Origin of the sequence: Streptomyces sp. NPDC050085 (assembly GCF_044460595.1) — a bacterium.
Classification (GTDB): Bacteria; Actinomycetota; Actinomycetes; order Streptomycetales; family Streptomycetaceae; genus Streptomyces.
Genome location: NZ_JBITJZ010000004.1, coordinates 112,226 through 168,341 on the forward strand (window position 1 = coordinate 112,226; position 56,116 = coordinate 168,341).

Here is a 56,116-nt window from a genome sequence, read left to right on the forward strand (position 1 = left end):
CGCGCGCCGGGTGCTGCCGGTGGTCAGCGACGCCGCGCACCTGCTGTGAGAGCCGGGGACCAGCTGCCCCTCGCGCTGCCGTGCGTCCCGGCCTGACCGACACTGGTCACGTGAAGAGCGAAGACATCCCCTTTGTCGGCGGCCCCCTCGACGGGCGGGCCCTGCCGGTGATGGCGACGACCACCGGCAAGCCGCCCAAGGTGTACTCGGTGCCCGTGCCGGACGCGGAGGGCGGGCCGGACACCGTTCTCGTGTACGTACGCGAATCCGTGCCCGGCACCAGGGCGGTGCAGTTCACGCGGTGGCGGTACGTGTTCGCGCCCGACGGGAAGCCGGAGCGCACCGTGAAGTGGCCCTGGTCGAAGCGGAGCAAGCCCCAGGGGTAAAGGCGGCTCGCCGCGGGCCCACCGCACGAGTGGCGGAGTTGGGCCGAAGCGAGCAGCCCGCCGGGTGGACCAGGTGGCTGTCTGTTGATGTTCACGGTGCGGGGTACGAAGGCTGCCCCGCACCGGAGGTGATGACGTGTCAGGCAGGCTGGTGCGGTGGGTGTGCACGGCGGCCGTCGCCGGGGCGTTGCTGACGCCGGGTCCCGCGGGCGCGGTGCCGGGGCCCGCCGGGGAGAAGTCGGTCGCCGAGTTGCTGACGGACCTCTCGACGCTGTACCGGGAGGCCGAGGAGGCCACCGAGACGTACAACGCGACCGCGGAGACGCTCAAGGAGCGCCGCAAGGAGGCCGAGTCCCTGGCCAAGAAGCTGGCCACGGCGCGCGGCTCGCTGTACAGCAGCCGGGTCGCGGCCGGCCGCCTCGCGCGCGACCAGTACCAGGGCAGGAGCGAGATCTCCCCCTACGTGCGTCTGCTGCTCGCCCGTGATCCGCAGCACGCGCTCGACCAGGGGCATGTGATCCGGCGGGCCGCCGCGGAGCAGGAGGCCACCGTCGACCGGCTCGTGGGCAACGAGAAGAAGGCCGACGAACTGTCGACGAAGGCGCGGGGCGCGCTGGACCAGCAACTGCAGTTGGCGGCGAAGCAGAAGAAGGAGCGGGACGCCGTACAGAAGCGGCTCAAGGACGTCGAGGAGCTGCTCGCCTCGCTCACCGCCGACCAACTCGCCCAGCTGGCACGGCTCGAGGACTCCGGGACGGCGGCCGCGCAGCGGTCGTTCATGGCGTCGGGTGCGCTCAGTTCGGTGGGGCGCTCGCCGTCGAAGGAGGGGGACGCGGCGCTCGCGTACGCGGTGCGGCAGATCGGGAAGCCGTACCTGTGGGGTGCGGAGGGGCCACGGGCCTTCGACTGTTCCGGGCTCACGTCGCAGGCGTGGGCGCACGCCGGGCAGGAGATTCCGCGGACGTCGCAGGAGCAGTGGGCGACGCTGCCGCGCGTGCCCCTGTCGGAGCTGCGGCCCGGGGATCTCGTCGTGTACTTCCCCAAGGCGACGCATGTGGCGATGTATCTCGGGGACGGGATGGTGGTGCAGGCGCCGCGGCCGGGGGCGCGGGTGAAGGTTTCTCCTATTGCGGCGAATCCGTTGCTCGGGGCTGTGCGGCCCGACCCGGCGGCTCGGGCCATGTCGGGGTATCGGGCACCGGTGTTGCCGCAGGGGGCCATGTCCGGTGATGACGCGGGGTACGGGCTCGCCGGGGCGCCGAAGCCGTAAGCGGGGTCCTGGTGCAGATCTCGCGGCTCTGCCCCGGACCCCGCTGCTCAATCTCCCCCAGACTCCGTCCGGGGGACCCCCAAGGGGCTTCAAACAAGCGAACCCAGGTACTCCGCGGTCTTCTCCGGGTCGTAGAAGAAGTTCTCGAAGTCCGACGGGTCGTTGAAGCCGTTGGCGAAGCGGTCGGCCGCCGGCTGGAGTTGGCCTGCCGCGCCGATCAGGTTCAGGACGTGCTCCGGCGGAGCCTGCAGCATCGTGTTGGTCCACTTCGTGACGTGCTGGGCCGTGTCCCAGTACCGGTCGAACGTGGCCTGCATCCACTCCTCGTCGAACGGCTTGTCGCCCTGGTCGAGGATCGAAGACAGGTAGGCCGCCGCGCACTTGGACGCCGAGTTGGAGCCCTGGCCCGTGATCGGGTCGTTGGCGACGACCACGTCGGCGACGCCGAGGACCGCGCCGCCGCCGGGGAGCCGGCCGATGGGGTTGCGGACGGTGGGGGCGTAGCGGCCGGCCAACGTGCCGTTGGCGTCCGTGAGTTCGACCTTCGTGGCGCGGGCGTACTCCCAGGGCGTGAACTTCTCCATCAGCTCCAGGGTCAGCGCCAGGTGCTCGGAGGGGTCCTTGACTCCCTTGAACGCGTCCAGCGGGCCGCCGGGGATGCCCTCCCAGAACAGGATGTCCGCACGGCCGGTCGTGGTGAGGGTCGGCATGACGAAGAGCTCGCCGACGCCGGGGACCAGGTTGCAGCGGACCGCGTCGAAGTCGGGGTGCTCGGGGCGCGGGCCGAGGCCGTGGACGTAGGCGACGGCGAGGGCGCGCTGCGGCTCGGTGTACGGGGAGCGGTCGGCGTCACGGCCGAACATCGAGACCAGTTCGCCCTTGCCCGCCGACACCAGGATCAGGTCGTACGTACGGGAGAAGTAGTCGAGGTCGCCCACCGCCGCGCCGTGGATGACGAGTTGGCCGCCGCGCTGTGCGAACGTCTCCATCCAGCCGGCCATCTTCACGCGCTGGTCGACGGACTGGGCGTAGCCGTCGAGCTTGCCGACCCAGTCGATGGCGCGCTGCGTCGGGCCCGGGTCGTGCGAGCCCGGGGCGGCCACCGAGACTCCGAGGCCCTCGATCCTGGGGGCCTGCGACTCCCAGAAACCGAGCTGGAGGTCGCGCTCGTGCTGGAGCGCGGTGTCGAACATGCACTGCGTCGACATGACCCGGCCCGAGCGGATCTCGTCGGCGGTGCGGTTGGACATCAGGGTGACCTCGTAGCCGTGGGACTGCAGGCCCAGGGCGAGCTGGAGGCCGGACTGGCCGGCTCCGACGACGAGTATCTTCCGTGACATGCGGCTGCCTCTAACTGACGTATAGGTCTAACTGGCCTATGGGGATGGGGAGTTGCGGGACGGTGCTACGCGGGGGTGGCGTCGAGGGCGTGGCCGACCAGGGCGAGCAGCGTCTCGATCGCCGAGATCCGGCGGCGCGCGTCCATGATCAGGACCGGCACGTGCGGGGGCACCGTGAGGGCCTCGCGGACGTCGGCCGCCTCGAACTCCTCGGTCCCGTCGAAGTGGTTGACGGCCACGACGTAGGGCAGTCCGCAGCTCTCGAAGTAGTCGAGCGCCGGGAAGCAGTCCGGCAGCCGGCGGGTGTCCGCGAGCACGACGGCGCCGATCGCGCCGCGCACCAGGTCGTCCCACATGAACCAGAACCGCTGCTGGCCCGGCGTGCCGAAGAGGTAGAGCACCAGGTCGTCGTCGAGCGTGATGCGGCCGAAGTCCATCGCGACCGTCGTCGTGAGCTTGTCCGGCGTCGCGGTGAGGTCGTCGGTGTCGACGCTCGCCTGCGTCATCAGCGCCTCCGTCTGGAGGGGCTGAATCTCGGAGACGGCGGTCACCAGGGTCGTCTTGCCCACGCCGAAGCCGCCCGCGACGACGATCTTCGTGGCGATCGGAGCGCGGGTCCTGTCCGTCTGCCAGGGCTGCAACTGCTCCTCGGTGTCGAGGAGTTCAGCAGGGCGTTCATGAAGGAGATCAGAGCCGGCGGAGTCCACTCAGCACCCTTTCGAGCAGCGCCCGGTCCGGCTGTCCCGGGCCGTGACCGGTTCCGTACACGCGGATCTTTCCCTGGTCGGCGAGGTCGCTCAGCAGCACGCGGACCACGCCCAGGGGCATCTTGAGCAGCGCGGCGATCTCGGCGACCGTGCGCATGCGGCGGCACAGTGCGACGATGGCCCGCGGCTCGGGCATCACGCCTGCCAGCGTGCCCTTGCCCAACTCCGGGCGCTCGTCGGGTGCTTCGAGGGCCGCGACGAACGTCTCGACGAGGAGGACGTGGCCGAAGCGGGTGCGGCCTCCGGTCAGGGAGTAGGGGCGTACGCGGGCGGGCTTGCGGTCGCCGCCGCGCACGGGGAGTTTCGCCCCACCCGTACTCGTACTCACACTCGTACTCGCACTCACACTCGTCACCGGGGACTCTCCATCGACTGGCGCAGTTCGCTGCGGAGTTCGGGGGTCAGGACGTGCCCGGCACGGCCGACGAAGAGCGCCATGTGGTACGCGACGACGCTCATGTCGCAGTCCGGGGTGGCGTGCACGCCGAGCAGGGAGCCGTCGCTGATCGACATGACGAAGAGGCTGCCCTGCTCCATCGCGATCATGGTCTGCTTGACGTGTCCGCCGTCCATCAGCCTGGCGGCGCCGATGGTGAGGGAGCCGACGCCGGACACGATGGTGGCCAGGTCGGCGCTGGAGCCCTTGGGGCCGCCGCTGTGGCTCACGGGGCTCTCGTCCATGCGTCCCGGGTCGGAGGAGAGCAGGAGCAGCCCGTCGGACGAGACGACCGCGACCGAGAGCAGCCCTGGCACCTCCTCGACCAGGTTCGTCAGCAGCCAGTGCAGGTTCCGGGCCGCCGTACTGAGGGAAGGGGTGGGCGCAGTCAACTGCTTGCCTCCTCGGCTGTGTCCCCCTTGGCTTCTCCACTAAGTTCACTACGGTCACTACGTTCACTACGGTCTTGAAGTTCGGCCGCTACGTCCTTGCGGCCTTCCTGCGCGCCGCGGTGGAATCCGCCGAGCCTGCGGCGCAGTGCCTCGGCGTCGACGGAGCCGGTGCGCGGCGGCGGGGCGGCCGCGGGCGCGGCGACCTTGGGGGTGCGCTTGGGCAGGCCCTTGTCGGTGACGCGCTCCCACTTGGGCTGCGGCGTGGGCTGCGGGGGCACCTCGGCGACGGGCTCGGGCTGCGGCGCGGGCTCCGGCCCCGGCTGCGGCTCGACGGGGCTCTCGTCCGGGGTGCGCTCGTGGGCCTCGGGCTCGGGCTCTGGCTCTGGCAAGACGGGCGGCGGGCTCGGGGCGATGAGCTCCATGGTCGTCTCGGACTCGGACTCCGGCTCGGACTCGCGTACCGCCTGCTCCGCCGCTTCGATCAGCGGGTCGATCAGCGGGTCGACGCCGCCGAGGGCCGAACGCCCGTCCAGCACATTGGAGTTGGCCTCCGCCTCGGAACCCGGCAGATGCACGGAGGGCGCGCGGCCCGGCACGAGCACGGGCGGCGGCACCGACGCGGCGGGCGCGGCGGCGAGCAGCGCGGCGGGCAGCACGGCGACGGCGGCGACCCCGCCCTGCTTCTGCTCCCGCAGCCGTACGCGGATGCCGTGCCGCACCGCGAGCCGCGCGACGACGTACAGGCCGAGCCCGAGCCCGTCGGTCTCCGCCTGCCGGGGGTCGTGGGTCTGGTCGGCGCTGAAGGAGGAGAGCCGGGTGTTGAGTTCGCGCATCCGGTCCTCGGCCATGCCGATGCCCTCGTCCTGGACGGAGAGCATGACCTCGCCGTTCTCCAGGAGCCAGGCGGAGACCTCGACGGCGGCGTCGGGCGGCGAGAACGACGTGGCGTTCTCCAGGAGTTCGGCGACCAGGTGGCTCAGGTCGTCGGCGGCGAACCCGGCGACATGGGCGTGCGGCGGCAGCGCGGCGATGCGCACCCGCTCGTAGCGCTCGATCTCGGAGACGGCGGCGCGCAGCACGTCGACGAGGGGCACGCTGCCCGCGTGCTGCTGCCCGTGCTCGGCCCCGGCGAGAACGAGGAGGTTCTCGCTGTGCCTGCGCATGACCGTGGCGAAGTGGTCGAGCTTGAAGAGCGTGGCGAGCCGCTCGGGGTCCTGCTCGCGCTCCTCCAGGCCCTCGATGACGGCGAGTTGACGCTCGACGAGTCCGAGAGTGCGCAGGGCGAGATTGACGAAGGTCCCGTGGACGGAGTCCTTGAGGCGCGCCAACTGGGCGGTGGCCTCGGCGAGTTCGCCGCGCAGGGCGTCCCGGTCGTCGGCCATGCGCTGCCGCTCGCCGACGAGGTGCTTGCGGTCGGACTCCAGGGTGCCGAGCCGCTCGTGCAGGGCGAGGGCGTGCGTGTGCAGGGCGTTGACGGAGCGGACGACCTGGGCGAACTCGTCGTTGCGCCCGGTGAACGTGATCGGCTCCTCGTTCGCGGGCGCCCCGGCGACGCGCGCGGAACCGATCCGCAGCACGGCCAGCGGCCGGGTCAGCGAGCGGGCCGCGCCCATCGCGACGCCGACGGCGGCGAGGAGGAGGACGCCGATCAGGGCGATCCGGATCTCGAGCCCGTTCACGTCGTCGTCGCGCAGCGTCTCGAGCTGCTTCACGCGCTGGTCCCCCAGCGCGGCCTCGACCCCGCGCATGAGGTCGACCCGCGAGGTCAGCGCCGTGTCGACGGTCTTCTTGTTGTACGCCGACTCGCCGTCGGACAGCGTCGGGGCATCGGTCAGCCGGGCCAGGTACGTGTCGGCCTGCGTCACGTCGGGCCCGGTGACGGTGGAGTCGTACGCGGTCACGGACGCGGCCGGGGCGGAGTCGCGGAAGTCGTCGAGGGCGGCCTGTTCGCGCACGCGGGCCCGCTGGGCGGCGGCGCTGAGCGCGTCCCGCTGCCCGCTGTCGGCGGACTTCCGGGTCTCGACGGTCTTGAAAAGGCCCGTGGCCGGGTCGATGACGGTCGACGTGGAGGTGGTGCTCGGCACGGAGTACGCGGCGATCAGCAGCCCGCGCACGGCGGACGCCTGGTCGACGGCGCGGTCGAGATCGGCGAGGGCGTGCGCCCCGCTCCCGGCGCGGGGCGGGATGCTGTCGGCCAACTCCTCGGCAGCGCGGTGCAGTTCACCGATGGCCTTGGAGTACGCGGTGTGCGCGTCCAGGGCGGACTCCTTGCCGGTGAGGGCGGCACGGCGGACGGCGGCGATGGCGTCGACGCTGCGCCGCAGTGCTCCGGACGTCTGCCCGCGCACCTCCTCGACCTGCCGGTCGACCCGTCCGCTGCGCTCCTCGCTCAGGCCCTGCCCCTTGGGACGCCCGGCGGCGATGAATCCGGTGACCTCGTCCCGCTCGTCGGCCAGCGAGTGCGACAGGGCGAGCACGCCCTGGACCCGCTCGGCGTCGTCGACGAGGCCCTGGGACTCGCCCACGCGCTGGGAGGCGGCGTACAGGGCGGGTCCACCGGCTCCGGCGATGGCAGCGGCGACCACGGCAACGGCGACAATCAGCCGACTGCGTACGCGGGACGGCTTCCCCTTGCCCACGGATTCGGGCGCCCTGCCCGCACCCACGGGGTCGGTCGCCTTACCCACGGGGCCGGTCGCACCCGAAACTTCAGCCACCCCAAACGCTCGCATTCCTGAACTCGTCCTACCCATGGGCCCGGATGACACTCCGTCAACCCATGCGCCCCTCCGGCATGGCTTCCGACCCTTTCAGCGCCGGTGAGCAGGGGGCGCACATCACCCGGCCCGCCACCCGAAGGAGTGAACATCGAGCGGGAGTTGGGGAGCAAGTCCCTCCGGTACGTGCCCGGCGCGTGGGCGGTGCGCCGGTTGGACGTGGTTCACAGGCTTTGGCAAGATGCCCCGCCACGCCTCCCCGGAGCTGATCATTCCGCCCCATATCCGGCTCAGGTCCGACCCTGTGAAGACCTCGTGCAGACTGGCCGAATGCGTATGGAACTGACCACCGAGCCCGGTGACCCCGCCCGCCCCAACGAGGACTACGCGTCGGCCATGACGACGGTCTCGGGACAGGGCGGCACCGTGGTCGTCCTCGACGGCGTCACGCCGCCCGCCACCGCGTACGGCTGTCTGCATTCGGTCGCCTGGTTCGCGGGCCACTTGGGCAGCGCTCTGGCCGAACTGTCCGCTTCGCGGCGGGATATGACGTTGCGTGACCTCCTCGCCGAATCCATCTCCCGTACCGCCGACGCTCATCGCGCGACCTGTGACCTTTCTCACCCGCGCACCCCGCAGGCAACCGTCGTCGCCGCCCGCTGGGACGCGGAGCAGGTCGAGTACCTGGTGCTGTCCGACTCGGCCCTGCTGGTGGAGGCGCCCGACGGCACGGTGACGGCCGTCCTCGACGACCGCCTCGACCGGGTGCCGCGCTCCTCCCTGGTCTCGGACGAGGTGGCGGACGCGACGGCACGCAACAAGGAGGGCGGCTTCTTCACCGCGGCGGCAGACCCGGCGGTGGCGGCCAAGGCGGTCACGGGCACGCTCCCGCGCTCCGAGGTGCGGGCGCTGGCCGCGATGACCGACGGGGTGACGCGCTGGACGGAGAAGTTCAAGGAGGGCGACTGGACGGACCTGTTCACCCTCGTCCGCAAGGAGGGCGCGGCGGCGACGCTGTCCCGGGTCCGCGCCCTGGAGACGGCGGACGCGGAGACCCGCACGTACCTGCGCCGCAGCAAGACACACGACGACGCGTCACTGGTGTACGCGGAGCTGTGAGGCGGCGCCGGGGCCGGGCACGTCAGTGTCCGCTCGGCCCGGGCGTCGGGCTTCCGGTCACCGCCGGCGGCGCCTGCTCCGCGGGCTGGTCGGGCACGGCCCAGAAGCCCACGAGCGCCGTGGCGAGCGCCGTGGCCGCGGCGACCACGACCGTCGTCGCGGGAACGGCGAGCGTGGACAGCGAACGGAAGTTGCGGATCTGCCCCCAGCGCAGCCCGGCGGCCCTGACCTGGCGGGCCTCCCAGTACAGGCCGAGGACGAGGAACACCGCGAGGCAGTCACCACTGGTGAGCAGCAGCTTGATGCCGAACTCGGCGGGTTCGGTGCCCTGGTAGAGCAGCGAGGCCAGTTCGGCGGGGAGCACGACCGCGAGCAGGCACATGGCCTTGCCCAGGGGCGTTCTGCCGCGCAGCCAGGAGTACAGGTAGCCGTACACGAATCCGTACAGCGGCCAGCGCAGGGCGGTGGACCAGACCGCGACGGCCTCGGCGACCTCGCCACTGTCAATGCTGACGACCTTCGACGGCAGGGTGTAGACGGTCCAGGGCAGGCTGAGGACGGCGAGGAGCGTGGCGGCGGCGATCCCGTTGCGCCGGGCGGTGCGGCCGCCCGAGGAGCCGAGGGCGTCGGCCCGTACCTGCTGCCAGCGCTGCTGCGGCGACTTGCCGCCCTCGGTGCGGCCGCCCAACTCCCGCCACCGCGTGCTCCATTGGCGCGCGGTCAGGGTGCCGTCGGCCAGCGCGGTGTGCGCCCCGCCGAGGAACGCACGCCGTCCTGCCGCCAGGGTCTGGTTCTTCAGCAGCCGGTGGACGTCGCGGGTGTGCTCGGCGCTGGTCGCGCTGTGCAGGCGCAGCGCCTCGCTCTGTCCTGAGGGCGGGATCAGCCAGGCGAAGCCGACGGCGGCGACGGCCAGGGCGAGGAAGAGCCCGGAGTCCTGGTGGATGTCGTAGACGAAAGTGGCGAAGCCCTGCTCCGTGAGGGCGGTGCCCACCGCGGCCACCCCGAGCGCGAGCACGGCAGGCCTGGCGTACGGGGGCCATGGTCCGGCGGCGGGGCCGCCGCGCCGCAGCAGCGTCAGGAGTGCCAGGCAGACGACCAGGGTCTGCACGACGACGAGCGGATGGTTCGCCGCGGTGCTCCCGCCGATGCCGACGTCGTACCAGGCGCCGTTCTCCGTCCTCCCCCAGGAGTACAGGTCGTTGCCGTCGGTCGCGAGCAGCCACCAGGCGCCGGCCGCCGCGAGGGTCGCGGGTGGGCGCGGCACCCCGAGGGCGCGCAGCGTCACCAGGAGTGCGGCGGGCCAGAACCAGCAAAGGCCCCACACCGCAAGCGAGTTGGCGCTCGCCCAGGCCGTGCCGGTGTCGATCCCGTAGACGGCTTCGTCGCCCAGCGGCAGCCCCGTGCCGGGACCGGCCGCGGCGACGGCCACCGCCGTCACGGCCGTCGCGGTCGCGGCCCAGCGCCGTCCGAGCGGCCCGAGGACTCCGGCCCGCAGCAGCAGGGCCACGACGCCCGCCGCGCCCACCGCCGCGCCACCCTGCACGAGCAGGACGGGCCCGGACCGCCCTTGCGCCAGGAGCACCGCCGCGGGAGCGAACACGGCCACGCCCGGCAGGACGAGCAGCGCGAGCCGGCCGGCCCGGGGCGGCCTGCCGGTGCCGGCCCGCACGGCCCAGGCCGCGACCAGCAGCGGGAGCACGACCCACCCCCACACGACGAGGGCCGTGCCCCGCAGCCGGGTCTCCCCGCTGTCGTCCAGCGTTCCGGCCAGCAGCAGCCCGGTGACCGCGGCCGCCCCCAGACCCGTCCGTTCCCACCGTTGCCCGGCAGCCGCTGGGGCCCACCGGCCGAGGAACGGCACGACGAGGCAGACCGCGAGGGCGATCACGGCCACCGCCAGAAGGATCCTTTCCCGCAACGGGGCGTGGCTGTCCTGCAACGCCGAGCTGAGCACCTTCACGTCACCGACCTCGCGCCCGACGCCGTCGGCCTGGTCCAGGTAGATGCCGGCCTCGCCGGACTCGTTCAGGGTGAACTCGGCGCTGCCGCTCGCCTGTTTCACGACCCGGCCGCCGTCCAGGGCCACGATCCGGTAGCCCTTGGTGCGGACGACCACCTTCCAGCTGTCGTAGAGGCCCCCCTTGCCCAGCAGGGCGCCGTCCGCCTTCAGCTTGAGGGTGAGTCGGGCCAGGGGCGAGGGATCGATGGAACAGCTGGTGAAGCTCTGCGCTCCCCGCCAGTCGCTCGACGCGGCGACGCGGACGACGGATCCGCTCTGGTCGACCCGGTTGTTCTCGTAGTCGTCCTGCTTGAGCGGCTCGATCGCACAGTCGTCGATGCCGGAGTAGTCGCTCATGGTGAACGGCAGCCAGTGCGCGAGCTTCTGCGTCCCCCCGCGCAGGTCGGCCACCATCGGGTCGCCACTGCGCAACGTCAGACGGTGCGTGGCCTCGACGGTCCACACTCCGCCCCGCTCCACCTCCATGCCGTTGGACGAGACCGTGATCGTCGTCGTCCCCGTGCGCGAGGGGCGCTTCTTCGTCTTCGTCGTCTTCGTCGCCTGATAGCGGTCCTTGGCCCTGCGGCGCTGCGCCGCCTCGTCGGCCTCGCTGCGCGCCGCCGCCGCTTCCCCCGCCGCCTGCCTCTGCGCGGCCCGCTCACCGAAGCGGTCCTCGGCCTCTCGAACCCATCCCAGATGCGCGCACACGCACACCGCGACCATCCCGGCGGCCAGCAGCGCCCCCGCTATCGCCCGCCCGTACCGGGCCACACCACCGGCCACTCGCACCGCCCCCGTCGCTCGCAGAGCGACAGGGTAGCCACCCGGGCCGCGCTACTCGATCCCGGCGTTCAACTGGTGCAGCAGACGGGCGAGTTCGGCGACCTCGAGCCGGTCCCACCCGGCGAGCTGCCGCACGTACCGCATGCGCCGGGCGTCCCGTACCTGACTGAAGTCCGCCCGCCCCCGCTCCGTGAGCGAGACGAGCCAGGCCCTGCCGTCGGCGGGGTCGGGCTCGCGGGCGACGAAGCCGAGGTCCTCCAGGGCGCGCAGCTGGCGGCTCATCGTCGCCTTGCCGACGCCGATGTACGCGGCGAGTTCGGTGGCCCGCTGCGCCCCGCACTCGTCGAGCCGGACCAGAAGGCCGTACGCGGCCGGCTCGAGATCCGGGTGGACCTCGCGGGCCATCTCGCCGGACGAGGCCCGTGCGCGACGCAGGAAGACGGTCAACTCCCGTTCCAGGGCCAGGAATTCGTGGTCCACACCAGTCGGTGCGGGTTCGGAATTCGCGTCGCGTTCGGCGGTGAGCCGCTCGCCGTTCCCGTCTTCGTGCACGTCAGCGCCCATGGCCAGAGTTTCCCCGGGTTTCCCGATTCTGAAAGTTTTCGCCAATCGCCGCCATTACCGCAGCTCCGCCAGTATTTCGCAGGAGTAGACCAACGGCAGCACCCAGGCCCTCTTCCCACCCGCAGGTCTACATGCGTAGCTTCATGCATGGCATGTCCATACCAGCGAGCCCCGCGTCGCCACAGTGACATGTCGACAGGTCAGCACAGCACAGGTCCCCCCCGATCAGCATTCCACTGGTCCCCCACGAGGCCTTCGGAGGCATGCAATGCCCGTGCACAGACCCGGAACCGCCGCCCCCCTCACCCCCCGCACCCGCCGCGCGCGCTTCGGCGTGGCCGGCGCCCTGCTCGCAGCCCTCTCCCTGCTGTTCACCCTCCCGGGCGCCGCCACCGCCGCGGACGTCCCCGCTCGGGGTGAGGCCACGATGGGCATGGGCGTCGCCGCGCACGACGGCGACACCGGCCAGGGCCCGGTCGGCCGGGCCACCCAGACCGAGGGCGTCGACACCAGCAGCCACAACGGGAACGTGGCCTGGTCGACGCTCTGGAACAGCGGTGTGAAGTGGGCCTACGTCAAGGCCACCGAGGGGACGTACTACACGAACCCGTACTTCGCCCAGCAGTACAACGGCTCGTACAACGTGGGCATGATCCGCGGCTCGTACCACTTCGCGACGCCCGACACGACGAGCGGCGCCACCCAGGCCAACTACTTCGTGGACCACGGGGGCGGCTGGTCGAAGGACGGCAAGACGCTGCCGGGCGCGCTCGACATCGAGTGGAACCCGTACGGCGCGGCCTGTTACGGCCTCTCCCAGAGCGCGATGGTCAGCTGGATCCACAGCTTCGTGAACCAGTACAAGGCCCGCACCGGCCGCGACGCCGTCATCTACACGGCCACCAGCTGGTGGACCCAGTGCACCGGCAACTCCAGCGCGTTCGGCGCCACCAACCCGCTGTGGGTGGCCCGTTACGCCTCCGACCCGGGCACGCTGCCGGCCGGCTGGGGCTTCTACACCATGTGGCAGTACACCTCGTCGGGCCCGACGGTCGGCGACCACAGCAAGTTCAACGGCGCGTACGACCGTCTGCAGGCGCTCGCCAACGGCTGACGCACCGCGCACGGCAGCCGGGCCCGGGTGCACGTACGCACCCGGGCCCGGTCCGTGCTCAGTGACCGATCAGCAGCGTCCCGCCGGACGCTCCCGCGTCACCAGGTCCGTGGAGCCGGTCGTGCCGTCGATCCACACGACCCGCTGTCCGCTGTCGGCGGAGGCGTACGCCTGCTCGCCCCGGTTGCAGGACACGCGCTGCACGCTGCCCGAACCGTCCGCGGGGACCTGCCACAGCTTCGGCAGCGTCTCGTTGCGGTACGCCGTGTCGGGCTCGGCGGCGGTGACCGTGACGGCCGTGTCCGAGGTCGTCAGGTCGTACGCGTACAGCGCCCCGTCCCCGGTTTCGGGCACCAGGTCGCGCAGCTTCGCGCCGTCGGGGAACGCGGTGCGCACGGCCATCTGCCCGACACCGTCCTCGTCGGCGAGCCACACCGGGTGTCCGCCCGCGCTGATGCCGGTCTGGCCGACGCTCTGCAGCTTGCCCGCGTCGGGCATCAGGGTCGTCTTCCCGGTGGCCACGTCGAGGAGTTCGACGCCGAGCCTGTACTCACCGGCCTCGGGATACAGCTTCCCGTACGCGATCCTGCCGTCGGCGACCGAGGGCAGCGCGCTGCCGAGCTGGTACCTGCCGCCGTCGACGTACGCCTGCTTGCCGGTCTTGATGTCGACGTATCCGGCGTGGCGGCCGCCGAAGGGGTCGCTCTCCTCGAAGACGACGAGGTCGCCGTCGACGCGGATCCCGGTCAGGGACGTGTACGACGACCAGAGCTTCTTGGGCAGGCCGCCGGAGACCGGCCGGACCATCAGGTCGATGGAGGACGCGCCGAAGGAGGCCCAGGCGACGGTCTTGCCGTCGGTGGCCGCGTAGACGTTGTAGTTGCCGTCGTTGGAGCTGATCAGCTTCGGGGCGCCGGTGCCGTTGGTGCGGCCCGCCCAGACCGAGAACGGCTCGGAGCCGTCGTCGTTCGAGCGCGAGGTGGCGTACCAGCCGCCGCCCGCGCCGGTGCCGGTCGCGTACGTGTTGATCTTGCCGAGCAGCCGGTCGGAGTCGACGCCGAGGGCCTGCTCCCAGCCGGGCACGATGCCGTGGGCGTTGAACGACCGCTTGACGACGTTGAGTTGCTTCGCCGTGACGCCGAGGTCCTTGGCGGCGGCGATGGTGGCGTTGCGGCCCTGGGTGAAGCCGTCCAGCGGGGTCAGGTAGTCGGTGAGCGCCTTGTACGCGATCTTGTCGCCGAGCTCGGCGCCCAGGTCCTGGCGGATGTCCCACAACGCACCCGAGTAGATGGTGGAGTTGAGGTGGACGCCGCCGTTGTCGGTGGCGAAGGAGACGCCGAGGAAGTTCTTGGACGTGGTCGCGCCGTCGTTCATGTCGCGGAAGGCGCAGGCGCGGGGCGCGGTGGTGCGGCACAGGTTCTCGCCGACGAGGCCGGAGTCCGGGTCGTCCATGGAGGTGCCGGACGCGGTGGTGTCGATGGCGTTGCCGAAGTAGTCGGCGATGGCCTCGTTCATGGCGCCTGACTGGCCCGCGTAGACGAGGTTCGCGGTGTTCTCGACGACGCCGTGGGTCATCTCGTGCCCGACGACGTCGAGGTCGGCGGCGAGCGGCTTGTACTCGTCGTCGCCCGTCCCGTAGACCATCTTCGTGCCGTCCCAGAAGGCGTTGACGTACGGCTGCCCGCCGCTGGTCACGCCGACCAGTGAGTTGATGGTCATGCCGCGGCCGTCGAGGCTGTCGCGGCCGTGGACCTTGCGGTAGTAGTCGTAGACCTGCCCGGCGGCCCAGTGCGCGTCGACCGCGCCGGCCTGCGTGGCGTCGTCGCCGAACTCCTGGGTGGCGGAGCCGAATTCACGGATGCCGCTGGGCCAGCGCCCGGAGACCTGGCCGACGTCCTTGCCGCGGGCGTCCCAGGTGGTGAGGACGTTCTGGCTGGTGTCCCACATGTGCGCGTAGTCGATCATCGTGTACTGGCCGCGCGAGGCGTAGTAGTACAGGTTCAGATCGGTCTTCGTGCCGTCGAGCCGGGTCCCGGTGCCGGTGGTGCCCGGGAACTCCCGTGCGGGGTCGGCCTGTTCACCCGCGGCGGCGTCGGTCGAGGACGCCGTCGCCCTGCCGTCGGGGACGGTCCGTCCCGGCGCCCCGAACGTCTTGACGGAGCTGTACTGCAGCAGCGGGAAGCCGGAGGCGGCATCGACGTACACCTGCTGCAGGACGGGTTCGCCGGTGGCGGCGTCGGTGCCGGAGACGGTGACCTGGCGGGTCAGCAGGCCCTTGCCCTGCGGCAGGACGACGAGCCGCACGGCCTTGCCCGTGAGCGGCGCACCGGGCTTGTGTGCGGTGAGCCGGTTCGTGCCGAGCCGGGTCGCGACCGCCGCGACCGCCCGCTCCTCGGCCGTCTTCCCGGAGACCTTCGGGGTGACCGAGGTCGCCAGCTCGGTGAAGTACTGGCCGGAGGTGCCGGTGACGGTCCGCGTCCCGCCCTGCTTCTCCATCCGTACGACGTACTGGCCGCCCAGCACCTCGACGCCCTTGTAGCGCTGCTGGAACCGTACGGTCTCCTTCGCGCCGTCCTTCGAACTCCCAACGGTACGGAGGTTCTTGGCCGGGTCGTCGATGGAGTAGCGGCTCTCCTTCGCGGCGAGGTGGCCGCGCGCCGCGTCCGGCGCCGCGGCCTTGGCGTCGGCACTCTCGCGCAGGCCCTCGACGAGGGCCGGGGTGTCGGTCTCGGTGCCCGGCACGACGTCCGAGGCCGCGCTGCCCGTCGGGCCGGGGGCGGCGTGCGCCGCGGGGACCGCGGTGACGAGCAGGGCGGCGGCACCCAGCAGGGCGGCACCCGCCGAAACCGATCGGGCCGCGCCGCCGGACACGCCTCGGGACACGTCGTTGGATATTCGCCTGGGTCTGCGCAAGGTTCCCCTCCCACAAGGACGCCGCCGGGGTGTCCGGCCGGTCATGACCATGCAAGTGCGAACCGTGTCGACTCATCAACAAGGCAAGGGAGTTCACATGTGGGCACGCACACTTGTGTGGCTTCTGTGACCGGGCAAGAATTCCGGTCATGATCCAGGGGGCGGAACGGGGAACAGATCTGGGAACGGAGCTGCGGGGTCTCGGTCTGGGGGCGGACGAGGCCCGAGCCTATGTGGCGCTGCTGCGGCAACAGGCGGTGGACCGGGCCGAGTTGGCCCGCCACCTGGACCTGCCGCCACCCCGTCTCGACGTCGCCCTGGCCGAGCTCGCCGACCGCGGCTTCACCACCAAGGCACCGGGATCCCCGCTCCCCCGCCCGGCCGCACCGGCCGCCGCGATCCGGACGCTCATCCATCGCAAACAGGCCGAACTCCACATCCGCTCCGCCGAGTTGGAGCGCCTGATGATGTCCGCGGACCGGATCGCGGGCCGCCTGATGGAGGGCTCGCCGACCGCGCCCGAAGGCGGCATCGAGGTGGTGACGGGCCCGCGCGACATCGGCGAGCGCGCCGAGTCACTGCTCGCCTCGGCCGAGCGCGAAGTGCTCATCCTGGACCGGCCGCCGTACTCCAAGGGGCCCCGGACCGAAGGGAGTTCACGCTCGCCCGGCCTGGACATCACGGCTCTGCTCGACCGGGGCGTGGTGGTCCGTACGGTCATCGACCGCGAGGGGCTCGCCTATCCGGGCCGCACCCGCTCCCTGACGGCGCTCGCCGAGCGGGGCCTGCGCGTGCGCACCTCGCCCGGGGTCCCGACCAAGCTGATCGTGGTGGACCGCCGGATCACGCTGCTGCCGCCCTCGGAGGCGACGGACCCGACGGCGACGGCCCTGGTGATCGGCGACGCGCTGCTGCGCAACGCCCTGGTGCCGCTCTTCGAGACCGTGTGGGACCGCTCGACGCCGCTCGGCACGACGGCCACCGCGCTCGACGAACCGCACCGCGAGCTCCTCGCGCTGCTCGCCGCGGGCCTCAAGGACGAGGCCATCGCGCGCCGCCTCGGCGTCCACGTGCACACGGCCCGGCGGCGCATCTCCCGACTGCTCGAGGCACTGGACGCGGAGACGCGGTTCCAGGCGGGGGCGCGGGCGACGCTGCGCGGCTGGCTGGAGTTCTGACCCGCGCGCTCCACACAGCCGGAAGGCCCGGGTTCCCTGCGCGTACAGGGAAACCCGGGCCTCCGTCATCCGATACCCGCGGGCGGAGCCCGCTGAGGGGCACCGTCGTCACGCCGCCACCGGAACCTCCACGTCCGCCACGGCCGCCGGCGCGAGCGCCAGCTCCAGGACCTGGCGCACGTCCGTCACCGGGTGCACGTCCAGCTTCTCCAGGACCTCCGCGGGGACGTCGTCCAGATCGGCCTCGTTGCGCTTCGGGATGATGACGGTGGTGATCCCGGCCCGGTGCGCGGCGAGCAGCTTCTGCTTCACGCCGCCGATGGGCAGCACCCGTCCGGTCAGGGACACCTCGCCGGTCATCGCCACGTCCGTACGGACGAGGCGGCCGCTCAGCAGCGAGGCGAGGGCGGTCGTCATGGTGACGCCCGCGCTCGGCCCGTCCTTGGGCACCGCTCCCGCCGGGAAGTGGATGTGCACGCCGCGCTCCTTCAAGTCGGCGACGGGCAGCTCCAGTTCGGCGCCGTGCGAGCGCAGGAAGGAGAGCGCGATCTGGGCGGACTCCTTCATGACGTCGCCGAGCTGACCGGTCAGGGTCAGTCCGGCCGCGCCCGTCTCCGGGTCGGCGAGCGACGCCTCGACGAAGAGCACGTCACCGCCCGCGCCGGTCACGGCGAGCCCGGTCGCGACACCCGGCACCGCGGTGCGCCGCTCGGCCGGGTCCTGCGCGGACTCGGGCACGTGGTGCGGGCGCCCGACGAGGGCGCGCAGATCGTCGGCGGTCACCGTGAACGGCAGCTCCCGCTCGCCCAGTTCGTGCTGGGCGGCCACCTTGCGGAGCACGCGCGTGACGGCCCGCTCCAGGTTGCGGACACCGGCCTCGCGCGTGTACTCGCCGGCGAGCCTGCGCAGCGCGTCCTCGCCGATGACGACCTCGTCCTTGCCGAGCCCGGCACGGTCGAGCTGCCGCGGCACCAGGTGGTCACGGGCGATGACGACCTTCTCGTCCTCGGTGTACCCGTCGAGCCTGACCAGCTCCATGCGGTCGAGGAGCGCCTCCGGAATGGCTTCGAGCACGTTGGCCGTGGCCAGGAACACGACGTCGCTCAGGTCGAGTTCGACCTCCAGGTAGTGGTCCCGGAAGGTGTGGTTCTGCGCGGGGTCGAGGACCTCGAGCAGGGCGGCCGCCGGGTCGCCCCGGAAGTCGGACCCCACCTTGTCGATCTCGTCGAGGAGCACGACCGGGTTCATCGACCCGGCCTCCTTGATGGCGCGGACGATGCGGCCCGGCAGCGCGCCCACGTACGTACGCCGGTGTCCGCGGATCTCGGCCTCGTCCCGTACGCCGCCGAGCGCGACGCGCACGAACTTGCGGCCCATGGCGTGGGCGACGGACTCGCCGAGGGAGGTCTTGCCGACTCCGGGCGGGCCGACGAGCGCGAGCACGGCACCGCCGCGCCGCCCGCCGACCACGCCGAGCCCGCGGTCCGCGCGCCGCTTGCGCACGGCCAGGTACTCGGTGATCCGCTCCTTCACGTCCTGCAGCCCCGAGTGCTCGGCGTCGAGAACGCTCTGGGCGCCCTGGATGTCGTACTGGTCCTCGGTCCGCTCGTTCCACGGCAGTTCGAGGACGGTGTCGAGCCAGGTCCTGATCCAGCTGCCCTCGGGGGACTGGTCGCTGGAGCGCTCCAGCTTCTCGACTTCCTTCAGCGCGGCCTCGCGCACCTTCTCGGGAAGGTCCGCGGCCTCCACGCGCGCCCGGTAGTCGTCGGACTCCTCGCCCGCGTCCTTGGAGTCGCCGTTCAGCTCGCGCAGTTCCTTGCGGACGGCGTCGAGCTGGCGCCGCAGCAGGAACTCGCGCTGCTGCTTGTCCACGCCTTCCTGTACGTCCTTGGCGATGGTCTCGGCGACGTCCTGCTCGGCGAGGTGCTCGCGCAGCTGGGCCGTGGCGAGCTTGAGGCGGGCCACCGGGTCGGCCGTCTCCAGGAGTTCGACCTTCTGCTCGGTGCTCAGGAAGGGCGAGTAGCCGGAGTTGTCGGCGAGCTGCGACACGTCGTCGATCTGCTGGACGCGGTCCACGACCTGCCAGGCGCCGCGCTTCTTCAGCCAGTTGGTGGCGAGCGCCTTGTACTCCTTGACCAGCTCGGTCACGGAGCCGGGCAGCGGGTCCGGCACGGTCTCCTCGACCGTCAGGCCCTCCACCCACAGGGCGGCGCCAGGTCCGGTCGTGCCCGCGCCGATGCGCACGCGGCCGCGGCCGCGGATCAGCGCGCCCGGGTCGCCGTCGGCGAGGCGTCCGACCTGCTCGACCGTGCCGAGCACCCCGGTGTTCGCGTACGTGCCGTCGATCCGTGGAACAAGCAGCACCTTCGGCTTGCTGTCCCCACTGGAACGGGCGGCGGCCTGTGCGGCCTCCACCGCGGCGCGTACGTCGGTGTCGTTCAGGTCCAGGGGCACCACCATGCCGGGCAGCACGACCTCGTCGTCGAGCGGCAGCACGGGCAAGGTGAGCGGTGTGGACGTCGAAGCCATGATCTCCCCTTCGGCAGTCAAGTTGAGCTATGTCGACTCAATGCACGGGAGCCTCTGGATGTTCCCCATCCTGCGTTCGCTGTGAGCGATCACCTCTGTTGCGGGGAAATCGGCGCCGAGTAAGGTGCGGAACACAGAAGAGACCATTACTTACGTAGGGGGCAGTCATGGCAGGCGACGATCACGTACGGGACTGGGTCGACGGCTGGGTCGTCTCCCGCGGGGCCACTCCCCCGCTCGTCGAGCCCTGGGGCTACACGATCCACGTGGGCCTGGAGCAGCACGTGAGCCGGCACGTCCTGGGTGCCATGAACGACGCGGTGCGCGAGGACGACGTCCGCAAGGTGGCCGAGTCGACCCGCGGCCGCGCCACCCACCTGAAGGTCTTCGCCGACCCGGAGCGGGTGCACCCGTGGCTCGGCCCGGAGTGGGAGCCGTACGGCTCGGGCGACTACCTGATGGTGAAGGACCTGTCCGCGGAGCCCGCCCTCGACGCCCCTGCCGGGTACCGCCTGCACGCGTGGACCCGCGGCGGCGTCACCCGCGTCATGCTCACCGACGCGGACGGCGCGTTCGCGGCGCGCGGCCAGGTCGCCCCGACGGGCGCGAGCGCGGTCGTCGACCAGATCGAGACGTCCGAGCGGCACCGCCGCAAGGGCCTCGGCACGGTGGTGATGCGCACGCTCCAGGCGGAGGCCCACGCGCAGGGCGCGGTCCGCGCGGTCCTCGCCTGCACCCCCGAGGGCCACCTCCTGTACGAGGCGGTGGGCTGGCGGGTCGTGGCACCGCTGACGAACGCGAAGTACGTCGGCGGATAGCCCTCGCTGTTCGGGCCCCGGCCGAATTCCTTTGCCGGTGGCGCCCGCACCGCCCGATACTGCGCTGATGACGGACCCCCTGATCGCGTTGACCCCCGCGCAGGAAGCAGCGCTGCGGCACCTGCGCGCGGCCGGGCGGGCGGGCCGCGGTGACGCCCTGGCCCGCCTGTCGGCCCACGGCGTCGGCGCCGATGCGGCCGCCGCGCTGATCGCAGAGCTGCGCGCCCACGCGCGCGTGACCCTCAACTTCCACCCGGACCGCCTGCTGCCCGGAGCCGAGCACGGCACCACGGTCGCCGACCGGCTCGCTGCGGACGGCCGCTATCGCGGGCAGTACGAGACGGGCCTGTCGAACGGCAGCCGCACCGCCCACCCCGGAGGACTGCGCGACGGCTGGGAGGAGCTGCTGTTCGGCGGGGCGTACGCGCGGGCCACCGCGCGGGAGCGGCCCAAGTACGGCGCCCTGAACGTGATGCGGCACGCCGACGGGGCCGCCCCGCGCTTCGGGTCGTGCCACGTCCGGCTCCGGGCCGGGGTCACCGACCGGGCCACGTTCTGCTTCGGGGACAGCCACGTCGGGCCCGCCGACGTCGGCACGGCGGACGCGCTGCTGCCCGTCCTCGGCGCGCTGGTGGCGGACGCGGCGCACAGCGGGCAGTCGCTCGGGGTCACGGGGGCGGACCCGGTCGCCGTGATCCGGGGGCTCGGTGAGCAGCCCCGGGTTCCGGTGGTGGTCGGCCGGTCCCTCGACTTCTACGTGGAGGCGCAGGTGCACGGCGACATCGACCTGCGCAGGGACGCCGAGGCGCTGGTCCTCGACCCGTCCTTCCGCGGCACGCGCACCGCCGCCCTGCTCACCGGCATCGGACTCCCCGTGGAGTGGCACTCCGGGTTCGTGCTGCGCCCCGAGGGGCGTCGGGCCGAGCTCGCGGAGTTCCGCGGGCCCGCGCTGCCGGGGGTCGCGGCCAAGGTGGCCGCGGAGTTCACGTCCGGCGGGGGCATCGACGCGGCCGCCGTCGGGCGGGCCGCCGGGGACGCGGTCGGGTCGCCGCAGGGCTGGTCCTCGTACGGGACACAGGACGAAGTGCTGCAGTTCCTCAAGCAGTTGTGGCACTGCGTCGTGCACTTCGGGTCGAGCGCCCCTGGGGCCGGCCGCGCCGACGCCGCAGCAGCGGCCACGTCGCGACGCCGATCGCGAGGGCCAGCAGGTGCCCCCAGTCCGTCATCGGGTCGGTGAACGCGATCAGGTCCTCGAGCAGCATCGCCCCGAATAGCCCGAGCAGCAGCCAGCGCGGCCACGGGGCGAGCAGCCCGGCGAGTGCCCCTATGCTCGCGGCGACGCCGAAGCTGATGCCGTAGTCGAGGCGGTGCAGGGAGCTGTCGGGCAGATGGCCGACCATCACCGATATGCCGACGGGCACTTCCGTCGCGAGCGTCGCGAGGACGTGGCCGAGCAGGAAGACACCGGCCGTGCGCAGACCGCCGATGCGCCGCTCGAGCGCCGTGAGCACGACCAGGAACGCGACCACGAACGGTGACGTGATCCCGCCCGCGATCCACAGCGCGCTGGCCACCAGGACGAGCACCGGCGACTGGGCCAGATGGGTGACGTCGGTGCTGGACGCCTGGAGCGCCGCCGCGACCGTGTCCGGGGCGGCGAACTGCATGAACAGCGAGGTGCCGAGGAGCACCACGGCGTACGTGAAGGTGAACGGCGTCCCCTTCGGGGAGGGCAGCAGCCGCCACGGGCGGAACCGTCGTACCCGTCCGGTCGGCGCGGCCTCCAGGACCGGTGGCCGCGACTGCGCCGGAATGCCGTTCAGGCCGCCGCGCAGGTCGTCGCATCCGCGGACGTCGTCGCGCCCTCGCAGGTCGTCGCGTCCACGCAGGTCGCCGTGTCCGCGCAGGTCGCCGTGTCCGCGTACGTCGGGATCGGGCGTCGCGTCGGCGCCGGCCAGCACGCCTGGTTCCACGTGAGGCACCCCTTTCGCACGGATCCACGTCGGCAGATCGTCGGCAGATCCACCCCACACTTCGCCCCACCCGGCGCTTTTGTCTGTGATGGACGCCACGTGAGACACGATCCACAGCAACCTCACAGGCCCGGGCCGCGTCCGCAAGCCGCACCCGGTCCGCGGTTCAGTCGTGCGCGGGCAGCCCGGAGCCGTCGACGGTCACGGAGCGCAGCAGCCGGTCGAGGTAGGCGTGCAGGCGGCCGACCATGTCGTACGTGTCGGGGGCGAGCGCCCACTGCAGCTGGAGGCCGTCCATCACCGCGGCCAGCTCGGCCGCGACGGCCTCGGGGTCGGTGTCCGGCTTCAGCTCGCCGCGTGCGACGGCGGCGCGCAGCGGGCCCGCGGTCTTGTCGATCACCATGGCGTAGCGCCGGACGAAGAACTCGTGGGCGGGGTGGCCGAGTTCACCGGCCTCGCCGACGAGGACGTTGAACATCTTGGTGCGGCCGGGCCGCTCGGCGTTGTGCGCTGCGAGGTCGAGGACCGCCTCGAAGGCCTCGACGGGGGTCTCCGGGTCGCGCGAGAAGAAGCGCTCGACGTCCTGCTCGTCGCTGCGCTTGAGCACCTCGACGAGCAGGTCCTCCTTGCCGCGGAAGTGGTGCAGCAGGCCGCCCTGCGTGATGCCGACGTCCTTGGCGATGCGGGCCAGCGAGGAGGCGTGAAAGCCCCACTGCGCGAAGTGCTCGACGGCGACGTCCAGGATCTTGGCGCGGCGCTCGTCGCCCACGGCATAGCTGCCGCGAGCTGCGGATTTACGGGGCTTACGGCCCTCACTTCGCTCCATTCGGCCCACCCTAGCCGGGCCTTGTGACCCTCCTGAGGCACGCAATGACCATGTGATTCAGGCCACTCCACGAAAACCTACTACCCACTCGCTTTTCGCGTTTACGCTGACGGCGCCGGGTCGGCAAGGAAGCCGCCCCCGTCCCCCTGGAGAGCCGCCATGGCCGTCATCCCCGACGCCGCGCCGGGCCCCGTGTCCGCCGTCACGCACCCCGCGCCGCCCGCTCAGCCCGCAGCCCCCGCACCTGCCCCCGGCCCCGGCCCCGCGTCCGCGAAGCTGGTCATGGGCCTCGCCTTCGCCCAGTTCGGCATCATGGCCACCCTGCTCACCCCGGTGATGGTGACGCTGGCGCTGCGCGTGGCCCAGATCGTCCCCGAGGACGACCGGGGCGCGGCCCTCGGCCAGGTCCTCTCGCTCGGCGCGGTCCTCGCGATGATCGCCAACCCGGTGGTCGGCGGCCTCTCCGACCGCACCACCTCCCGGCTCGGGCGCCGCAGGCCCTGGCTCCTCGGCGGCATGCTGGTCGCCTTCGCGGGCCTCGCCGTCATCGCGCTCGGCGGCAACGTCCCGATGCTGATGCTCGGCTGGGCCCTCGCCCAGGTCGGCGGCAACGCGGCCCTGACGGCCGTGACCGCGGGCATCCCCGACTTCGTGCCCGAGCAGCAGCGGGCCCGCGTCTCCGGCACCGTCGGCATGATGACGTCGCTGTCGATGATCGCGGGCAGCGGCCTGGCCAACGCCTTCAGCGGCCACCTCGCCCTCGCCTTCCTGGTCCCCGGCCTGCTCGGCATCGCGGGCGTGGTGTTCCTCTGCGCGGTGATGAAGGACCGCCCGGCCCGCCCCGGCGCGTTCGCCCCGTACTCGTTCAGGGAGTTCCTGCGCAGCTTCTGGGTCAGCCCGCGCAAGCACCCCGACTTCGCCTGGAACTTCGCGGGCCGCTTCCTGGTCTTCGTCGGCATCAGCTGCGTGACCTCGTACCAGACGTACTTCCTGATGGACCGCCTCGGCTACGGGGACGGGGAGGTCGCGGGCAAGCAGTTCGTCGGCACCCTCGCGATGGTCGCGGCGGTCGTCGTCGGCTCGGTCCTCGGCGGCCAGCTCTCCGACCGCTCGGGCCGCCGCAAGCCGTACGTCCTCGGGTCCTCGCTGGTCATCGCCGTCGGCCTGACGCTGATGGCGACGGCGTACTCCTTCCCGATGTTCGTGCTCGCGGTGGTCGTCTTCGGCTTCGGCGAGGGCCTGTACCTCTCGGTGGACGTCGCGCTCGCGGCCGCGGTGCTGCCCAGCCCCGACGAGGCCGCCAAGGACATGGGCGTCCTCAACATCGGCAACGCGCTCCCCCAGTCCCTCGTGCCGATCGTCGCCCCGGCGTTCCTCGCGATCGGCGGCGGCACCGGCAACTACGGGGCCCTGTTCTTCTTCGGCGGCGTCGCGTGCGTGCTCGGCGCGCTGGCCGTCCAGTTCATCCGCAGCGTCAAGTGAGGCCACCCACCATGAAGTTCACGGTCCGCAACGAAGGCCACCCCTACCAGAACCCCGAAAATCCCATCCCCCTACGGGTAGAGGACCTCCTCGCCCGGATGACGGTCGAGGAGAAGGCGGGCCAGCTCTTCCACACCATGCTCGCCATGAAGCCCGACGGTTCGACGGTCGAGAAGGGCGACGCGGGCATGGTGCCGCTGGACACGACCGGCATGCTCCACGCCCAGCACATGACCCACTTCAACCTGCTGGGCACGTACGAGCCGGCCGCCATGGCCCGCTGGCAGAACACGCTCCAGGCGATGGCCGCCGACTCCCGCCTCGGCATACCGGTCACGCTCTCCACCGACCCCCGCCACGCCTTCACGGACAACGCGGGCGCGTCCTTCAACTCCGGTGCGTTCTCCGCCTGGCCGGAGCCGCTGGGCCTCGCCGCCCTGCGCGACCCGCAACTGGTCTTCGACTTCGCCGACACGGTCCGCCGCGAGTACCTGGCCGTCGGCTTCCGCGTGGCACTGCACCCGCAGATCGACCTGGCGTCCGAGCCGCGCTGGTCCCGGCAGAACGGCACGTTCGGCTCGGACGCGGCCCTCACCTCACAGCTCGTACGCGCCTACGTCCGCGGCCTGCAGGGCGACAAACTCGGCCGCCGGTCGGTCTCGGCCATGGTGAAGCACTTCCCCGGCGGCGGCCCGCAGAAGGACGGCGAGGACCCGCACTTCGCGCACGGCAAGGAGCAGATCTACCCGGGCGGCATGCGCGACCTGCACCTTGAGCCGTTCAAGGCGGCCATCGCCGCCGGCTGCGCGCAGATGATGCCGTACTACGGCCAGCCCATCGGCACCGACTGGGAAGAGGTCGGATTCGGCCTCAACAAGGGCGTCGTACAAGGCTTGCTGAGGGACACGCTCGGCTTCGACGGCATCGTCTGCACGGACTGGGGCCTGATCTCGGAGTCGGAGATCTTCGGCGAGAAGCACGAGGCGCGCGCCTGGGGCCTCGAATCCCTGTCGGAGAGCGAGCGGGTGGCACGGGTGCTCGACGCGGGCTGCGACCAGTTCGGCGGCGAGGCCCGCCCCGAACTCGTCGTGGAACTCGTCGAGTCGGGCCGCGTCCCCGAGTACCGCCTGGACGCCTCCCTGCGCCGCATCCTGCGCGAGAAGTTCGCCCTCGGACTCTTCGACGACCCGTACGTCGACGTGGACCTGGCCGCCGAGACGGTCGGCCGCGCGGACTTCACGGAGGCGGGCGCGAAGGCCCAGCGCCGCTCCCTGACGCTGCTCAAGAACGCCGACGCGGCGCTTCCCGTAAGGGGTCGCCCGAAGCTGTACGTGGAGAACGTGGCGGCCGAAGAGGTCGCCCCTTACGGGGAGTTGGTCTCCACCCCGGCCGAGGCGGACCTGGCGGTGCTGCGCCTGCGCACGCCGTACGAGCCCCGGGCCAACAAGTTCGAGTCGTTCTTCCACTCGGGCACGCTGGCCTTCACGGACGACGAGCTGAAGCCGATCCTCGCGCTCCTGGACGCGGTACCGACGGTGGTCTGCATCAACCTGGAGCGCGCTGCGGTCATCCCCGAGATCGCCGAGCGGGCGGCGGCGCTGATCGCGGACTTCGGGGCGAGTGACGCGGCGCTGCTCGACGTCGTCTTCGGCCGGGCCACGCCGCAGGGACGCCTGCCGTTCGAACTGCCGCGCTCCATGGCCGCGGTGGAGGCGTCGCGCCCGGACGTCCCCAACGACACGGTGGACCCCGTCTTCCCGTATGGGGCGGGCCTGTCGTTGTAACGCCCACCGGCGGGGCTTGATACAGGCAGGTCGTGCCGGGCCGCAGGGCCGGTACGACCTGCCTGTCAGGGGCGCGGAGAACTGCGCGACCAGCCACGACGCACGCGCACCCGGAAAAACACCGCACCCCGCAGACGCTCATCCGCAAAAATGCCCCGCATGACGACCCCGCGCATCCAAGAACCCCCCGTCGTCCTCGACCGCCGCACCGGCCCCCACGGCGAAGTGGTCCTGCGCCGCCACGGCGACCTCCTCCAGATCATCGCCAACGGCACGTTCCTGATGGACACGTCCGACGGAAGATCCGAGCGCCTGCTCGTCGACGCGGCCCGGGACGCACTCGGCCCGGGCCGCGACAGGCCCTGCGTGCTCGTCGGAGGACTCGGCGTCGGGTTCTCCCTGGCCCACGCGGCAGCGGACCCGTACTGGTCCCGCATCACCGTCGTCGAGCGCGAACGGGCCGTCATCGACTGGCACCTCGAAGGCCCGCTGCGGGAACTCTCCGCCGCGGCCGTCGCGGACCCCCGCACCGAGATCGTCGAGGCGGACCTCGTCCGTCACGTGCACGAGGCGTCCGTCACGTACGACGCCCTCTGCCTCGACATCGACAACGGCCCGGACTGGACCGTCACCGAGGACAACGACAGCCTCTACTCCCCCGTCGGACTCGCGGCCTGCCGGTCCCGGCTCAACCCCGGCGGCGTACTGGCGATTTGGTCCGCACAGCCGTCCGCAAATTTTGAAGGAACCTTGCGGAATGCCGGATTCCGGGCGGTCCGCACCGAAGAGATCCCCGTTGTCCGAGGCGTACCCGACGTGGTTCACCTCGCAGTACGGGCCGCGTAGCCGACCGGCGGTAACTCCCCGTACGCTGACGTCCGAAACCCAGATCATTCAAGCGTCAAGCGCGCCACGCGGGCGTGCATTCAGGGGCGGGGCGATGGAGCAGACACACACCTCCCACAACAGCAGCACGGCGACGCCGGGTGCCCAGCGACGGGTGCTCGTCGTCGAGGACGACCCCACGATCGTGGACGCCATCGCCGCCCGGCTGCGGGCCGAGGGATTCCTCGTGCAAACCGCACAGGACGGTCCCTCGGCGGTCGACACGGCCGAGGCCTGGCAGCCCGACCTGCTGATCCTCGACATCATGCTGCCCGGCTTCGACGGGCTCGAGGTCTGCCGTCGCGTACAGGCACAGCGGCCGGTCCCGGTGCTGATGCTGACGGCGCGCGACGACGAGACGGACATGCTCGTCGGGCTCGGCGTCGGCGCCGACGACTACATGACGAAGCCGTTCTCCATGCGCGAGCTGGCCGCACGCGTGCACGTCCTGCTGCGGCGCGTGGAGCGCGCGGCCCTCGCCGCCGCGACACCGCGCAGCGGCATCCTCCGGCTCGGCGAGCTGGAGATCGACCACGCGCAGCGCCGCGTACGGGTGCGAAGTGAGGATGTTCACCTCACGCCGACCGAGTTCGACCTCCTGGTCTGCCTGGCGAACACCCCGCGCGCGGTCCTCTCCCGCGAGCAGCTGCTCGCCGAGGTGTGGGACTGGGCGGACGCCTCGGGCACCCGCACCGTCGACAGCCACATCAAGGCGCTGCGCCGGAAGATCGGCGCGGAGCGCATCCGCACCGTCCACGGTGTGGGGTACGCACTGGAGACGCCGACCCCATGAGCGCCGGGGACCGGGCACCGCACGCGACGTCACGCAGACAGTTGAACCCCCGCTGGGCGTCCGGCGGCCTGCGCCCCTTCTCCATCAAGGCGAAGCTCGGCACGCTCGTCGTCGTCTCCGTCTTCATCACCACGGGCCTGCTCATGGTGGCGATGTACACGGCGACGGAGCTGCGCTTCATCACCGTGTTCTCGATCATCGCGACGCTGCTGATCACCCAGTTCGTGGCGCACTCGCTCACCGCGCCGCTGGACGAGATGAACACGGTCGCGCGCTCCATCTCCAACGGTGACTACACCCGGCGCGTCCGGGGCGCGGGCCGCAGCGACGAGCTGGGCGACCTGGCCGTCACCATCAACCGCATGGCCGACGAGCTGGCCGCCCAGGACCAGCAGCGCAAGGAACTCGTGGCGAACGTCTCGCACGAGCTGCGCACGCCCATCGCGGGCCTGCGCGCGGTCCTGGAGAACGTGGTGGACGGCGTGATGTCGGCCGACCCCGAGACCATGCGCACGGCGCTGAAGCAGACCGAGCGCCTGGGCCGGCTCGTCGAGACCCTGCTCGACCTGTCCCGGCTCGACAACGGCGTGGTCCCGCTGAAATCCCGCCGCTTCGAAGTGTGGCCGTACCTGTCGGGCGTACTGAAGGAGGCGAACATGGCCGTCTCCCAGCGGGCCGGCATCGCCTCCGGGTCCGGCACGCACACCCGCACCGACGTCCATCTCCACCTCGACGTCTCCCCGCCCGAGCTGACCGCGCACGCCGACCCGGAGCGCATCCACCAGGTCGTGGCGAATCTCATCGACAACGCGGTGAAGCACTCCCCGCCGCACGGCCGCGTCACCGTACGGGCCAGGCGCGGGCTCTATCCGGAGTCCCTGGAGCTCGAGGTCCTGGACGAGGGCCCCGGCATCCCGCAGTCCGAATGGCACCGGGTCTTCGAGCGCTTCAACCGGGGCAACGCGGGAAATTCGGCCAAGGGGAAGGGTGACGGCGGCACGGGCCTCGGGCTCGCCATCGCGCGCTGGGCCGTGGACCTGCACGGTGGCCGGATAGGCGTGGCCGAATCGGCTCGGGGATGCCGGATCAAGGTCACTCTTCCGGGAGAGCCAAGACCGCAAAGTTGACGTAGGGTTTCGGTCAGGCGGAGGTCAAGCCGCGCCGAGGCGTACCTGAACGCGCCGGGCGCGCGTCCGAACGTACGCAAACCCCGGTTGTTTCCCGCCATTTCCCGGCCCGAAACCCGACTTCCAGTGTGACTTACGCGACGGATGCCCGGCCCGGTCTGCACGTCCCGCTGATGGAGGCGTAGCCTTTATTCCCGCTGTCCATCACCTTGTGAGAAGCGGAAGAGGGCGGTTCACGCCGTGTCGCCACAGTCCCCCAGTAACTCGAGCATCTCCACCGAGACCGACCAAGCCGGGCAGGGCAAAAACCCTGCTGCCGCCTTCGGCCCCAATGAGTGGCTCGTCGACGAGATCTATCAGCAGTACCTCCAGGACCCGAATTCGGTTGACCGAGCCTGGTGGGACTTCTTCGCCGACTACAAGCCCGGTGCCGCAGCCGCGGGGGCTGCGCCGACTGAGCCTGTGAAGACACCGGCCCAGAAGCCCGCGGCCCCTGCGCCCGCCCCCGCCCCGGCTCAGCCCGCGCCCGCAGCGCAGGCCCCGGCCGCCGCGCCCGCGCAGCCCGCCGCCGCAGCTCCCGCCGCTGCCCCGGCGCCCGCGAAGCCCGCGGCGAAGCCCGCTGCCGCCACCCCTGCTCCTGCACCGAAGAAGGCTGAAGAAGTGACGACCGAGGCCCCTGCCGGCCCCGAGTTCGTGACGCTGCGCGGTCCCGCCGCCGCCGTCGCGAAGAACATGAACGCGTCCATCGAGGTCCCCACGGCCACGTCCGTGCGCGCCGTCCCGGTGAAGCTGCTGTTCGACAACCGCATCGTCATCAACAACCACCTGAAGCGCGCCCGTGGCGGGAAGATCTCCTTCACGCACCTCATCGGGTACGCGATGGTGCAGGCCATCAAGGCCATGCCGTCGATGAACCACTCGTTCGCGGTCAAGGACGGCAAGCCGACCCTGGTCAAGCCGGAGCACATCAACTTCGGCCTCGCCATCGACCTGGTGAAGCCCAACGGCGACCGCCAGCTGGTCGTCGCGGGCATCAAGAAGGCCGAGACGCTCAACTTCTTCGAGTTCTGGCAGGCGTACGAGGACATCGTCCGGCGCGCCCGCGACGGCAAGCTCGGCATGGACGACTTCACCGGCGTCACGGTCTCCCTGACCAACCCCGGCGGCCTCGGCACCGTCCACTCCGTGCCCCGCCTGATGCCCGGACAGTCGGTCATCATGGGCGTCGGCTCGATGGACTACCCGGCCGAATTCCAGGGCACGTCGCAGGACACCCTGAACAAGCTCGGCATCTCGAAGGTCATGACGCTCACGTCGACCTACGACCACCGGGTGATCCAGGGCGCCGCCTCCGGCGAGTTCCTGCGCATCGTCGCGAACCTCCTCCTCGGCGAGAGCGGGTTCTACGACGAGATCTTCAAGGCCCTGCGCATCCCCTACGAGCCGGTCCGCTGGCTCAAGGACATCGACGCCTCGCACGACGACGACGTCACCAAGGCCGCGCGCGTCTTCGAGCTGATCCACTCCTACCGGGTCCGCGGCCACGTCATGGCCGACACCGACCCGCTGGAGTACAAGCAGCGCAAGCACCCCGACCTGGACATCACCGAGCACGGCCTGACGCTCTGGGACCTGGAGCGCGAGTTCGCGGTCGGCGGCTTCGCGGGCAAGTCGATGATGAAGCTGCGCGACATCCTCGGCGTGCTGCGCGACTCGTACTGCCGCACCACCGGCGTCGAGTTCATGCACATCCAGGACCCCAAGCAGCGCAAGTGGATCCAGGACCGCATCGAGCGCCAGCACACCAAGCCGGAGCGCGAGGAGCAGCTGCGCATCCTGCGCCGGCTGAACGCCGCGGAGGCCTTCGAGACCTTCCTGCAGACGAAGTTCGTCGGCCAGAAGCGCTTCTCGCTGGAGGGCGGCGAGTCCGTCGTCCCGCTGCTCGACGCGGTGATCGACTCCGCCGCCGAGGCCCGCCTCGACGAGGTCGTCATCGGCATGGCCCACCGCGGCCGCCTGAACGTCCTGGCGAACATCGTCGGCAAGTCGTACGCGCAGATCTTCCGCGAGTTCGAGGGCAACCTCGACCCGAAGTCGATGCACGGCTCCGGCGACGTGAAGTACCACCTGGGCGCCGAGGGCACCTTCACCGGCCTGGACGGCGAGCAGATCAAGGTCTCGCTGGCCGCCAACCCGTCCCACCTGGAGACGGTCGACCCGGTCATCGAGGGCATCGTCCGCGCCAAGCAGGACATCATCAACAAGGGCGGCACGGACTTCACGGTCCTGCCCGTCGCCCTGCACGGTGACGCGGCCTTCGCGGGCCAGGGTGTGGTCGCCGAGACGCTCAACATGTCGCAGCTGCGCGGCTACCGCACGGGCGGCACGGTCCACATCGTCATCAACAACCAGGTCGGCTTCACCGCCGCCCCGGAGTCGTCGCGCTCCTCCATGTACGCCACCGACGTGGCCCGCATGATCGAGGCGCCGATCTTCCACGTGAACGGCGACGACCCCGAGGCCGTCGTCCGCGTTGCCCGACTGGCCTTCGAGTTCCGCCAGGCGTTCAACAAGGACGTCGTCATCGACCTCATCTGCTACCGCCGCCGCGGTCACAACGAGTCGGACAACCCGGCGTTCACGCAGCCGCTGATGTACGACCTGATCGACAAGAAGCGCTCGGTGCGCAAGCTCTACACCGAGTCCCTCATCGGTCGCGGCGACATCACCCTCGAAGAGGCCGAGCAGGCGCTGCAGGACTTCCAGGGCCAGCTGGAGAAGGTCTTCACCGAGGTCCGCGAGGCCGTCGCGGCCCCGGCCGAGGCGCACGTCCCCGACCCGCAGGCCGAGTTCCCGGTGGCCGTGCAGACGGCGATCTCCCAGGAGGTCGTCAAGCGCATCGCCGAGTCCCAGGTGAACATCCCGGACAACATCACCGTGCACCCGCGCCTGCTGCCGCAGCTGCAGCGCCGTGCGTCGATGATCGAGGACGGGACGATCGACTGGGGCATGGGCGAGACCCTCGCCATCGGTTCGCTGCTGCTCGAAGGCACGCCCGTCCGGCTCTCCGGCCAGGACTCGCGCCGCGGCACGTTCGGCCAGCGCCACGCGGTGCTGATCGACCGGGAGACCGGCGAGGACTACACCCCGCTGCTCTACCTGTCGGACGAGCAGGCCCGCTACAACGTCTACGACTCGCTGCTCTCCGAGTACGCGGTCATGGGCTTCGAGTACGGCTACTCGCTGGAGCGTCCCGAGTCCCTCGTGATGTGGGAAGCCCAGTTCGGTGACTTCGTCAACGGCGCGCAGACGGTCGTCGACGAGTACATCTCGGCCGCCGAGCAGAAGTGGGGCCAGACCTCCGGCGTCACGCTCCTGCTCCCGCACGGCTACGAGGGCCAGGGCCCGGACCACTCGTCCGCGCGCGTGGAGCGCTTCCTCCAGCTCTGCGCCCAGAACAACATGACGGTCGCGATGCCCACGCTCCCGTCGAACTACTTCCACCTCCTGCGCTGGCAGGTGCACAACCCGCACCACAAGCCGCTGGTGGTCTTCACCCCGAAGTCGATGCTGCGCCTCAAGGCCGCCGCGTCGAAGGCGGAGGAGTTCACGACGGGCGGCTTCCGTCCGGTCATCGGCGACGAGTCGGTGGACGCGGCCGCGGTCAAGAAGGTCGTCTTCTGCGCCGGCAAGGTCTACTACGACCTGGCGGGCGAGCGCGAGAAGCGCGGCATCACGGACACGGCGATCATCCGCCTCGAGCGCCTGTACCCCCTGCCGGGTGCCGAGCTCCAGGCAGAGATCGCCAAGTTCCCGAACGCCGAGAAGTACCTGTGGGCCCAGGAGGAGCCGGCGAACCAGGGTGCCTGGCCGTTCATCGCGCTCAACCTGATCGACCACCTGGACCTGGCCGTCGGCGCGGACATCCCGCACGGCGAGCGCCTGCGCCGCATCTCGCGCCCGCACAGCTCGTCCCCCGCGGTCGGCTCGAAGAAGCGCCACGACCAGGAGCAGGAGCAGCTGGTCAACGAGGTGTTCGAGGCCTGAGCACCCGGTAGCAGGACAGGGCCGCACTCCCCGTAAGGGGGTGCGGCCCTGCCGCATATCCTGGACCCATGTACTTCACGGACCGTGGCATCGAAGAGCTGGAGAAGCGGCGCGGCGAGGAGGAGGTCACCTTCGAGTGGCTCGCCGAGCAGCTGCGGACCTTCGTGGACCTGAACCCGGACTTCGAGGTGCCGGTCGAGCGCCTGGCGACGTGGCTGGCGCGGCTCGACGACGAGGACGAGGACGACGAGTAGGGCGACGAGCAGGAGCGCTCGCGGTCCGGTCGCTCGCGGTCCGGTCTCGGGCGCGGGCGCGGGTCAGTCGCGGGCCGCGCGCATCCTGTCGTACGCGAATCCGAGCGCCCCGTGGGCGAGCAGCACGGCGCCCGCGGTGAGCCAGCCGCAGCTGCGCCGCCGCAGGCCGTAGAGGGCGAGCGGCGCCCCGGCCACGAGCTGGGCGGCGGCCAGGCCGCGGGCCTTGGGGCCGCGCAGCCAGGGGCCGATGCTGCTGTTCTCGACCACGTCGAGCTCGGCGTGGACGGCATCCCCCCAGCCCGACCAGGTGATCGCCTCCGCGTCGGGCTGCACCCGGGCGACCTCGCGCAGCCGGTCGGCCGGTTCGCCGGGGGTCAGTCCCGCGGGCAGCGTGAGGCCGGTGCGGGTGAGGACCGCGAGCAGGCCGAGCAGGCGGGCGCGGGCGTCGGCCTCGGTGTCGGGCTCGGTCAGGGCGTCGAGGGACTGCATGTCGAGCACGGGGTCGAGGCCCAGACGGGCGGCGAAGGTGCGCATCGCCTCGTCCTCGCCCGCCGGGGTGCCGTTCGCGAGCCATACGTAGCCGACGGGGCGGCGGAAGCCGGAGGCCAGCGTGAAGCCGCTGCGGTCGGCGTCCCACCACAGGGCGAGCACCGGCCAGGGAGCGCCGACGGCGAGCGCGCCGGCCCAGCCGCCGAGGACCCGGTCGACGGGTTCGCCGGCGCCGTCCGCGCCGGCCAGCCACGGCTTGCCCTCCGGCACGAGAGCGCTCCACTCGCGGCCGGCCCGGACGAGCAGCATCCGCTCGCGCAGCAGCTGGGCGGCGGGGCCGACGACGCTGGGCTCGGCGCGGCAGAGCAGGAGCGCACCGGCGGGTTCGGAGGACGGCATGGCCCCACGCTAGGGCAGTTCGCCCGGATTCCACCACAAATGACCGCCCACGACTGCGACACGGAAAGTCGCGACTGTGTCGCCTGTCGCGGGGCGAGGGGTGACTGTCCTTGACTTTCCCCATCCGCGATATATCGTGTGTTGAAGAGAACGCGATATGGCGCGTTCGCTCCGGAGGAGGTCGCACCATGCCCGAGTGGTCCGTCGCGGAGCCGCAGAAGCTCGCCTTCGACGAGCCGTTGACGGCCCTGCACGTACGCATCGTCAACGGAACGGTGAACGTGGTGGGCACCGAAGAAGGTTCCGCCCGCCTGGAGGTCTCCGACATAGAGGGACCACCGCTCGTGGTGCGCCAGGAGGACGGCACGCTCACCGTCGCCTACGACGACCTGCCCTGGAAGGGCTTCCTCAAGTGGCTCGACCGCAAGGGCTGGCACCGCAGCGCGGTCGTCTCCCTCGCCGTGCCGAGCGGCACCCGGGTCGAGGTCGGCGTGGTCGGCGCGGGCGCGGTCGTCTCCGGCCTCGACGGGCCGACGGAGGTCAAGGGCGTCACCGGCGACACCACCCTGGTCGGCGTCACGGGCCCGGTGCGCACGAGCACGGTCTCGGGCAATGTCGAGGCGCAGGCGGTCACCGGGGACCTCAGGTTCAACTCGGTCTCGGGCGATCTGACCGTCGTCGAGGGCTCGGGGTCGTTCGTGAAGGCGGACACGGTGAGCGGCTCGATGATCGTCGACCTGGACCCGGCGGGACCCACGGACGTGAGCCTGACGAGCGTCTCCGGCGAGATCGCCATCCGCATCCCGCACCCGGCGGACACGGACGTCGAGGCGAACACGGCGAGCGGCGCGGTGTCGAACGCGTTCGACGGGTTGCGCGTCTCCGGCCAGTGGGGCGCCCACAAGATCGCGGGTCGGCTCGGCGCGGGCACCGGCAGCCTCAAGGCCACGACGGTCTCCGGGTCGATCGCCCTGTTGCGCAGGCCGCCGGGCGACGACGACCCGTTCGACGCGGCACCGCAGGACGCCGCACAGGCCGGCCCTACCGACAAGAAGGTGCTCTGACATGCCTCCCGTCTTCGCCCACGGCCGACTGCGCCTGTACCTCCTGAAGCTGCTCGACGAGGCGCCGCGCCACGGCTACGAGGTGATCCGCCTCCTGGAGGAGCGCTTCCAGGGGCTGTACGCACCCTCGGCGGGCACCGTCTATCCGCGCCTGGCCAAGCTGGAGTCCGAGGGCCTGGTCACCCACACCACCGAGGGCGGCCGCAAGGTCTACGCGATCACGGACGCGGGCCGAGCCGAACTGGCCGACCGCAGCGGCGAGTTGGCCGACCTGGAGCTGGAGATCCGTGAGTCGGTGGCCGAGCTGGCCGCCGAGATCCGGGACGACGTGCGCGGGGCCGCGGGCGAGCTGCGCCGCGAGATGCGGGCGGCCGCGTCCGAGGCACGGAGCACGCGGCCCGGTGCCAGGTCCGGCTTCGCCGACCTCAAGGACGCGACGGACGCCGACTCGTGGCGCGCGGCCAAGGAGGAGATGCGCCGCGCGAAGCAGGAGTGGAAGGAGCAGGCACGGCGCGCGAAGGACGAGAGCCGCCGGGCCCGCGAGGAGGCGCAGCGGGCGCGCCGCCAGGCCAAGGAGACCTCGGAGCAAGTGCGGGCGCAGGCGCAGGAGGAGCTCCAGCGGATGGCCCGGCGCGTGCAGGACCAGGTGCAGGACCACTTCACGCGCGGCGACTGGCCGACGGGCGTGCGCGAGGGCCTTTCCGAACTGGCAAAGGAGTTCGGCGAGTTCGGCAAGACCTTCGGAAAGGAGTTCGGCGCAGCCGCCACGAAGGGCACCGAGAAGAACACGAAGACCGAGACCGCCAAGAAGGCAGAGAAGGCCGAGAAGGACACCGGGCGTACGGGTCCCGTGGAGCCGGAGTACCGCCCGATGTCCGACGCGGTCCCCGCCGAGTACGTCCCGTCGTGGGCGGAGCCGGACTCCACCGGCGACCCGGCCCGTGACCTGGACCGCCTCCTGGACCGGTTCCGGGACGACATCCGGGACGCGGCCCGCGACCACGGCGTCAGCGAGGACCAACTCCGCACGGCCCGCCGCCACTTGTCGGAGACGGCGGCCCACATCGGGGCGGCACTGCGGGCGCCCAAGGGGTGAGCGGGCGGCTCAGCCCGCCGCCGCCTCCCCGTCCCCGTCCCCGTACAGCACTCGCTCCACCGCCGGCACGCTCACCCCGCACCCGGCGAGCACCTCGGACGCGATGCCGGGGCGGGCGGCGAGGGCGAGGAGGAGGTGCTCGTCGCCGATCGAGCGGTCGTGATGGGCGAGGGTCATCCGCAGGGACGACTCGAGGACGCCCTTGGCCTCGCGGGTGAACGTGCGGCGCCCGCCGATCCTGCGTCGCCCGCTCAACGCGCCCACGCCATGGGCCTGTTCCACCCGGGCGACGACTTCGGACACGTCGATCCCGAGCCCCGCGAGGGCCTCGGTGTCCGCCTGCGACAGACCCGCCCGGCGGCGCGCCGCGACGAGGCCGTCCCGGATCGCCGTCCGCCTTCCCTCGGCGTCGACCCCGAGCGCACCCAGCGCGAAGGAACCGCGGGTGCCGCGGGCGTCGAGCACCGCGAGGAGCAGATGCCCCTCGTCGATCTGCGGGGCGCGCTCGGCCTCCGCGTAGGTGACGGCGCCCTTGACCACGTCCCGGGCGCCCTTGGTGAACCGCTCGAACATCATCGCCTCCCGTACTTCTTGTGCACGGCCTGTCGGCTGACTCCCAGTTCGGCCGCGATGTCCTGCCACGACCAGCCCTGATTGCGCGCGCTGCGCACCTGTACCGCTTCCAACTGCTCGAGCAGCCGCCGCAGCGCCGCGACCGCCCGCAGCCCTACGCGCGGGTCGCGGGCACCCGCCTGCTCGGCGAGATTCGTTGCCTCGGTCATGGTGTCAATGTAGGTTGACAAGCATCTCGCGTCAACCTGGATTGACATCGGGGGCGCGAAAAAGGGGCGCCGGACACGGCGCCCCTCTCCCCGGGCCACGGCTGCCCGATCAGGCGGTCGAATGGCGAGGCGGTCAGGCGGTCAGACGGTCAGCACGACCTTTCCGAACAGGTCGCCGCCCGCCATCTTCTCGAAGCCCTCCCGCGCCCGGTCCAGCGGCAGCACCTCGTCGATGACGGGCCGCACTCCGGTCGCCGCGCAGAACGACAGCAGGTCCTCCAGCTCGTCCTTGGACCCCATGGTCGAGCCGACGACCTTCAGTTCCAGGAAGAAGATGCGGTTCAGCTCGGCGGACTTCGGGCTGGGGCCGCTCGTCGCGCCGGAGATCACCAAAGTGCCGCCGGGGCGCAGGGACTTGACCGAGTGCGACCAGGTCGCGGCGCCCACCGTCTCGATCACGGCGTCCACCCGCTGCGGCAGCCGCGCACCCGACTCCAGGGCCTCCACGGCGCCGAGCTCCAGGGCGCGCTTGCGCTTGGCCTCGTCCCGGCTGGTGGCGAAGACGCGCAGCCCGGCCGCCTTGCCGAGCACGATCGCGGCCGTGGCGACGCCGCCGCCCGCACCCTGCACGAGCACCGAATCCCCGGGCCGCACACCGGCGTTGGTGAAGAGCATCCGGTACGCGGTCAGCCACGCGGTGGGCAGACAGGCGGCCTCGGCGAAGGAGAGCTCCTTCGGCTTGGGCAGCACGTTCCACTCGGGCACGGTGACCTGCTCGGCGAACGTGCCCTGGTACTTCTCGGTGAGGATCGAGCGGCTCTCGCGGGGCCCGACCCCGTACCCGCTCTGCCCGATGACGGAGTGCAGGACGACCTCGTTGCCGTCGCTGTCGATCCCGGCGGCGTCGCAGCCGAGGATCATCGGCAGTGCCTCCTCGCCGAGCCCGACGCCGCGCAGGGACCACAGGTCGTGGTGGTTGAGGGAGGCGGCCTTGACGTTCACGGTGGTCCAGCCGGGCCGGTTCTCGGGGGCGGGCCGCTCCCCCAACTCCAGTCCGTTCAGCGGCTGGTCACGGTCGATGCGGGCGGCGTAGGCAGCGAACATGACCTTGACGATAGGCGCCGCCCGGGACGCCGGGAACCACCTCTCCCTGTGACACGCATCGCTGCCCGGACCGGCCACCCCGGGCAACGGAAAGGGCCCCGCCGAAGCGGGGCCCTGACCGTCGTACGGCGATCAGCGTCGGGCGACGCCCTCGGCGCGCGCGGCAGCGGCGACCGCCGCCGTCACGGCCGGCGCGACCCGCTCGTCGAACGGCGACGGGATGACGTACTCGGCGGACAGCTCGTCGCCGACCACGGCGGCCAGCGCCTCCGCGGCGGCGATCTTCATCGTCTCGGTGATCCGGGAGGCCCGGACCTGCAGCGCGCCGGCGAAGATGCCGGGGAACGCCAGGACGTTGTTGATCTGGTTCGGGAAGTCCGAGCGCCCGGTCGCGACCACGGCCGCGTACTTGTGGGCGATGTCGGGGTGCACCTCGGGGTTCGGGTTGGCCATCGCGAAGACGAAGGCACCCGGCGCCATCGAGGCGACCGCCGGCTCGGGGACCGTACCGCCGGAGACGCCGATGTAGACGTCGGCGCCCGCGAGCGCGTCCTCCAGCGAACCGGACAGTCCGGCCTTGTTCGTGATCTCGGCCAGCTCGCGCTTGACCGGCGTGAGGTCCTCGCGGTCCCGGCTGACGATGCCCTTGCGGTCGGTGACCGCGACGTCACCGAGACCGGCCTCGAGCAGGAACTTCGCGATCGCCACACCCGCCGCACCGGCGCCGGAGATCACGCCGCGCAGCTCGCCGAGCGTACGGCCGCTGAGCCGGGCCGCGTTCTTCAGCGCGGCCAGCGTGACGACGGCCGTGCCGTGCTGGTCGTCGTGGAAGACCGGGATGTCGAGCTTCTCCTGGAGCCTGCGCTCGATCTCGAAGCAGCGCGGCGCCGAGATGTCCTCCAGGTTGACGCCGCCGAAGGACGGCGCGAGGCGCACGACGGTGTCGACGATCTCGTCGACGTCGGTCGTCGCGAGCGCGAGCGGCACCGCGTCCACGCCGCCGAACTGCTTGAAGAGAATGGCCTTGCCCTCCATCACCGGGAGGGACGCCTCGGGACCGATGTCCCCGAGGCCGAGCACGGCCGTGCCGTCGGTGACCACGGCCACCACGTTCGACTTCCACGTGTAGTCGTGGACGAGTTCCGGCTGCTCGGCGATCGCGCTGCACACCTTCGCGACGCCGGGCGTGTACGCCAGGGACAGGTCGTCCTTGTCACGGACCGGCACGGTGGCCTGCACGGCCATCTTGCCGCCGCGGTGCAGCGCGAAGGCCGGATCGAAAGGCTCGTCAGTGCCTTCGTTGCCGGTACTGCTGTCGCTGCGAGGATTGACGATCTCCGCTGCCACTTGTCTTACCCCTTAGGTCTTAAACATCAGGTGAGGGTGTCCGCTCCTGGTTGAGGAGCGGGCGGGCACCGCGTACGACCCGGCCGGTCCTGTTCTGTGAACCGCCATGAGGGTCCGTACGCGACGGGCGTGCCGCACGCACGCCCTGAGCCCCGGATGAGGGGTGTAAAGAACCTTCTTACCCGACGGACCGTGCCGGGCACGAGCCCATACGTGATCGATCACAGTGCGGTGACATGACTCATAGCCGAATATCTGGACAAGTCATCAAGTCCGGCTCGAGACGCGTCAGAAGCCCGCCCGAATGGTGAGACAGCGGACAGTTCGCCGGAGGATCTCCCGCCGGTGGCCGCCGGATCCGCAGATGATCCGGCCCCATGCACCCTGATGCGGGGGCCTGTTGGCGCTCTTGAAGCACCTGTTATCCGATTTTGACATCGTCAACCCCCTGAACCGGCCAGTCCGAATGGCAAGATGCCGTAATCACGCGAGGTCGCGACACCCGAAGGTGTGTGCCAAGGCGACCGACACGGCAACTCCACTCACCCTGCCGGAGGACCCAACCATGACCGCAAGCACCACCCGTCGTACGACCGCGAAGTCCGCGAAGTCCCGGATAGCCGCGGTCGGCGCGATCGCGGTCGCCGGCACGCTGCTGCTGACCGCCTGTGGCGACCAGACGAAGTCGGACGACTCGGGCTCCGACAAGGCTTCCTCGAAGTCCGCCCCGCTCGCCGCCAAGCTCCCCAAGGAGATCCGCAGCAAGGGCGTCATCAACGTCGGCTCCGACATCGCCTACGCGCCGGTCGAGTACAAGGACGACTCCGGCAAGGCCGTCGGCATCGACCCCGACGTCGCCGCGGCCCTCGGCAAGCAGCTGGGCGTGACGTTCAACTTCCAGAACGGCAAGTTCGCCGACCTCGTCGGCGGTCTGGCGTCCAAGCGCTACGACATCGCCATGTCGGCCATGACCGACACCAAGGACCGGCAGAACGGCATCGACTCCGACTCCGGCAAGAAGGTCGGCAAGGGCGTCGACTTCGTCGACTACTTCACCGCGGGCGTCTCGCTCTACACGAACAAGGGCGACGACCAGGGCATCAAGACCTGGGACGACCTGTGCGGCAAGACGATCGCCGTGCAGACCGCGACCTTCTCGCAGGACCTCGCCAAGGACCAGGCGAAGAAGTGCAAGCAGGCCGGCAAGAAGGAACTGAAGGTCGAGGACTTCGCGACCAACCCCGAGGCCGAGACCCGGATGCGCTCCAAGGGCGCGGACGTCGTCTCCGCCGACTACCCGATCGCCGCGTACTCGGTGAAGAAGTCGGGCGGCGGCAAGTACTTCGAGATCGTCGGCGACCAGGTCGAGGCGGGCCCCTACGGCATCGCCGTCGCCAAGGACAACACGCAGCTGCGGGACGCTCTGCAGGCCGCGATGTCCGCGATCATCAAGAACGGCGAGTACGAGAAGATCATCGCGAAGTGGGGCGTCACCGACGGCGCCGTCACCGAGGCGAAGATCAACGGTGGTTCCTGACCCTGTCACCCCTGTCCTGCACTGACGGGCTCTGAAAGGCACCACCCATGACTGCTCGCATCTCCAAGGCGAACGAGCCCGCCGACACGCCCCGCGGCGCCGGACCGGAGGCCATCAAGGCCATCCCGGTCCGGCACCCCGGCCGCTACGTGTCCGCGGTCGTCGCCATCGGCCTCCTCGCCGCCATCGTCTACGCCTTCTCGCAGGGCAAGATCGAATGGGGCGCGATCCCCGACTTCTTCTTCAACGACCGGATCCTCACCGGCGTGGGCAAGACGCTCGAACTGACCGTCCTGTCCATGGCCATCGGTGTCGTCGGCGGCATCGTCCTGGCCGTGATGCGGATGTCGAAGAACCCGGTGACCAGCACCATCGCCTGGTTCTACATCTGGTTCTTCCGCGGCACCCCGGTCCTGGTCCAGCTGTTCATCTGGTTCAACCTGGGCCTGGTCTTCGAGTACATCAACCTCGGGCCGATCTACAAGGACTACTGGTCGTCCTTCATGACGCCGCTGCTCACGGCCCTGCTCGGGCTTGGGCTCAACGAGGCGGCGTACATGGCGGAGATCTGCCGCTCCGGTCTGCTCGCGGTCGACGAGGGCCAGACCGAGGCCGCGCACGCGCTCGGCATGAGCCACTCCAAGACGCTGCGCCGCATCGTCATCCCGCAGGCGATGCGCGTGATCGTGCCGCCCACGGGCAACGAGGTCATCAACATGCTGAAGACGACCTCGCTCGTCTCGGCGGTGCAGTTCCTCGACCTGTTCAAGGTGGCCTCGGACATCGGCCAGTCCTCCGCCTCCACGGTGGAGATGTACTTCCTGGCCGCCGCCTGGTACCTGATCCTCACGTCGGTCTTCAGCGTGGGCCAGTACTACATCGAGCGCTACTACGCGCGCGGCACGTCCCGTGCCCTGCCCCCGACCCCGCTGCAGCGCCTGCGCGCCATCGTCGGCCGCCCGAACGGAGGCATGGCATGAGCGACAAGAACGTGAACACCGCCATGGTCAAGTCCGAAGGCGTCCACAAGTCCTTCGGCAGCGTCGAGGTCCTCAAGGGCATCGACCTGGAGGTCAAGCAGGGCGAGGTGTTCTGTCTCATCGGCCCCTCGGGCTCGGGCAAGTCGACCTTCCTGCGCTGCATCAACCACCTGGAGAAGATCAACTCCGGGCGGCTGTACGTCGACGGGGAGCTGGTCGGTTATCGCCAGAAGGGCGACAAGCTCTACGAGCTCAGGGACAGCGAAGTCGCCCTGAAGCGCCGGGACATCGGCATGGTCTTCCAGCGCTTCAACCTGTTCCCGCACATGACGGCCCTCGAGAACGTCATGGAGGCGCCGGTCCAGGTCAAGGGCGTCTCCAAGGCGCAGGCCCGCGAGCGTGCGGGCCAGCTCCTGGAGCGCGTGGGCCTCGCCGACCGCGCGAAGAACTACCCCTCGCAGCTCTCCGGCGGCCAGCAGCAGCGCGTCGCGATCGCCCGCGCGCTGGCGATGGACCCGAAGCTGATGCTCTTCGACGAGCCCACGTCGGCGCTCGACCCGGAGCTGGTCGGTGACGTCCTCGACGTCATGCGCGACCTCGCCGAGTCCGGCATGACGATGGTCGTCGTCACGCACGAGATGGGCTTCGCGCGCGAGGTCGGCGACAGCCTGGTCTTCATGGACGAGGGCGTGGTCGTCGAATCGGGCAACCCCCGCGACGTCCTGACCAACCCTCAGCAGGAGCGCACCCAGTCGTTCCTGTCGAAGGTCCTGTAACGGGCATATGGCAAAGGGGCGTTCGGAGTGAGACTCCGAACGCCCCTTTGCCATATGCGCCCCTGGAAGGCCGCGCGCAGCGCAGGCCGCCCAGGGGCGCGGGGAACTGCGCGACCAGCCACGACGAAAGCCGCCCCCGGCGAACAACCGCTGGAGGCAGACGCGAACCGTCACTTCAGCGCGAGCACCAGCGCATCGGAAGGCGAGGCCCACACGACCCGGGCCTCACCGAACCCGGCCCCGCGCAGCGCCTGCGCGTGCCAGGCCGCCGACGGCGTGTCCCCGTCCGCGTGCTCCCCGTAGATCTCGAAGCGCCGCGCGGTGGGCTCGGCCAGGACCGGGTCCTGCGCGGCGAGCGCCCACCACTCGGCCCAGTCCACCGCGCCGCCGTCCTTCGCCGAGTCCATCCGCGCGTGCCGCAGGGCCCGCTCCGCGGCGTTGATCCGCGGCGTCGTCTGGTCGATCATGTGGTCCGCGTTCATGAAGACGCCGCCTTCCCGTACGAGGCCGGCGAGTTGACCGTAGAGGACGGCGAGGGGTTCGGAGTGCAGCCAGTGCAGGGCGGTGGCGGTGAGCACGGCGTCGTACGTCTGGTGCGGCAGCGCCCGCGTCCACTGCGGGTCCTTGAGGTCGGCGGTGACGAAGGAGACCCGCTCGTCGCCCTCGAACGTGCCGCGGGCGATGGCGAGCAGGGCCGGGTCCAGGTCGACGCCGACGCTCGTCGCCTCCGGGAACCTCTTGAGCAGCCGGTCCGTAATACTCCCCGTACCGCAGGCGAGGTCGAGCACCCGCGGGGCCCGGCCCACGCACGCCTCGACCATGTCGAGCATCACGCCCAGCCGCTCCTCGCGGTCGGGCATGTACCACTCCTGCTGCCGGTCCCAGCTGTTCTGCCAGGCGCGCCAGTCGGTGGCGCGGGTGGTGTCGGTGGTGTCAGACATGGACGGAGTCCCTCCCGTACGGCGCCGCGCACCCTGGCGCGTAATACCCTGAAAGCCAAAGCGAGCATTACTTCCGCTCGCCCCTGACGATAGACCGCCCCGGTAAGGACTACAAGTGGAACTGGCCTATTACTCGGACTACGCAGTGCGCCTCGTCAACAGCGAGGAGCCGGGCCGCGGCAAGGACAACCTGACCTCCGTGGAGGCGGTGCGCGAGCTGTTCGGGCCCAGCCAGGAGATGGCCCGCCGCGTCACGGAGACCGACCTCACGCGCTTCAGGAACGTACGGGCACGGCTGCGTACGGTCTTCGAGGCGGCGGACGGCGGCGACGAGGAGCTCGCCGTGAACCTGCTGAACTCGCTGATGCTGGAGTTCCCGGTGAGCCCGCAGATCTCCGGGCACCACCACCGGGACGACGACGGCCGGCCGCTGTGGCACATGCACCTGGCCGACCACCCGTCCAACGCGACGGCGGGCTACGCCGCGATCGCCGCGATGGGACTCGCCTTCCACCTCACCGAGTACGGCGTGGACCGCCTCGGCCTGTGCGAGGCGGCACCGTGCCGGAACGCGTACCTGGACACGTCCACGAACCGCTCCCGGCGCTACTGCTCGGACCGCTGCGCGACCCGCGCCAACGTCGCCGCCTACCGGGCCCGCAAGCGCTTGGAGGCGGACCGGGCGGACACCGGGCGCACGGCGGAGAAGACCCACGACAGCACGGCCGCCACCGACCGCTGACCCTCGCCCTCGGCCCACGGCTTGCGGCGCCGCAGCCGGCCGCGGACCTTGGCGAGCACCAGCTCGTCCGGCACGACCCCGTACACGGTGCTGTCCCCGCCGGCCCCGGGGTTGTCCCCGAGCACCCACCAACCGCCCTCGCGCCGCTCGGCGATCCGCTTCACGACCAGCAGGTCCTGCTGGAACGGATGGCGCAGCACGACCACGTCGCCGGGCCGCACCCTGGCGCCGTACTGCACCAGCATCCAGTCGCCGTGGTAGAGCGTCGGCACCATCGACGGGCCGTCCACCTCGATCAACTGGAACGGCACCTTCGCCTCGCGCGCTTCCTCGACCGCCTCGGGCATCGGACGACCTCCCCGGTTTCCATCAACCGCACCTCGGGTCCGCAGAGTCCTCTCGGATCCCCGGTCCCATCCTCCACCAGTCCCAGTCTCGCCCTGGACTTTTGTCCTAAGCCCCCGGGGGCACCCGAGAAAACCCGTCCTGCACGGAGTAATGTCCCACCTGAGAAGACGATCACGAGGAAGGAACAGCTACATGCTCTCCCGCCTGTTCGCCCCCAAGGTGAAGGCCAGCGCTCACTGCGACCTCCCCTGCGGCGTGTACGACCCGGCCCAGGCCCGCATCGAGGCCGAGTCGGTCAAGGCCGTCCAGGAGAAGATGGCCGGCAACGACGACGTGCACTTCCAGGCACGCGCCACGGTCATCAAGGAGCAGCGCGCCGAGCTTGCCAAGCACCACGTGTCGGTGCTGTGGAGCGACTACTTCAAGCCCCCGCACTTCGAGAAGTACCCGGAGCTGCACCAGCTGGTCAACGACACCCTGAAGGCCCTCTCGGCCGCCAAGGCGTCGAAGGACCCGGCCACGGGCCAGAAGGCCCTGGACTACATCGCCCAGATCGACAAGATCTTCTGGGAGACCAAGAAGGCTTGATCCGGAGGCGGTTGAACCCAGTTCAACCCGGTTCAACACCACCTCCCACTGACCGGCGAGCGGTGCACCCTTGCAGGTCAGTGGGCTTTTTGAAGGGGCTCGGCCGGAACTCCGGCCGAGCCCCTTCGGCGTTCAGGTCAGCGCCTGAAGACCAACTGGGAGAGTTTTGGGAGATCATCTTTTGACGCTCCCTCACCGCCCGCTCCCAACGTCGCTGTAGCACCCTCGCGATCCTGCGCCGCATGGCAGGCGTCACGTGCCGATACGTGGAGTTGCCCCTGCCCGTCCGGCGGCGGACCTTGTGCCCCATGCGCTCATCGATGGCTGACTCCGGGATACCGTCCTCCTCCAGCCACACGCGCCCGGCGTGGCGGGCCCCATGGGGCACCATCCCCTCCACGCCCTCGACGGCCGGGATCTCCGGGCGATGCGCTCGGCCACGAATCTGCGGCAACTCGTCGTGGCCCATGACGATGGGGTTCCAGAAGCGTCCGTAGAACTGGTCGTCGACCCGGATCGGCTTGCGGCTTCGTGAGCATGAAGGCTTCGCCGACCAGGCCGCGGACGATCCGGGCGTTCTCCGATATGAGCAATGCCTGGAGCGGGCTCGGGTAGACACAGGTGTCCTCGTTGGACTCCTCCGACACGTACTTGCCGCGGCGTCGGCGCTGCGCCGGCACCGGGTTGACTCCGATGAGTCCGACTGGATCTGTTCCCGTGGCAGCAGCACGTCCTCGACATCGGGATGCGGGAGCGCGCCGACGGACAGTGGGCCGCGATGGAGGTGGCGGTCAACGTCCCGCGGCAGAACGGCAAGGGCGGCGTCATCGAGGCCCGGGAACTCGCCGGGCTGTTCCTGCTCGGTGAGCGCGTCATCATCCACTCCGCGCACGAGTTCAAGACGGCGCGTGTCGCGTTCGAGCGGATCCGGTCCCTGATCCTCGGCACGCCTGCCCTGAGCAAGCGCGTCAAGCGGGTCCTGAACAACACGACCGAGACCAGCATCGAGTTGGTCAGCGGGCAGAAGCTGCACTTCCTGGCCCGCTCCGGAGGCAGCGGCCGAGGGTTCACCGGGGACACGATCATCCTCGACGAGGACATGATCCTGGGCAACGACGCGATGGGCGCCCTGATGCCGACCTACCCTGTCGGCTGTCTCCAACCCGCAGATCTGGTACCTGGGTTCAGCAGGGATCGGCGCTCTGTCCGTGCAGCTGGCCCGTCTGCGGCGCCGCGCCTTGGCCGCGCTGGAGGCAGGCGTACCGGACCCGTCGCTCGCGTACTTCGAGTGGTCGGTGGATCCGCACGTCGACGAGTGCCCGCGTGGCTGCACCGTCCACGACGACGCGGACGCTCCGGCGTCGTGGGCCAGGGCGAACCCGTCGCTGGGCTACCTCATCACTCCGGAGTTCGTCCGCAACGAGCGGGCGTCGCTCGGCTCGTCGGGCATCTTCGAGCGCGAGCGGCTCGGCGTCGGCGTGTACCCCTCGGACGAGGCGGAGAGTGGCAGGTGATCGGCGAGGAGGCGTGGCGGGCGCTGGCGGTCGCGGACGCCGAGCGCGGCCAGGGCGTGGCGTTCGCCCTCGACATGACACCGGAGCGGTCGCCCGCGGCGATCTGCGCGGCCTTCCCGTGGCGGGGTGGCGTGCACGTCACCGTGGTCGACCACCGGCCCGGGACGGGCTGGATCGTTCAGCGGGCCAGGGAGCTGCACGAGCGGTGGGGCCCGCGCTGCTGGATGGTCGACGGGGCGGGCCCGGCCGGGTCGCTCATCGCCGCCCTGGAGGACGACGAGGACGGGATCGGCGTCACGGTCGTGCAGCCCAAGGCGCGCGAAGTGGCCGCGGCCTGCGGCCAGTTCTACGACGCCGTGGCCGCGCAGGAGATCACTCACTTCGATGACGCACCGCTGGCCTCGGCACTGGCGGGTGCGCAGAAGCGGCCGCTGGGCGATGCGTGGGCGTGGGCGCGGCGGATCGTCTCGGTGGACATCTCCCCGCTGGTGGCGGCGACGCTCGCCAAGTGGAGGCTCGGCGCGGAGGTCGAGGAAGAGGAAGGGGCGCCGAACCTGTGGTGAGCATGCGCGTACTGGCCCTGCTGGAGCTGGTGTTCGTCGTCCTGGCCCTCGTCGGCGTGGGCCTGCTGTCCGTGCCGCTCGCGCTCATCCTGGGCGGCGTACTGGGCGTGCTCGCCGTCGAGCGGGCGCAGGCCGCGGCCCCCGGGCCCGAACGCAAGGGGGTGTCGTCGTGAGCCTCTTCGGGCTGTTCGACCGCCGCTCGTCGCCGGAGAACCCGGCCACCGCGCTCACCGACGCATCCCTGCTGGAGTGGCTCGGCGGGCCGCGCTCCGAGGCCGGGGTCCAGGTCTCCGAGCGCTCGTCGCTGCACATGCCGGCGGTGTGGCGCTCGGTCGCCGTCATCGCCGGTGTCTCCGCCGCACTGCCGCTGCACACCTACAAGGCGGGCACCAAGGACCGCACCGCGTCGGCGCTGCTGGCCGACCCGCACCCGGAGTTGACGCCGCTGGAGTTGTGGCGCCTCGCCTACGTGCACCGGGTGCTGTGGGGCAACGCGTATCTGCAGAAGCTGCGCGGCCCGATGTCCGGGCAGGTCAAGGAGTTGTGGCCGATCAGCCCGGACCGGGTCGCCGTCGACCGCGAGCGGCCGAGCGCCGAGAACCCGTCGGGCAAGTTCTTCTACGCGACGGACGACTGGGGCGAGGTGCACCGGTTCACGCCGCGGGAGCTGCTGCACCTGCCCGGGATCGGCTACGACGGGCTGCAGGGCCTGTCCCCGGTCGCCGCGCACCGCCAGGGCATCGGGCTCGCGCAGGCCGCCGAGCTCGGCGCGTCCAAGCTGTTCGGCCGCGGCAACATGGTCTCCGGGGTGCTGCAGACCGAGCAGCGCCTGAACGCCGAGCAGGCCCAGGCACTGAAGGCGCGGTGGCAGGCCAAGGTCGGCGGCATCGAGAACGCCCACGAAGTCGCCGTGCTCGATGCCGGCGCGTCGTTCAAGCCGGTGACGATGCCGCTGAAGGACGCGCAGTTCCTGGAGTCCCGCGAGTTCCAGATCACCGAGGTAGCCCGCATGTTCGGGGTGCCGCTGTTCCTCCTCATGGAGACGGCCAAGAGCACCTCGTGGGGTACGGGGCTGGAGCAGCAGGCGCAGGGCTGGGTGACGTTCGACCTCGGCCCGACGTGGCTGTCCCCGACCGAGCAGCGCATCACCAAGGAGCTGCTGCCGCCGATCGCGGGGCCGGAGGGCGACACCTACCTGCAGCCCACCTACATGGCGCCGCTGGGCTCCAACCCACTGGCCGACGACGGCGGGTCCGTTCCCGCCCGCGCGGCCGCGCTGATGGCCGAGGCCCGCCGCCTGCTGGCCGAGCACACCGACCAAGGAGGCGACCGTGGCGACGATGACGAGCAGTGAGGAGCGGCGCCGCCTGGCGCTCGCCGACGCGGGCGTGACCCTCCGCGCGAGCGAGGACGGCGAGCACCGGTTCACCGGGTACGCGTCCGTGTTCAACTCCCGTACCGCGATCGGGAATCCGCTGCGCTGGGGCTTCTACGAGGAGATCGCCGCGGGGGCGTTCACCAAGACGCTCGCCGAGGCCGACGCCCGCATGCTCATCGATCACGACTCGTACTACGTCGTCTCCCGCATGTCGGCCGGCACCCTCACCCTCGCCGAGGACGAGCGCGGCCTGGCCGTCGACTCCGCGCTGGACGGCGACCTGTCCTACGTACGGGACCTGTCGGCGAACCTGCGCAACGGCAACATCACCGGCATGAGTTTCGGGTTCTACGTCATCAAGGACGACTGGGCCACCGAGACGATCGAGATCGACGGCGCCGACCCCGTCGAGGTCGACGTCCGCGTGATCCGCGAGGTGCGCCTCGTGGAGGTGTCCGCGGTCACCTTCCCCGCCCACCCCGAGACCGAGGCCGAGCTGAAGGCCGTGGCGCGGGCGCTGGACCGGCGCGGCGACTACGCCGCCCTCGAGGCCGCCGCCCGCCACCGCCCCGAACTCCTCGACCTCGTACACATCGAGCGCGAGCCGGGTGAGTCCACTCGCGACGTACAGAAGCCCGCTGAGCCGGTTGTGTCCACTCAGCGCCCGGGCCTGCCCCTCGATGTGCGCATGAGCGCGCTGGCCGCCCGCTACGGGCTCCCGCGCCACTGAGCGTTTCACTCTGGGGTGACAGCGCAGACGGGAAGGAGTGACTCGTCCTGTCGGGAGTCTTGCGGCATGGCGGTCGGAATGAGCCTTCAACAGCTGCTCGCCGGTCAGGAATGAACAGGAACTTGCGGCACAATCAGGCCAATTCGGCGTGGGGCCCATTGGCGCGCGGACTGGGCCATTTGTCCCTGGCATGGTTGCCGAACGCAGCGGGATGGTGGGCGGGCACGAGGTGAAACACCCCCCGTGCGGTCACCTCAGGTGCCCGCACGGCCTGGTGGCAGGCGACCGGACCCAAGGTCTCGTCGTTGCCCGCCACGGTCCCGCACCGCGCGCCATGCCGGCCCGTGCCACCGCCCTATCCCAGGCCCTTCGGGCCCTGTTGCGACACCGGCCGGCAGAATCGGAGTGCCCCATGTCCTCGAACCTGCCCGCCCGTCGCCCCCGGGCGAGGCTGTTCCATAAGCTGTCGGTTCTGTTGGCCGCCGCGGCGCTGAGCGCCGCCGGGATGCTGGCGACCACCGGCGTGGCCCATGCGGACGCCGTCATCCAGATCACCGACTCGGCCGACCCCGTCCAGGCGAACACCGCGTACGACTACGTCGTCACCATCCCCAACACGGGCCCGAACGACGAGCCTTATGACGTCACCGTCGACCTGACCGGGGCAGCGGCGACGTTCACCGGCTACTCCACCGACAACCCGCTCCTCTTCTGCTTCTCGGTGTCCGGCACCCACGCCCACTGCGGCAGCCCCGTCCCGCACTACCCCACGGGCACCATCACCCTGCACGTGATGCCCACCGCCGCCGGCACGGTCACCGCCAGTGCCGCCGTGACCGGAGACGTCACCGGCTCGGACAGCACCACCACGACCATCAGCCCGGCCGGCCCGACCTATACCTTCACCGGGTTCTTCCAGCCGGTGGACAACCCGCCGACCGTCAACTCGATGAAGGCCGGACGGGCCGTGCCCATCAAGTTCAGCCTGGGCGGCGACCAGGGCCTGGACATCTTCGCGTCCGGCTACCCGGTCTCGCAGAACGTCACCTGCGACACCGGCGCGCCCATCGACCCGGTCGAGGAGACCACCGGCGCCGGGCAGTCCAGCCTGACCTACAACGCGGCCACCGACACGTACACCTATGTGTGGAAGACCGACAGCGCCTGGAAGAACACCTGCCGCACCTTCGACCTGAAGCTGGGCGACAACAGCGACCACTACGCCAACTTCAAGTTCAGCTGACCCACCCGAAATCCGTCCGGCCCGACTGGCTCTGTCGCCAACAGTTCCCTGCCTGACATGCAGACGCCGAACCGGGTTTCCACAAGAGCACCGGCGGCCGGTGCGGGAGTTTACGTTCCGCACCGGCCGCTTTCCCACGCCCACTGGGGGCCCCACGATGCGGGTCACCGTCGAGGGCTACACCGAGACCATCAAGCACAACAGCCATCTGCTCCAGTTCCACACCCCGGCGTCATCGACCGACTCGGTGTGGGTCCTGGACGACACCGCCTACTCGGTGCTCGGCACCACCACCCGCCTCGCCTACTAACCCGCAAGATCGCGGCCACCTCGCGAACGGGTGGAATACGCCAACTGTCCGGCGCCCAGATCGAGTTGCCGTGAAACCCTGGTGGCCGACACGTTCACGCGGCGGAGTCGGCGCCGGCGCGCGACGTGCGCACCGTCGCACGCGGCGGGCGAGTGGCCCCCGCCACCTACCCCGGAGGCGGGGGCCACCCATGGGCGGGCGCCCAGGAACCCGATGCGGCTCCCGGTCGGCGTGGCGCCCGCGGGTCAATCTGCGCTGTGCGCCTGCCCCATTTTGGCCCGGCCATGCCGCGGACTTCCACCGCTCCGTTCGCCGATCCGGCGCTTTTCAGTCGTGAGGAATCCCTATGCCCGTCGCGCTCGTCCGCGCCGGGACGTACTACCTGCCACCGCCCCAACTCCCCGCGAACGCCTGGGTAGATGCGGCCGGGGCCGAGCTGGTCTACCGGTGGATCGGGTATCGGATGGGCCGCCGCGTCCCCCTGCCCGCCGACACCCTGCCCGACGCCCCGCCCGTGTACGCGTTCGTCAACCAGAACCGCTGGCTGGCGAACTGCGTGTGGCTCGGCCGCGATCGTCTCCCTGGCCGATCCGCGCCGGGGCTGCACCGAGTGCGGCTACGGCTGGGTTCCGCTCACCGTTACCACCCCGGTCGAAGTCGCGGCGATCGAGCAGCAGTTGATGACGATCCCACAGCCGCACCTGCGCAACTGGTGGCACCCCGGCGACCCGGCCAACCCCTACCGCGCCGCCGAGGCCGCGGCCGCAAAGGTGGTGGCGGCGTGACGTTCACCCCGCGTACCTGGTCGGTCGGCGAGACCGTCACCGCCGCCATGCTCAACTCCGAGATCCGCGACCAGTTCAACAGCTTCCTCGGCGCCTGGACGCCGTACACCCCGGCCTGGACCGCGCAGACCGCCAACCCCTCGCTCGGCAACGGGACGCTCACCGGTCAGTACATGAAGATCGGCCGGATCTGCCACGTCGCGATCCAGCTCACCATCGGCAGCACCACGACGTTCGGTACGGATTTCTGGCGGATCTCCCTGCCGTTCGTGGCCGCGAGCGTGGCCACCGGCACGCCCGGCGACTCCATCCCGATGACTGATCGACAAGATCTTCTGGGAGACCAAGAAGGCTTGATCCGGAGGCGGTTGAACCCAGTTCAACCCGGTTCAACACCACCTCCCACTGACCGGCGAGCGGTGCACCCTTGCAGGTCAGTGAGTTTCAGAAGGGGCCCGGCCGGAATTCCGGCCGGGCCCCTTCGTCAGCGGTGGCGCATCACGCGGCGGGCTGCGCCTCGCACTTGGCGAGGGCCTTCTCGGCCCGCGTCAGCAGCTTCTGCGTCTTGGCGCGCTCCTCGAGGAGCTTGGGGTCCTGCTGGACCTTCCGCAGCTCCTCGTAGGCCTTGCCCGCCTCCGCGTTGGCCCGGTCCAGGTTCGCCCTGGCCTCGTCGCGGGCCTTGACCGCGGCCTCGTAGTCGGCCGCGGAGAACTCGCCCGAGTCGTCCTGCTCCAGGTACTTGACCCAGTCGCGGGCCTCGAACCAGACGGTGTCCCAGTAGTTGGCCTCGCCGTCGGCGGCCTGGTACACGTGCTCGAGCACCTCGATCTGCTCCGCGACCGGGTCGATCTTCGCGTTGAGCTCGTCGAGCTTGTCCTGGTGGCGGTTGACCGTCGCCTGGTAGCGCCAGCACTTGTCCTTCGGCGCGGTGTCGGCGGAGGCCTGCGCCACCCCCGGCAGGGCGACGGCCAGCAGGGTCGCGGCGGTCACGGCGATCCGGGTGAGCGAGCGAGAAGTCACGTTTCGCTTCCTTCGGGTACGGGATGCGGCCCGGACGAGCCGCGCGAACCCGTCCACTTACGCATGAAATGACCGGCATACGAATGCTGCCGCTCCGGCAGCCGCCCGCCGAATCACACGGACAGCCTCAGCCTCGACCGGCTCGGCGACGGACACCGGGCGCCGCCGCCCGCCGGCCGATCAGGGAGACTGGACTCGCTGCCCACCGCAGCCGCCCGCGCCCCAGGAGTCACCCATGTCCCGCCGCCCCCACGTCCTCTACGTCACCGATCTCGCCTACGAGGCCCGCGGCCGCCGCTACTGCGACGAGGACATCTTCCTCACGTCCCGGCTCCGCGCGTCCTTCGACCTCGCGCTGTGCCATCCACTGGACGCGGCAGGCCTGATGGACGACTTCGACACGGTCGTGGTCCGCAACAGCGGTCCCGTGCTCGGCTACCAGGAGGCGTACGACACCTTCCGCGCCCGGGCCCTGGAACGCGGCACGAACGTCTACAACCCGCTGTACGGACACGGCGACATGGCGGGCAAGGAGTACCTGCTGGAGCTGACCGGGGCGGGATACCCCGTGATCCCGACCGTCGACCGGGCCGAGGACCTGGGGCAGTTGCCGACCGTCCCGTCGTACGTGGCGAAGCCGAAGCTGGGCGCCGACTCGATGGGACTGCGCTTCGTCGACCCGGCCGGCCTCGCCGAACTCCCCTACTCCGAGGGCCTGTTGGTCCAGCCCCGGATCGACTTCCGCTACGAGGTCTCCTTCTACTTCGTCGACGACCGGCTCATGTACGCCCTCTACGCACCCGACCCGGAGCGCCGCTGGGAGCTGCGCCCCTACGAAGTCACCGACGCGGACCGGGAGTTCGCCCGCTCGTTCATCGAGTGGAACACCCTCCCGTACGGCATCCAGCGCGTCGACGCCTGCCGCACCCCCGAGGGCGGCCTGCTCCTGGTGGAGCTGGAGGACCTCAACCCGTACCTCTCGCTCGACCTGGTCGACGACGCGACGCGGGACGCCTTCGTGACGGCGATGACGGACTCGATCCGAGGTGCCGGAAGCCCAACTCGCGGGTGAAGCGGTCGGGGCCGCCGAGGGGCTCGCGGAACGTACCGGACATGGCGCCGCGGGGGGGGACCGGCTCGCTCAGGCCGCGCCCAGGACGTCCCGGATGTTCGCTCGCAGCGTGTCGCGGTCCTTGCGCACGGCCTCGAACTCGCCCTGGTGGCGGGCCAGTTCGCGCTGCTGCAGGCGTCGCGCGACGGTCCACCAGACACCCGCCGTGTTGTGGGCGCGCTTGCAGGCGATGTCGGCGACGGCCGTGCCCAGCTCGCGGTCCGTCCGGGTGGTGTTGCCGTTCTGGCCGCGCTTCCAGGCCTTGTCGTCGAAGGCCCGCACGGGGTTGGCGTACCGCTTGAAGCCCTTGTCCACCACGCAGTCGGCCCAGGCCCGGTAGGCGCGCCGCATCTGCGGATCCCGGTCGACCTGGTCGCGCACCGCCATCTCGCGCCCGCCGACGTACGACCACATGCGCCGGGAGTCGCTCACGCCGCGCTCGATCCGGTCGGACGCCTCCCCGGAGCAGCCGGTGTGCGGGGCGCTCCCGTCGCCGTAGTAGACCCCGACCTCTTCGGTCGTCATCTCCCGGCCCTTCGGCTCGGGCAGGGACATCTTCTTCTCCGGGTCCCAGCCGTAGCCCCAGCGCCGCGCGTTGCCCAGGTCGTAGGGGCCGACCGGGCCGGTGGACACGGCCACGAGGGACGCGGTGGTGGCGCTCTTTCCGCCGATGCCCGGGTACTTGGGTTCGCGCGGGAAGTCGGCGAATCCGCGCCGGACCATGCAGCGCTGCACGAGCAGGTTCCGCGCGGCGTCGAGATCGTCGAAGTCCTTCTTGTCCCTGCCCCCGAATTCGTAGGCGTCCAGCGGCAGTTCGGGCATCTCCTCGTCCGACCACACCACCGGCGTCCCGTCGGCCCACGCCCACACGTGCCCGACCGCGCCCACGTCGCCCCCGACGCATCCGATCAGGACCGCCCCCGCGGCGGCGCACAGCACCCCCCTGCGTCTCATTCCGGCGACTCCCCCGACTTCCGTACCACGCGCGCCGGATTGCCCACCGCCACCACGTCGGGCGGCAGGTCGCGGGTGACGACGGAGCCGGCGCCCACCACCGTGTTCGCGCCGATCGTGACACCGGGGCAGACGATGACGCCACCGCCCAGCCAGACGTTGTCACCGATGGTGATGGGTCGCGCGGCCTCCCACTTTTCGCGGCGCTGCTCGGCGTCCAACGGGTGGGTGGGTGTGAGGAGTTGGACGTTCGGGCCGATCTGCACGTCCTCGCCGATCCGGATCGGCGCGACGTCCAGCATCACCGCCCCGCAGTTGACGAAGGTGCGCGCGCCGATGCTGATGTGCTGCCCGTAGTCGACGGAGAGCGGCGGGCGCACCACGACGTCCTCGCCCACCTCGCCGAGCAGTTCGCGCAGCAGCGATCGGCGTGCAGGCAGGTCGGTGACGGTGCTCGCGTTGTAGCGCTCGCCGAGCTCCGCGGCGCGCAGCGCGTCGGCCGAGAGCTCGGGATCGTCGGCGAGGTAGAGGTCACCGGCGAGCATGCGCTCCTTCTGGCTACGCGGTTCGGGGCGCGGCCACGCCCGTACCTCCCGCACCGCGTGCACACTCAACGGCCCGTACAGGTGCGGGAATTGCTCCCCTCCGGGCGCGATCTCCTCGACGCGCAGCGGCACGTCGAGCCGCGCCGGGTCGACGACGAGGAGCACCAGCTCGCCGTGGTCCTGGTCCGTGCCGTACAGCATCTCGGCGACCCGCCGCACCTGGTGCGGGTACGAGCAGTGGATGAACCCCTCCTCCTGGAGGGTCTTGCCGCGG

Annotated in this window: 51 protein-coding genes and 2 pseudogenes (2 of these 53 cut by a window edge); 30 read left to right on the top strand and 23 right to left on the bottom strand. The window is 71.0% G+C overall.

What is annotated here, in order from left to right:
• The 3 genes from ACIBUY_RS16600 to ACIBUY_RS16610 all read left to right on the top strand — a co-directional run.
• Positions 1-49, top strand: partial view of a TetR/AcrR family transcriptional regulator gene (locus ACIBUY_RS16600; protein WP_365563034.1) — the 3' portion only. The gene continues 677 nt to the left of window position 1, outside the view; 49 of the gene's 726 nt are visible here — the last part of the coding sequence; its start codon lies off the left edge, out of view; its stop codon occupies positions 47-49.
• Positions 50-110: 61 nt separating this feature from the next.
• Positions 111-386 (top strand): hypothetical protein, encoded by a 276-nt coding sequence (locus ACIBUY_RS16605; protein WP_365563031.1) that lies wholly within the window; start codon positions 111-113, stop codon positions 384-386.
• A 136-nt stretch (positions 387-522) separates the two neighbouring features.
• The gene (locus ACIBUY_RS16610) at positions 523-1,656 is read left to right on the top strand and encodes an NlpC/P60 family protein (protein ID WP_399152910.1); all 1,134 of its coding nucleotides are present in this window, start codon (positions 523-525) and stop codon (positions 1,654-1,656) included.
• An 89-nt stretch (positions 1,657-1,745) separates the two neighbouring features.
• Here ACIBUY_RS16610 and ACIBUY_RS16615 read toward each other — a convergent pair whose 3' ends face one another.
• The 5 genes from ACIBUY_RS16615 to ACIBUY_RS16635 form a co-directional block, all read right to left on the bottom strand.
• Positions 1,746-2,996, bottom strand: a complete 1,251-nt coding sequence (locus tag ACIBUY_RS16615) for a styrene monooxygenase/indole monooxygenase family protein (protein WP_399152911.1) — start codon at positions 2,994-2,996, stop codon at positions 1,746-1,748.
• Between the two features lie 65 nt (positions 2,997-3,061).
• Positions 3,062-3,703: an ATP/GTP-binding protein gene (locus ACIBUY_RS16620; RefSeq protein WP_365563022.1), complete on the bottom strand. Its 642-nt coding sequence runs from the start codon at positions 3,701-3,703 to the stop codon at positions 3,062-3,064.
• Entirely contained in the window at positions 3,684-4,091 is a 408-nt protein-coding gene (locus ACIBUY_RS16625) for a DUF742 domain-containing protein (protein ID WP_399152912.1), read from the bottom strand. The genes ACIBUY_RS16620 and ACIBUY_RS16625 overlap by 20 nt, the downstream gene beginning before the upstream one ends.
• A gap of 23 nt (positions 4,092-4,114) precedes the next feature.
• Entirely contained in the window at positions 4,115-4,591 is a 477-nt protein-coding gene (locus ACIBUY_RS16630) for a roadblock/LC7 domain-containing protein (RefSeq protein ID WP_365563017.1), read from the bottom strand.
• Positions 4,588-7,323, bottom strand: coding sequence for a nitrate- and nitrite sensing domain-containing protein (locus ACIBUY_RS16635; protein WP_399152913.1), 2,736 nt, complete (start codon positions 7,321-7,323; stop codon positions 4,588-4,590). The genes ACIBUY_RS16630 and ACIBUY_RS16635 overlap by 4 nt, the downstream gene beginning before the upstream one ends.
• Before the next feature lie 315 nt (positions 7,324-7,638).
• Here ACIBUY_RS16635 and ACIBUY_RS16640 point away from each other — a divergent pair, with 315 nt between their 5' ends.
• The gene (locus ACIBUY_RS16640; RefSeq protein WP_365563013.1) at positions 7,639-8,427 is read left to right on the top strand and encodes a protein phosphatase 2C domain-containing protein; all 789 of its coding nucleotides are present in this window, start codon (positions 7,639-7,641) and stop codon (positions 8,425-8,427) included.
• A 22-nt stretch (positions 8,428-8,449) separates the two neighbouring features.
• Here the strand turns inward: ACIBUY_RS16640 and ACIBUY_RS16645 are convergent, their stop codons facing one another.
• Both ACIBUY_RS16645 and ACIBUY_RS16650 read right to left on the bottom strand, forming a co-directional pair.
• On the bottom strand, positions 8,450-11,209 hold the full coding sequence (locus ACIBUY_RS16645; protein WP_399152914.1) for a hypothetical protein: 2,760 nt from the start codon (positions 11,207-11,209) through the stop codon (positions 8,450-8,452).
• 51 nt (positions 11,210-11,260) lie between these two features.
• Entirely contained in the window at positions 11,261-11,761 is a 501-nt protein-coding gene (locus ACIBUY_RS16650; RefSeq protein ID WP_399153167.1) for a MarR family winged helix-turn-helix transcriptional regulator, read from the bottom strand.
• A gap of 280 nt (positions 11,762-12,041) precedes the next feature.
• Between ACIBUY_RS16650 and ACIBUY_RS16655 the strand changes: the two genes are divergently transcribed.
• Positions 12,042-12,887 carry a lysozyme gene (locus ACIBUY_RS16655; RefSeq protein ID WP_399152915.1) on the top strand — a complete coding sequence of 282 codons (846 nt, stop codon included), beginning with the start codon at positions 12,042-12,044 and terminating at the stop codon, positions 12,885-12,887.
• Positions 12,888-12,956: 69 nt separating this feature from the next.
• Here the strand turns inward: ACIBUY_RS16655 and ACIBUY_RS16660 are convergent, their stop codons facing one another.
• Entirely contained in the window at positions 12,957-15,845 is a 2,889-nt protein-coding gene (locus ACIBUY_RS16660; RefSeq protein ID WP_399152916.1) for a M4 family metallopeptidase, read from the bottom strand.
• Positions 15,846-15,949: 104 nt separating this feature from the next.
• Between ACIBUY_RS16660 and ACIBUY_RS16665 the strand changes: the two genes are divergently transcribed.
• Positions 15,950-16,978 carry a helix-turn-helix domain-containing protein gene (locus ACIBUY_RS16665; RefSeq protein WP_365563000.1) on the top strand — a complete coding sequence of 343 codons (1,029 nt, stop codon included), beginning with the start codon at positions 15,950-15,952 and terminating at the stop codon, positions 16,976-16,978.
• Positions 16,979-17,086: 108 nt separating this feature from the next.
• Here ACIBUY_RS16665 and lon read toward each other — a convergent pair whose 3' ends face one another.
• Entirely contained in the window at positions 17,087-19,507 is a 2,421-nt protein-coding gene (gene lon, locus ACIBUY_RS16670; protein ID WP_399152917.1) for an endopeptidase La, read from the bottom strand.
• A 167-nt stretch (positions 19,508-19,674) separates the two neighbouring features.
• Between lon and ACIBUY_RS16675 the strand changes: the two genes are divergently transcribed.
• Together ACIBUY_RS16675 and ACIBUY_RS16680 are read left to right on the top strand one after the other, a co-directional pair.
• Positions 19,675-20,325 (top strand): GNAT family N-acetyltransferase, encoded by a 651-nt coding sequence (locus tag ACIBUY_RS16675; protein WP_365562994.1) that lies wholly within the window; start codon positions 19,675-19,677, stop codon positions 20,323-20,325.
• Positions 20,326-20,392: 67 nt separating this feature from the next.
• Positions 20,393-21,394: pseudogene (locus tag ACIBUY_RS16680) on the top strand (DUF3626 domain-containing protein); the annotation flags it as partial.
• 28 nt (positions 21,395-21,422) lie between these two features.
• On the opposite strand, the gene ACIBUY_RS16685 reads toward ACIBUY_RS16680, so the two are convergent.
• Both ACIBUY_RS16685 and ACIBUY_RS16690 read right to left on the bottom strand, forming a co-directional pair.
• Entirely contained in the window at positions 21,423-22,139 is a 717-nt protein-coding gene (locus tag ACIBUY_RS16685) for a rhomboid-like protein (protein ID WP_399153168.1), read from the bottom strand.
• Positions 22,140-22,464: 325 nt separating this feature from the next.
• Positions 22,465-23,124 (bottom strand): TetR family transcriptional regulator, encoded by a 660-nt coding sequence (locus tag ACIBUY_RS16690; protein WP_365562992.1) that lies wholly within the window; start codon positions 23,122-23,124, stop codon positions 22,465-22,467.
• Between the two features lie 159 nt (positions 23,125-23,283).
• Here ACIBUY_RS16690 and ACIBUY_RS16695 point away from each other — a divergent pair, with 159 nt between their 5' ends.
• The 7 genes from ACIBUY_RS16695 to ACIBUY_RS16725 all read left to right on the top strand — a co-directional run bounded on the left by ACIBUY_RS16695 (position 23,284) and on the right by ACIBUY_RS16725 (position 33,496).
• Positions 23,284-24,606 carry an MFS transporter gene (locus ACIBUY_RS16695; protein ID WP_399152918.1) on the top strand — a complete coding sequence of 441 codons (1,323 nt, stop codon included), beginning with the start codon at positions 23,284-23,286 and terminating at the stop codon, positions 24,604-24,606.
• Between the two features lie 11 nt (positions 24,607-24,617).
• Positions 24,618-26,390 (top strand): glycoside hydrolase family 3 protein, encoded by a 1,773-nt coding sequence (locus tag ACIBUY_RS16700; protein WP_399152919.1) that lies wholly within the window; start codon positions 24,618-24,620, stop codon positions 26,388-26,390.
• A gap of 159 nt (positions 26,391-26,549) precedes the next feature.
• Complete coding sequence (locus tag ACIBUY_RS16705; protein WP_399152920.1) at positions 26,550-27,236, top strand: spermidine synthase; 687 nt, start codon at positions 26,550-26,552, stop codon at positions 27,234-27,236.
• 94 nt (positions 27,237-27,330) lie between these two features.
• Positions 27,331-28,068 carry a response regulator transcription factor gene (locus ACIBUY_RS16710; protein WP_365562981.1) on the top strand — a complete coding sequence of 246 codons (738 nt, stop codon included), beginning with the start codon at positions 27,331-27,333 and terminating at the stop codon, positions 28,066-28,068.
• On the top strand, positions 28,065-29,195 hold the full coding sequence (locus tag ACIBUY_RS16715; protein ID WP_365562979.1) for a HAMP domain-containing sensor histidine kinase: 1,131 nt from the start codon (positions 28,065-28,067) through the stop codon (positions 29,193-29,195). Before ACIBUY_RS16710 ends, ACIBUY_RS16715 begins: the two co-directional genes overlap by 4 nt.
• Positions 29,196-29,435: 240 nt before the next feature.
• Entirely contained in the window at positions 29,436-33,242 is a 3,807-nt protein-coding gene (locus ACIBUY_RS16720) for a multifunctional oxoglutarate decarboxylase/oxoglutarate dehydrogenase thiamine pyrophosphate-binding subunit/dihydrolipoyllysine-residue succinyltransferase subunit (protein WP_365562976.1), read from the top strand.
• A gap of 68 nt (positions 33,243-33,310) precedes the next feature.
• Entirely contained in the window at positions 33,311-33,496 is a 186-nt protein-coding gene (locus ACIBUY_RS16725; protein WP_007266501.1) for a DUF6104 family protein, read from the top strand.
• Between the two features lie 63 nt (positions 33,497-33,559).
• On the opposite strand, the gene ACIBUY_RS16730 is transcribed toward ACIBUY_RS16725, so the two are convergent.
• A complete protein-coding gene (locus ACIBUY_RS16730; RefSeq protein ID WP_365562974.1) occupies positions 33,560-34,384 on the bottom strand; it encodes a hypothetical protein in 825 nt (274 codons plus the stop codon).
• A 188-nt stretch (positions 34,385-34,572) separates the two neighbouring features.
• Between ACIBUY_RS16730 and ACIBUY_RS16735 the strand changes: the two genes are divergently transcribed.
• Both ACIBUY_RS16735 and ACIBUY_RS16740 read left to right on the top strand, forming a co-directional pair.
• Positions 34,573-35,448 (top strand): DUF4097 family beta strand repeat-containing protein, encoded by an 876-nt coding sequence (locus ACIBUY_RS16735; RefSeq protein ID WP_365562972.1) that lies wholly within the window; start codon positions 34,573-34,575, stop codon positions 35,446-35,448.
• A gap of 1 nt (position 35,449) precedes the next feature.
• A complete protein-coding gene (locus ACIBUY_RS16740; RefSeq protein ID WP_399152921.1) occupies positions 35,450-36,544 on the top strand; it encodes a helix-turn-helix transcriptional regulator in 1,095 nt (364 codons plus the stop codon).
• Positions 36,545-36,553: 9 nt separating this feature from the next.
• On the opposite strand, the gene ACIBUY_RS16745 is transcribed toward ACIBUY_RS16740, so the two are convergent.
• The 4 genes from ACIBUY_RS16745 to ACIBUY_RS16760 all read right to left on the bottom strand — a co-directional run bounded on the left by ACIBUY_RS16745 (position 36,554) and on the right by ACIBUY_RS16760 (position 39,777).
• A complete protein-coding gene (locus ACIBUY_RS16745) occupies positions 36,554-37,117 on the bottom strand; it encodes a Clp protease N-terminal domain-containing protein (RefSeq protein ID WP_399153169.1) in 564 nt (187 codons plus the stop codon).
• Positions 37,117-37,326: a helix-turn-helix domain-containing protein gene (locus ACIBUY_RS16750; protein ID WP_365562966.1), complete on the bottom strand. Its 210-nt coding sequence runs from the start codon at positions 37,324-37,326 to the stop codon at positions 37,117-37,119. Before ACIBUY_RS16750 ends, ACIBUY_RS16745 begins: the two co-directional genes overlap by 1 nt.
• A gap of 141 nt (positions 37,327-37,467) precedes the next feature.
• Entirely contained in the window at positions 37,468-38,430 is a 963-nt protein-coding gene (locus tag ACIBUY_RS16755; RefSeq protein WP_365562963.1) for a zinc-binding dehydrogenase, read from the bottom strand.
• Between the two features lie 132 nt (positions 38,431-38,562).
• On the bottom strand, positions 38,563-39,777 hold the full coding sequence (locus ACIBUY_RS16760) for an NADP-dependent malic enzyme (protein ID WP_365562962.1): 1,215 nt from the start codon (positions 39,775-39,777) through the stop codon (positions 38,563-38,565).
• 565 nt (positions 39,778-40,342) lie between these two features.
• Here ACIBUY_RS16760 and ACIBUY_RS16765 point away from each other — a divergent pair.
• Genes ACIBUY_RS16765 through ACIBUY_RS16775 form a run of 3 tightly spaced genes read left to right on the top strand, consistent with a single transcriptional unit; the run spans position 40,343 to position 43,070 of the window.
• Positions 40,343-41,314 carry an ABC transporter substrate-binding protein gene (locus tag ACIBUY_RS16765; RefSeq protein ID WP_365562960.1) on the top strand — a complete coding sequence of 324 codons (972 nt, stop codon included), beginning with the start codon at positions 40,343-40,345 and terminating at the stop codon, positions 41,312-41,314.
• A gap of 47 nt (positions 41,315-41,361) precedes the next feature.
• Entirely contained in the window at positions 41,362-42,294 is a 933-nt protein-coding gene (locus ACIBUY_RS16770) for an amino acid ABC transporter permease (protein WP_399152922.1), read from the top strand.
• 23 nt (positions 42,295-42,317) lie between these two features.
• On the top strand, positions 42,318-43,070 hold the full coding sequence (locus ACIBUY_RS16775) for an amino acid ABC transporter ATP-binding protein (RefSeq protein ID WP_365563296.1): 753 nt from the start codon (positions 42,318-42,320) through the stop codon (positions 43,068-43,070).
• A gap of 170 nt (positions 43,071-43,240) precedes the next feature.
• On the opposite strand, the gene ACIBUY_RS16780 is transcribed toward ACIBUY_RS16775, so the two are convergent.
• Positions 43,241-44,011, bottom strand: a complete 771-nt coding sequence (locus tag ACIBUY_RS16780) for a class I SAM-dependent methyltransferase (RefSeq protein ID WP_365562954.1) — start codon at positions 44,009-44,011, stop codon at positions 43,241-43,243.
• A 115-nt stretch (positions 44,012-44,126) separates the two neighbouring features.
• Here ACIBUY_RS16780 and ACIBUY_RS16785 point away from each other — a divergent pair, with 115 nt between their 5' ends.
• Positions 44,127-44,753, top strand: a complete 627-nt coding sequence (locus ACIBUY_RS16785) for a CGNR zinc finger domain-containing protein (protein ID WP_365562951.1) — start codon at positions 44,127-44,129, stop codon at positions 44,751-44,753.
• On the opposite strand, the gene sodX is transcribed toward ACIBUY_RS16785, so the two are convergent.
• The gene (gene sodX, locus ACIBUY_RS16790) at positions 44,660-45,100 is read right to left on the bottom strand and encodes a nickel-type superoxide dismutase maturation protease (protein ID WP_365562948.1); all 441 of its coding nucleotides are present in this window, start codon (positions 45,098-45,100) and stop codon (positions 44,660-44,662) included. The genes ACIBUY_RS16785 and sodX overlap by 94 nt on opposite strands.
• Before the next feature lie 193 nt (positions 45,101-45,293).
• Between sodX and sodN the strand changes: the two genes are divergently transcribed.
• The 8 genes from sodN to ACIBUY_RS16830 all read left to right on the top strand — a co-directional run bounded on the left by sodN (position 45,294) and on the right by ACIBUY_RS16830 (position 51,427).
• Positions 45,294-45,689, top strand: a complete 396-nt coding sequence (gene sodN / locus ACIBUY_RS16795) for a superoxide dismutase, Ni (protein WP_365562947.1) — start codon at positions 45,294-45,296, stop codon at positions 45,687-45,689.
• Positions 45,690-46,897: 1,208 nt separating this feature from the next.
• Positions 46,898-47,203, top strand: a complete 306-nt coding sequence (locus tag ACIBUY_RS16800) for a hypothetical protein (RefSeq protein ID WP_399152923.1) — start codon at positions 46,898-46,900, stop codon at positions 47,201-47,203.
• Positions 47,200-47,766 (top strand): hypothetical protein, encoded by a 567-nt coding sequence (locus ACIBUY_RS16805; protein WP_399152924.1) that lies wholly within the window; start codon positions 47,200-47,202, stop codon positions 47,764-47,766. Before ACIBUY_RS16800 ends, ACIBUY_RS16805 begins: the two co-directional genes overlap by 4 nt.
• A 2-nt stretch (positions 47,767-47,768) precedes the next feature.
• Positions 47,769-47,939 carry a hypothetical protein gene (locus tag ACIBUY_RS16810; protein WP_365562941.1) on the top strand — a complete coding sequence of 57 codons (171 nt, stop codon included), beginning with the start codon at positions 47,769-47,771 and terminating at the stop codon, positions 47,937-47,939.
• The gene (locus ACIBUY_RS16815) at positions 47,936-49,120 is read left to right on the top strand and encodes a phage portal protein (protein ID WP_399152925.1); all 1,185 of its coding nucleotides are present in this window, start codon (positions 47,936-47,938) and stop codon (positions 49,118-49,120) included. Before ACIBUY_RS16810 ends, ACIBUY_RS16815 begins: the two co-directional genes overlap by 4 nt.
• Positions 49,107-49,874, top strand: a complete 768-nt coding sequence (locus tag ACIBUY_RS16820; protein ID WP_365563293.1) for an HK97 family phage prohead protease — start codon at positions 49,107-49,109, stop codon at positions 49,872-49,874. The genes ACIBUY_RS16815 and ACIBUY_RS16820 overlap by 14 nt, the downstream gene beginning before the upstream one ends.
• Before the next feature lie 412 nt (positions 49,875-50,286).
• The gene (locus tag ACIBUY_RS16825; RefSeq protein ID WP_399152926.1) at positions 50,287-51,117 is read left to right on the top strand and encodes a PxKF domain-containing protein; all 831 of its coding nucleotides are present in this window, start codon (positions 50,287-50,289) and stop codon (positions 51,115-51,117) included.
• 157 nt (positions 51,118-51,274) lie between these two features.
• A complete protein-coding gene (locus ACIBUY_RS16830; protein ID WP_365562935.1) occupies positions 51,275-51,427 on the top strand; it encodes a hypothetical protein in 153 nt (50 codons plus the stop codon).
• Positions 51,428-52,378: 951 nt separating this feature from the next.
• Here ACIBUY_RS16830 and ACIBUY_RS16835 read toward each other — a convergent pair.
• Together ACIBUY_RS16835 and ACIBUY_RS16840 are read right to left on the bottom strand one after the other, a co-directional pair.
• Entirely contained in the window at positions 52,379-52,507 is a 129-nt protein-coding gene (locus tag ACIBUY_RS16835) for a hypothetical protein (RefSeq protein ID WP_399152927.1), read from the bottom strand.
• A 203-nt stretch (positions 52,508-52,710) separates the two neighbouring features.
• Entirely contained in the window at positions 52,711-53,232 is a 522-nt protein-coding gene (locus tag ACIBUY_RS16840; RefSeq protein WP_365562930.1) for a hypothetical protein, read from the bottom strand.
• Between the two features lie 235 nt (positions 53,233-53,467).
• Here ACIBUY_RS16840 and ACIBUY_RS16845 point away from each other — a divergent pair, with 235 nt between their 5' ends.
• Positions 53,468-54,304 (top strand): hypothetical protein, encoded by an 837-nt coding sequence (locus ACIBUY_RS16845; protein ID WP_365562927.1) that lies wholly within the window; start codon positions 53,468-53,470, stop codon positions 54,302-54,304.
• Between the two features lie 69 nt (positions 54,305-54,373).
• Here the strand turns inward: ACIBUY_RS16845 and ACIBUY_RS16850 are convergent, their stop codons facing one another.
• From ACIBUY_RS16850 to ACIBUY_RS16860, 3 genes and pseudogenes are all read right to left on the bottom strand, one after another.
• Positions 54,374-55,297 carry a hypothetical protein gene (locus ACIBUY_RS16850; protein WP_399152928.1) on the bottom strand — a complete coding sequence of 308 codons (924 nt, stop codon included), beginning with the start codon at positions 55,295-55,297 and terminating at the stop codon, positions 54,374-54,376.
• Positions 55,294-55,842 (bottom strand): sugar O-acetyltransferase, encoded by a 549-nt coding sequence (locus ACIBUY_RS16855; protein ID WP_365563291.1) that lies wholly within the window; start codon positions 55,840-55,842, stop codon positions 55,294-55,296. The genes ACIBUY_RS16850 and ACIBUY_RS16855 overlap by 4 nt, the downstream gene beginning before the upstream one ends.
• 33 nt (positions 55,843-55,875) lie before the next feature.
• Positions 55,876-56,116: pseudogene (locus ACIBUY_RS16860) on the bottom strand (DUF952 domain-containing protein) (its annotated part continues 77 nt past the right edge of the window); the annotation flags it as partial.

What these genes read in the sequence shown, in the direction of transcription:
- ACIBUY_RS16810 (WP_365562941.1), top strand. Translation starts at nt 47,769, where the DNA reads ATGCGCGTACTGGCCCTGCTGGAGCTGGTGTTCGTCGTCCTGGCCCTC.
- ACIBUY_RS16770 (WP_399152922.1), top strand. Translation starts at nt 41,362, where the DNA reads ATGACTGCTCGCATCTCCAAGGCGAACGAGCCCGCCGACACGCCCCGC.
- ACIBUY_RS16700 (WP_399152919.1), top strand. Translation starts at nt 24,618, where the DNA reads ATGAAGTTCACGGTCCGCAACGAAGGCCACCCCTACCAGAACCCCGAA.
- ACIBUY_RS16765 (WP_365562960.1), top strand. Translation starts at nt 40,343, where the DNA reads ATGACCGCAAGCACCACCCGTCGTACGACCGCGAAGTCCGCGAAGTCC.
- ACIBUY_RS16690 (WP_365562992.1), bottom strand. Translation starts at nt 23,124, where the DNA reads ATGGAGCGAAGTGAGGGCCGTAAGCCCCGTAAATCCGCAGCTCGCGGC.
- ACIBUY_RS16715 (WP_365562979.1), top strand. Translation starts at nt 28,065, where the DNA reads ATGAGCGCCGGGGACCGGGCACCGCACGCGACGTCACGCAGACAGTTG.
- ACIBUY_RS16740 (WP_399152921.1), top strand. Translation starts at nt 35,450, where the DNA reads ATGCCTCCCGTCTTCGCCCACGGCCGACTGCGCCTGTACCTCCTGAAG.
- ACIBUY_RS16830 (WP_365562935.1), top strand. Translation starts at nt 51,275, where the DNA reads ATGCGGGTCACCGTCGAGGGCTACACCGAGACCATCAAGCACAACAGC.
- ACIBUY_RS16735 (WP_365562972.1), top strand. Translation starts at nt 34,573, where the DNA reads ATGCCCGAGTGGTCCGTCGCGGAGCCGCAGAAGCTCGCCTTCGACGAG.
- ACIBUY_RS16615 (WP_399152911.1), bottom strand. Translation starts at nt 2,996, where the DNA reads ATGTCACGGAAGATACTCGTCGTCGGAGCCGGCCAGTCCGGCCTCCAG.
- ACIBUY_RS16820 (WP_365563293.1), top strand. Translation starts at nt 49,107, where the DNA reads ATGACGAGCAGTGAGGAGCGGCGCCGCCTGGCGCTCGCCGACGCGGGC.
- ACIBUY_RS16775 (WP_365563296.1), top strand. Translation starts at nt 42,318, where the DNA reads ATGGTCAAGTCCGAAGGCGTCCACAAGTCCTTCGGCAGCGTCGAGGTC.
- ACIBUY_RS16850 (WP_399152928.1), bottom strand. Translation starts at nt 55,297, where the DNA reads ATGAGACGCAGGGGGGTGCTGTGCGCCGCCGCGGGGGCGGTCCTGATC.
- ACIBUY_RS16825 (WP_399152926.1), top strand. Translation starts at nt 50,287, where the DNA reads ATGTCCTCGAACCTGCCCGCCCGTCGCCCCCGGGCGAGGCTGTTCCAT.
- ACIBUY_RS16845 (WP_365562927.1), top strand. Translation starts at nt 53,468, where the DNA reads ATGTCCCGCCGCCCCCACGTCCTCTACGTCACCGATCTCGCCTACGAG.
- ACIBUY_RS16655 (WP_399152915.1), top strand. Translation starts at nt 12,042, where the DNA reads ATGCCCGTGCACAGACCCGGAACCGCCGCCCCCCTCACCCCCCGCACC.
- ACIBUY_RS16780 (WP_365562954.1), bottom strand. Translation starts at nt 44,011, where the DNA reads ATGTCTGACACCACCGACACCACCCGCGCCACCGACTGGCGCGCCTGG.
- ACIBUY_RS16745 (WP_399153169.1), bottom strand. Translation starts at nt 37,117, where the DNA reads ATGTTCGAGCGGTTCACCAAGGGCGCCCGGGACGTGGTCAAGGGCGCC.
- ACIBUY_RS16665 (WP_365563000.1), top strand. Translation starts at nt 15,950, where the DNA reads ATGATCCAGGGGGCGGAACGGGGAACAGATCTGGGAACGGAGCTGCGG.
- ACIBUY_RS16730 (WP_365562974.1), bottom strand. Translation starts at nt 34,384, where the DNA reads ATGCCGTCCTCCGAACCCGCCGGTGCGCTCCTGCTCTGCCGCGCCGAG.
- ACIBUY_RS16750 (WP_365562966.1), bottom strand. Translation starts at nt 37,326, where the DNA reads ATGACCGAGGCAACGAATCTCGCCGAGCAGGCGGGTGCCCGCGACCCG.
- ACIBUY_RS16635 (WP_399152913.1), bottom strand. Translation starts at nt 7,323, where the DNA reads ATGCGAGCGTTTGGGGTGGCTGAAGTTTCGGGTGCGACCGGCCCCGTG.
- ACIBUY_RS16710 (WP_365562981.1), top strand. Translation starts at nt 27,331, where the DNA reads ATGGAGCAGACACACACCTCCCACAACAGCAGCACGGCGACGCCGGGT.
- ACIBUY_RS16640 (WP_365563013.1), top strand. Translation starts at nt 7,639, where the DNA reads ATGCGTATGGAACTGACCACCGAGCCCGGTGACCCCGCCCGCCCCAAC.
- lon (WP_399152917.1), bottom strand. Translation starts at nt 19,507, where the DNA reads ATGGCTTCGACGTCCACACCGCTCACCTTGCCCGTGCTGCCGCTCGAC.
- ACIBUY_RS16755 (WP_365562963.1), bottom strand. Translation starts at nt 38,430, where the DNA reads ATGTTCGCTGCCTACGCCGCCCGCATCGACCGTGACCAGCCGCTGAAC.
- ACIBUY_RS16855 (WP_365563291.1), bottom strand. Translation starts at nt 55,842, where the DNA reads ATGCTCGCCGGTGACCTCTACCTCGCCGACGATCCCGAGCTCTCGGCC.
- ACIBUY_RS16705 (WP_399152920.1), top strand. Translation starts at nt 26,550, where the DNA reads ATGACGACCCCGCGCATCCAAGAACCCCCCGTCGTCCTCGACCGCCGC.
- sodN (WP_365562947.1), top strand. Translation starts at nt 45,294, where the DNA reads ATGCTCTCCCGCCTGTTCGCCCCCAAGGTGAAGGCCAGCGCTCACTGC.
- ACIBUY_RS16675 (WP_365562994.1), top strand. Translation starts at nt 19,675, where the DNA reads ATGGCAGGCGACGATCACGTACGGGACTGGGTCGACGGCTGGGTCGTC.
- ACIBUY_RS16725 (WP_007266501.1), top strand. Translation starts at nt 33,311, where the DNA reads ATGTACTTCACGGACCGTGGCATCGAAGAGCTGGAGAAGCGGCGCGGC.
- ACIBUY_RS16695 (WP_399152918.1), top strand. Translation starts at nt 23,284, where the DNA reads ATGGCCGTCATCCCCGACGCCGCGCCGGGCCCCGTGTCCGCCGTCACG.
- ACIBUY_RS16660 (WP_399152916.1), bottom strand. Translation starts at nt 15,845, where the DNA reads ATGACCGGCCGGACACCCCGGCGGCGTCCTTGTGGGAGGGGAACCTTG.
- sodX (WP_365562948.1), bottom strand. Translation starts at nt 45,100, where the DNA reads ATGCCCGAGGCGGTCGAGGAAGCGCGCGAGGCGAAGGTGCCGTTCCAG.